The sequence below is a fragment of the Flavobacterium sp. N2038 genome, from assembly GCF_025947185.1.
Classification (GTDB): Bacteria; Bacteroidota; Bacteroidia; order Flavobacteriales; family Flavobacteriaceae; genus Flavobacterium.
On the sequence record NZ_CP110001.1, the window covers coordinates 1,384,115 to 1,441,785 of the forward strand.

At 33.2% G+C, this 57,671-nt stretch carries 47 protein-coding genes, 2 tRNA genes and 1 pseudogene (2 of these 50 running past the window's edge); 31 read left to right on the plus strand and 19 right to left on the minus strand.

What is annotated here, in order from left to right; genetic code table 11:
• Both msrA and msrB read right to left on the minus strand, forming a co-directional pair.
• Positions 1-242, minus strand: partial view of a peptide-methionine (S)-S-oxide reductase MsrA gene (gene msrA, locus OLM51_RS06255; protein WP_264553493.1) — the start only. Its footprint begins 367 nt before the window's first position; the window shows 242 of its 609 coding nt (coding positions 1-242); it begins with the start codon at positions 240-242; the stop codon falls past the left edge of the window.
• An 8-nt stretch (positions 243-250) separates the two neighbouring features.
• Positions 251-805 carry a peptide-methionine (R)-S-oxide reductase MsrB gene (gene msrB / locus OLM51_RS06260; protein ID WP_264553494.1) on the minus strand — a complete coding sequence of 185 codons (555 nt, stop codon included), beginning with the start codon at positions 803-805 and terminating at the stop codon, positions 251-253.
• A 296-nt stretch (positions 806-1,101) separates the two neighbouring features.
• On the opposite strand from msrB, the gene idi reads away from it, so the two are divergent.
• From idi to OLM51_RS06295, 7 genes are all read left to right on the plus strand, one after another.
• A complete protein-coding gene (gene idi / locus OLM51_RS06265; protein WP_264553495.1) occupies positions 1,102-1,629 on the plus strand; it encodes an isopentenyl-diphosphate Delta-isomerase in 528 nt (175 codons plus the stop codon).
• Between the two features lie 22 nt (positions 1,630-1,651).
• Entirely contained in the window at positions 1,652-2,065 is a 414-nt protein-coding gene (locus OLM51_RS06270; RefSeq protein ID WP_264553496.1) for a 6-pyruvoyl trahydropterin synthase family protein, read from the plus strand.
• Positions 2,066-2,524 carry a peroxiredoxin gene (locus OLM51_RS06275; RefSeq protein WP_264553497.1) on the plus strand — a complete coding sequence of 153 codons (459 nt, stop codon included), beginning with the start codon at positions 2,066-2,068 and terminating at the stop codon, positions 2,522-2,524.
• A 51-nt stretch (positions 2,525-2,575) separates the two neighbouring features.
• Positions 2,576-3,544, plus strand: coding sequence for a type I phosphomannose isomerase catalytic subunit (locus OLM51_RS06280; RefSeq protein WP_264553498.1), 969 nt, complete (start codon positions 2,576-2,578; stop codon positions 3,542-3,544).
• A gap of 57 nt (positions 3,545-3,601) precedes the next feature.
• The gene (locus tag OLM51_RS06285) at positions 3,602-3,868 is read left to right on the plus strand and encodes a hypothetical protein (protein ID WP_213258942.1); all 267 of its coding nucleotides are present in this window, start codon (positions 3,602-3,604) and stop codon (positions 3,866-3,868) included.
• 76 nt (positions 3,869-3,944) lie between these two features.
• Positions 3,945-4,018: transfer RNA gene (locus tag OLM51_RS06290), tRNA-Thr, on the plus strand.
• Positions 4,019-4,119: 101 nt separating this feature from the next.
• Positions 4,120-4,196, plus strand: a tRNA-Thr gene (locus OLM51_RS06295).
• 113 nt (positions 4,197-4,309) lie between these two features.
• Here the strand turns inward: OLM51_RS06295 and OLM51_RS06300 are convergent.
• The 4 genes from OLM51_RS06300 to htpG form a co-directional block, all read right to left on the minus strand.
• Positions 4,310-5,569, minus strand: coding sequence for a hydroxymethylglutaryl-CoA reductase (locus OLM51_RS06300; RefSeq protein WP_264553499.1), 1,260 nt, complete (start codon positions 5,567-5,569; stop codon positions 4,310-4,312).
• Between the two features lie 219 nt (positions 5,570-5,788).
• Positions 5,789-6,520: a DUF4369 domain-containing protein gene (locus OLM51_RS06305; RefSeq protein WP_264553500.1), complete on the minus strand. Its 732-nt coding sequence runs from the start codon at positions 6,518-6,520 to the stop codon at positions 5,789-5,791.
• A gap of 131 nt (positions 6,521-6,651) precedes the next feature.
• Complete coding sequence (locus OLM51_RS06310; RefSeq protein ID WP_264553501.1) at positions 6,652-7,458, minus strand: hypothetical protein; 807 nt, start codon at positions 7,456-7,458, stop codon at positions 6,652-6,654.
• Positions 7,459-7,580: 122 nt separating this feature from the next.
• Positions 7,581-9,464, minus strand: a complete 1,884-nt coding sequence (gene htpG, locus OLM51_RS06315) for a molecular chaperone HtpG (protein ID WP_264553502.1) — start codon at positions 9,462-9,464, stop codon at positions 7,581-7,583.
• Between the two features lie 201 nt (positions 9,465-9,665).
• On the opposite strand from htpG, the gene OLM51_RS06320 reads away from it, so the two are divergent.
• Both OLM51_RS06320 and OLM51_RS06325 read left to right on the plus strand, forming a co-directional pair.
• Positions 9,666-10,169 carry a lipocalin family protein gene (locus OLM51_RS06320; RefSeq protein ID WP_264553503.1) on the plus strand — a complete coding sequence of 168 codons (504 nt, stop codon included), beginning with the start codon at positions 9,666-9,668 and terminating at the stop codon, positions 10,167-10,169.
• Positions 10,170-10,188: 19 nt separating this feature from the next.
• Entirely contained in the window at positions 10,189-10,884 is a 696-nt protein-coding gene (locus tag OLM51_RS06325) for an OmpA family protein (RefSeq protein ID WP_264553504.1), read from the plus strand.
• A gap of 62 nt (positions 10,885-10,946) precedes the next feature.
• Here the strand turns inward: OLM51_RS06325 and OLM51_RS06330 are convergent.
• Positions 10,947-12,172, minus strand: a protein-coding gene (locus OLM51_RS06330; protein ID WP_413614532.1) for an IS3 family transposase whose coding sequence is annotated in 2 segments (ribosomal slippage) — positions 10,947-11,833 and positions 11,833-12,172 — 1,227 coding nt in all. Because the reading frame shifts where the segments join, the coding sequence is not laid out codon by codon here.
• Positions 12,173-12,304: 132 nt separating this feature from the next.
• Between OLM51_RS06330 and OLM51_RS06335 the strand changes: the two genes are divergently transcribed.
• A complete protein-coding gene (locus OLM51_RS06335; protein ID WP_264554277.1) occupies positions 12,305-13,255 on the plus strand; it encodes an ABC transporter ATP-binding protein in 951 nt (316 codons plus the stop codon).
• 105 nt (positions 13,256-13,360) lie between these two features.
• Here the strand turns inward: OLM51_RS06335 and OLM51_RS06340 are convergent, their stop codons facing one another.
• Entirely contained in the window at positions 13,361-15,772 is a 2,412-nt protein-coding gene (locus tag OLM51_RS06340; RefSeq protein WP_264553506.1) for a prolyl oligopeptidase family serine peptidase, read from the minus strand.
• Positions 15,773-16,038: 266 nt separating this feature from the next.
• Between OLM51_RS06340 and OLM51_RS06345 the strand changes: the two genes are divergently transcribed.
• From OLM51_RS06345 to OLM51_RS06355, 3 genes are all read left to right on the plus strand, one after another.
• Positions 16,039-17,046, plus strand: coding sequence for a 3-oxoacyl-ACP synthase III family protein (locus OLM51_RS06345; RefSeq protein ID WP_264553507.1), 1,008 nt, complete (start codon positions 16,039-16,041; stop codon positions 17,044-17,046).
• Positions 17,047-17,358: 312 nt separating this feature from the next.
• Entirely contained in the window at positions 17,359-17,682 is a 324-nt protein-coding gene (locus OLM51_RS06350) for a GIY-YIG nuclease family protein (RefSeq protein WP_264553508.1), read from the plus strand.
• Positions 17,683-17,784: 102 nt separating this feature from the next.
• Entirely contained in the window at positions 17,785-18,456 is a 672-nt protein-coding gene (locus OLM51_RS06355; RefSeq protein ID WP_264553509.1) for a copper homeostasis protein CutC, read from the plus strand.
• A 91-nt stretch (positions 18,457-18,547) separates the two neighbouring features.
• Here the strand turns inward: OLM51_RS06355 and OLM51_RS06360 are convergent, their stop codons facing one another.
• A complete protein-coding gene (locus OLM51_RS06360) occupies positions 18,548-20,965 on the minus strand; it encodes a TonB-dependent receptor domain-containing protein (RefSeq protein WP_264553510.1) in 2,418 nt (805 codons plus the stop codon).
• Positions 20,966-21,288: 323 nt separating this feature from the next.
• On the opposite strand from OLM51_RS06360, the gene argS reads away from it, so the two are divergent.
• The 3 genes from argS (at position 21,289) to OLM51_RS06375 (ending at position 28,322) form a co-directional block, all read left to right on the plus strand.
• A complete protein-coding gene (gene argS, locus OLM51_RS06365; protein WP_264553511.1) occupies positions 21,289-23,067 on the plus strand; it encodes an arginine--tRNA ligase in 1,779 nt (592 codons plus the stop codon).
• Between the two features lie 614 nt (positions 23,068-23,681).
• The gene (locus OLM51_RS06370; protein WP_264553512.1) at positions 23,682-26,876 is read left to right on the plus strand and encodes a SusC/RagA family TonB-linked outer membrane protein; all 3,195 of its coding nucleotides are present in this window, start codon (positions 23,682-23,684) and stop codon (positions 26,874-26,876) included.
• Positions 26,877-26,879: 3 nt separating this feature from the next.
• Positions 26,880-28,322: a RagB/SusD family nutrient uptake outer membrane protein gene (locus tag OLM51_RS06375; RefSeq protein ID WP_264553513.1), complete on the plus strand. Its 1,443-nt coding sequence runs from the start codon at positions 26,880-26,882 to the stop codon at positions 28,320-28,322.
• A 74-nt stretch (positions 28,323-28,396) separates the two neighbouring features.
• On the opposite strand, the gene OLM51_RS06380 is transcribed toward OLM51_RS06375, so the two are convergent.
• The gene (locus OLM51_RS06380) at positions 28,397-29,299 is read right to left on the minus strand and encodes a DUF6607 family protein (RefSeq protein ID WP_264553514.1); all 903 of its coding nucleotides are present in this window, start codon (positions 29,297-29,299) and stop codon (positions 28,397-28,399) included.
• 105 nt (positions 29,300-29,404) lie between these two features.
• Between OLM51_RS06380 and OLM51_RS06385 the strand changes: the two genes are divergently transcribed.
• The 13 genes from OLM51_RS06385 to OLM51_RS06445 all read left to right on the plus strand — a co-directional run bounded on the left by OLM51_RS06385 (position 29,405) and on the right by OLM51_RS06445 (position 46,558).
• Positions 29,405-31,558 (plus strand): TonB-dependent receptor plug domain-containing protein, encoded by a 2,154-nt coding sequence (locus tag OLM51_RS06385; RefSeq protein ID WP_264553515.1) that lies wholly within the window; start codon positions 29,405-29,407, stop codon positions 31,556-31,558.
• Positions 31,559-31,580: 22 nt separating this feature from the next.
• The gene (locus OLM51_RS06390; protein ID WP_264553516.1) at positions 31,581-32,996 is read left to right on the plus strand and encodes an HmuY family protein; all 1,416 of its coding nucleotides are present in this window, start codon (positions 31,581-31,583) and stop codon (positions 32,994-32,996) included.
• Positions 32,997-33,276: 280 nt separating this feature from the next.
• Positions 33,277-34,758 carry an SGNH/GDSL hydrolase family protein gene (locus OLM51_RS06395; RefSeq protein ID WP_264553517.1) on the plus strand — a complete coding sequence of 494 codons (1,482 nt, stop codon included), beginning with the start codon at positions 33,277-33,279 and terminating at the stop codon, positions 34,756-34,758.
• 82 nt (positions 34,759-34,840) lie between these two features.
• Positions 34,841-36,169, plus strand: a complete 1,329-nt coding sequence (locus tag OLM51_RS06400) for a GDSL-type esterase/lipase family protein (RefSeq protein ID WP_264553518.1) — start codon at positions 34,841-34,843, stop codon at positions 36,167-36,169.
• Between the two features lies 1 nt (position 36,170).
• Positions 36,171-37,853: an MBOAT family O-acyltransferase gene (locus OLM51_RS06405; RefSeq protein WP_264553519.1), complete on the plus strand. Its 1,683-nt coding sequence runs from the start codon at positions 36,171-36,173 to the stop codon at positions 37,851-37,853.
• 316 nt (positions 37,854-38,169) lie between these two features.
• A complete protein-coding gene (gene ffh / locus OLM51_RS06410; RefSeq protein WP_071635121.1) occupies positions 38,170-39,522 on the plus strand; it encodes a signal recognition particle protein in 1,353 nt (450 codons plus the stop codon).
• Positions 39,523-39,648: 126 nt separating this feature from the next.
• The gene (locus OLM51_RS06415; RefSeq protein WP_264553520.1) at positions 39,649-40,536 is read left to right on the plus strand and encodes a bifunctional 5,10-methylenetetrahydrofolate dehydrogenase/5,10-methenyltetrahydrofolate cyclohydrolase; all 888 of its coding nucleotides are present in this window, start codon (positions 39,649-39,651) and stop codon (positions 40,534-40,536) included.
• Between the two features lie 296 nt (positions 40,537-40,832).
• Entirely contained in the window at positions 40,833-41,759 is a 927-nt protein-coding gene (locus tag OLM51_RS06420) for a magnesium transporter CorA family protein (protein ID WP_264553521.1), read from the plus strand.
• A 388-nt stretch (positions 41,760-42,147) separates the two neighbouring features.
• A complete protein-coding gene (locus OLM51_RS06425; protein WP_264553522.1) occupies positions 42,148-42,762 on the plus strand; it encodes a hypothetical protein in 615 nt (204 codons plus the stop codon).
• 4 nt (positions 42,763-42,766) lie between these two features.
• Positions 42,767-43,057 carry a winged helix-turn-helix domain-containing protein gene (locus OLM51_RS06430; RefSeq protein WP_264553523.1) on the plus strand — a complete coding sequence of 97 codons (291 nt, stop codon included), beginning with the start codon at positions 42,767-42,769 and terminating at the stop codon, positions 43,055-43,057.
• Between the two features lie 58 nt (positions 43,058-43,115).
• Positions 43,116-44,288, plus strand: coding sequence for a DUF4173 domain-containing protein (locus OLM51_RS06435; RefSeq protein ID WP_264553524.1), 1,173 nt, complete (start codon positions 43,116-43,118; stop codon positions 44,286-44,288).
• Positions 44,276-44,503 (plus strand): hypothetical protein, encoded by a 228-nt coding sequence (locus OLM51_RS06440; RefSeq protein WP_264553525.1) that lies wholly within the window; start codon positions 44,276-44,278, stop codon positions 44,501-44,503. Before OLM51_RS06435 ends, OLM51_RS06440 begins: the two co-directional genes overlap by 13 nt.
• 129 nt (positions 44,504-44,632) lie before the next feature.
• Positions 44,633-46,558 (plus strand): PQQ-like beta-propeller repeat protein, encoded by a 1,926-nt coding sequence (locus OLM51_RS06445; RefSeq protein ID WP_264553526.1) that lies wholly within the window; start codon positions 44,633-44,635, stop codon positions 46,556-46,558.
• Between the two features lie 65 nt (positions 46,559-46,623).
• On the opposite strand, the gene rluF is transcribed toward OLM51_RS06445, so the two are convergent.
• The 5 genes and pseudogenes from rluF to OLM51_RS06470 form a co-directional block, all read right to left on the minus strand.
• The gene (gene rluF, locus OLM51_RS06450; protein WP_264553527.1) at positions 46,624-47,436 is read right to left on the minus strand and encodes a 23S rRNA pseudouridine(2604) synthase RluF; all 813 of its coding nucleotides are present in this window, start codon (positions 47,434-47,436) and stop codon (positions 46,624-46,626) included.
• A gap of 101 nt (positions 47,437-47,537) precedes the next feature.
• Positions 47,538-47,885: an antibiotic biosynthesis monooxygenase family protein gene (locus OLM51_RS06455; protein WP_264553528.1), complete on the minus strand. Its 348-nt coding sequence runs from the start codon at positions 47,883-47,885 to the stop codon at positions 47,538-47,540.
• 56 nt (positions 47,886-47,941) lie between these two features.
• Positions 47,942-48,805 carry an alpha/beta fold hydrolase gene (locus OLM51_RS06460; RefSeq protein WP_264553529.1) on the minus strand — a complete coding sequence of 288 codons (864 nt, stop codon included), beginning with the start codon at positions 48,803-48,805 and terminating at the stop codon, positions 47,942-47,944.
• 179 nt (positions 48,806-48,984) lie between these two features.
• On the minus strand, positions 48,985-49,764 hold the full coding sequence (locus OLM51_RS06465; protein ID WP_264553530.1) for a zinc ribbon domain-containing protein: 780 nt from the start codon (positions 49,762-49,764) through the stop codon (positions 48,985-48,987).
• 3 nt (positions 49,765-49,767) lie between these two features.
• A pseudogene (locus tag OLM51_RS06470) lies at positions 49,768-50,861 on the minus strand (Nif3-like dinuclear metal center hexameric protein).
• A gap of 91 nt (positions 50,862-50,952) precedes the next feature.
• Here OLM51_RS06470 and lpxK point away from each other — a divergent pair.
• Positions 50,953-51,981, plus strand: a complete 1,029-nt coding sequence (gene lpxK, locus OLM51_RS06475; protein WP_264553531.1) for a tetraacyldisaccharide 4'-kinase — start codon at positions 50,953-50,955, stop codon at positions 51,979-51,981.
• Positions 51,982-52,011: 30 nt separating this feature from the next.
• Here lpxK and OLM51_RS06480 read toward each other — a convergent pair whose 3' ends face one another.
• The 3 genes from OLM51_RS06480 to lipA form a co-directional block, all read right to left on the minus strand.
• Complete coding sequence (locus OLM51_RS06480) at positions 52,012-54,186, minus strand: ATP-binding protein (protein WP_264553532.1); 2,175 nt, start codon at positions 54,184-54,186, stop codon at positions 52,012-52,014.
• Between the two features lie 25 nt (positions 54,187-54,211).
• A complete protein-coding gene (gene gap / locus OLM51_RS06485) occupies positions 54,212-55,210 on the minus strand; it encodes a type I glyceraldehyde-3-phosphate dehydrogenase (protein ID WP_264553533.1) in 999 nt (332 codons plus the stop codon).
• Positions 55,211-55,311: 101 nt separating this feature from the next.
• Complete coding sequence (gene lipA / locus OLM51_RS06490; RefSeq protein WP_264553534.1) at positions 55,312-56,178, minus strand: lipoyl synthase; 867 nt, start codon at positions 56,176-56,178, stop codon at positions 55,312-55,314.
• A 327-nt stretch (positions 56,179-56,505) separates the two neighbouring features.
• Here lipA and OLM51_RS06495 point away from each other — a divergent pair, with 327 nt between their 5' ends.
• Positions 56,506-57,381 carry a M48 family metalloprotease gene (locus tag OLM51_RS06495; RefSeq protein ID WP_264553535.1) on the plus strand — a complete coding sequence of 292 codons (876 nt, stop codon included), beginning with the start codon at positions 56,506-56,508 and terminating at the stop codon, positions 57,379-57,381.
• Between the two features lie 60 nt (positions 57,382-57,441).
• Here OLM51_RS06495 and OLM51_RS06500 read toward each other — a convergent pair whose 3' ends face one another.
• Positions 57,442-57,671, minus strand: partial view of a PH domain-containing protein gene (locus OLM51_RS06500; RefSeq protein WP_264553536.1) — the 3' portion only. It continues 151 nt past the right edge of the window; only the last 230 of its 381 coding nucleotides appear in the window; its start codon lies off the right edge, out of view; it ends in the stop codon at positions 57,442-57,444.

A 57,671-nucleotide genomic window follows, 5' to 3' on the forward strand; every position in this document is an offset into this window, starting at 1 on the left:
TGAACAACCTCGGCATGTCCTGTTGTTCCGGTACAAACTTCTTCGTAAGTGGGATTTGCAACTTTGCCCCCGGAGAATCCTGAAACGACAGATTTTACTCCGTCTAAATTCTCATAAACGGCCTCTACACACCAATAGCAACCACCACCAAGTGTAATGGTTTCAAGATTTGATGCTTTTTTATTCTGTGCAAAACCCTTTAGTGATAAAGCAAGAAAACAGATTAAAAGTATATTTTTCATAAAATTAATTATTTGTTATCAGGGATAAAATCAAGAGCAATTGAATTCATACAATAACGCTTTCCGGTTGGTTCGGGGCCGTCATCAAATAAATGACCTAAATGCCCGCCACAACGTCCGCAAAGGGCTTCGATTCTTTCCATGCCAAGCGAGTTATCATTTTTGTAAACCACACTTTTTTTACTGTCCTGTTCAAAAAAACTTGGCCAGCCGCAGCTACTCGAAAATTTTGCAGTTGATCTAAAAAGCTTGTTACCGCAGGAAGCGCAGTAGTAAGTTCCTTTTTCGTCTGTATTCCAATATTTTCCTGTAAAAGGTCTTTCGGTATCTGCTTCGCGCATTACAGCATAAACATCTTCAGGAAGGACTTTCTTCCATTCGGCATTGCTTACGTTTAATTTTGTAGTGTCGGTATTAGAATAATAAGGATTTTCCGGTTTGCTTATTTTATTTTCCATAGTAACCGTACTTGTAGTTTGCTTTTTCGTGTTTTGCCCACAGGCTTGTAAAATGAAAAGTGGTATTAAAAAGCAAATAGTGTAAATTAAGTTATTCGTTTTCATGAATCTTAGGTGAATTAGTCTGAATATCAAAGATACGATGACATGCTGTTCAGAAATAGTACAATAATTAGAATTCAGATATATTTAAGTATGTTTTAACTTTTTATTATTTACGTAAAATAAACATAAGTAGTTTTTATAGTTTGTTTTTAAAAGGATTTTTAAAGTTTGATGATGTGCAGTGTACTGTGAATCAGTATTTTGTTTTGTTTTCAAACAAGTTAAACTTTTCATAATGTTTTCTGAGATTTTATAGCCATTTCTTTTTTCGTATTTTTGTTTGTTCAATAAGCCCTATGATAGAAGAAAACGTAATACTAGTTAATCAAAAAGATGAGCAGATTGGCTTAATGCCAAAATTAGAAGCGCATGAAAAAGCACTTTTGCATCGCGCCTTTTCTGTTTTTATTTTAAATAGTAAAAATGAAATAATGCTACAGCAACGTGCTCATCACAAATACCACTCACCTTTACTCTGGACCAATACTTGTTGCAGTCACCAACGTGAAGGCGAGACCAATATCGAGGCTGGGAGCCGAAGATTGTACGAAGAAATGGGGTTTAAGGCTGATTTGAAAGAATTGTTTCATTTTATCTACAAAGCTCCTTTTGATAATGGATTAACAGAGCACGAGCTTGATCATGTTATGATTGGTCGTTATAATGATGAACCGGCAATAAATCCCGAAGAAGTTGAAGCATGGAAATGGATGAGTATTGAGGATGTAAAAGCTGATATTGAAAAACAGCCAGAAATTTATACCGTATGGTTTAAGATAATTTTTGATGAATTTGATCATTATCTCGAAGACCATAAATTATAACCAAAAGTAACCAAAAACCTAAATGAGAGTAACCATATCAAGAAAAGCACATTTTAATGCTGCACATCGATTGTACAGAAAGGACTGGACATTTGAGAAAAACGATGCTGTTTTTGGCAAATGTAATAACCCTAATTTTCATGGTCACAACTATGGTTTAACAGTAAGTGTTACAGGAAAAATTGACCCGGAAACAGGCTTTGTTTTAGATGTGAAAGTATTAGCGGATATTATACGCGAAGAAGTAGAAATACCGTTTGATCACAAAAATCTGAATCTGGATGTTCCGGAATTTCAGGATTTGAATCCAACAGCCGAAAATATTGCTGTTGTGATATGGAATAAAATTAAAAAAAGAATTCAGCCTGATTTTGATTTGGAAATCATTTTGAATGAAACAGACCGCAATTTTGTAACCTATAAAGGAGAAAGTTAAATGTCATTAAAAATAGGAGATATAGTTCCGAATTTTACTGCAAAGGATAGTCACGGAGAAACTTTTGAAAGCCAAAGTGTTTTAGGAAGAAAACCGTTGGTAATCTATTTTTACCCCAAAGATAATACGCCGGGCTGTACAACCGAAGCTTGTAGTTTTCGTGATCAATACGAAGATTTTAAGGATCTGGGAGCCGAAGTCATTGGTGTAAGTAGTGATAGCGTAAAGTCGCATCAGAAATTTGCCAATAAGTATAAATTGCCTTTTATTTTATTATCAGATAAAGATAAAAGACTCAGACAGCTTTTTGGTGTTCGTAACAACCTGTTTGGTCTTTTACCTGGAAGGGTAACTTATATTATTGATAGAAACGGGGTTGTTATTTATATTTTTGATAGTATGAATGCTGAAAAACATATTTCGGCAGCACTTGAGACTATTAAAGAATTAGTATTATAGATTTAGAAAAAATATTGCAATATCATAAATAGATATTAGTACAAAAAAAAGATGAGTACACAATTATATCCTTTACAGTTTGAACCAATTCTAAAAGAAAGAATCTGGGGAGGAGAAAAACTAAAAACAGTTTTAAACAAACCAATTTCATCAAAAATTACAGGTGAGAGCTGGGAGTTGTCTACCGTAGAAGGAGATGTGAGTGTTATTGCAAACGGAGTTTTAAAAGGGAAATCCTTAATGCAGCTTATTGATGAGGCTCCAGACGAAGTTTTAGGAACAAAAGTATATGAGCGATTTGGCAAACAATTTCCACTTCTTTTTAAATATTTAGATGCTCGTGAAGATCTTTCTATTCAGGTGCATCCAAATGATCAATTGGCAAAAGAACGTCATAATTCATTTGGGAAAACAGAAATGTGGTATGTAATGCAAGCCGACGCTGATTCCAGAATTATTGTTGGTTTTAAAGAAAATTCAAGTAAAGAAGAATATGTAAAACATTTAAATGACAATACACTTGTCTCTATTTTGGATGATGTAAAAGCAAAACCAGGAGATGTTTTCTTTTTAGAAACAGGAACCGTTCATGCTATTGGTGCCGGATTGGTGGTGGCAGAAATTCAGCAAACATCGGATATTACATATCGTTTATACGATTTTGATCGTGTAGATGCGCAAGGAAATAAGAGAGAGCTTCATGTAGATTTAGCACTAGATGCTATAAACTATAATAAGGTTAATACGCAAAAAAAATATGAGACAAAAGCAAATGCATCAAATGTGGTGGTTGATTGTCCTTATTTTACGACCAATTTTATTCCGTTAGAAAGTACAGTTGAGGTTTCTAGGACCGGAGAAACATTTACAGTATATATGTGCATTGAAGGAAGTTTCGAAATCGAATTTGATGGGTTTAAACAAACTTATACCAAAGGGGATACTGTTTTAATTCCGGCTGCGATAAATACATTTGTTTTGAGCGGAAAAGCTTCAATTTTAGAAATTTACATTTCATAGCACTTAATATAAAGATTATGTGTATTTTTGCAGACGCAAATTAAAATTATAATAAAAATGGCAAACGTTAAAAATTTAAAGAAAGACATCAATTTCGTATTAGGAGATATTATTGAAGCGGTTTACTTGTTTGAGATGTCAACAACAGGAAATCCAACTCCGGAAACGAATGCTTTAGTTGACGAAGCTATCAATGCTTTTGATACTTTGATTACAAAAGTGAACGCAAAAAACGTTGAAAACAAAAAAGCACATTTCAAACAAATAAATGTTGAATTGGAAGAAACTGCTAATCAATTGATTGCAAAAATCAACGAATTATAAGCAAAAAAAAGCATAAAAAAGTGCAAATTTATTTTGGGAAAACGAAAAACCGCTTTATATTTGCACCCGTAATGAGGCCGATGTAGCTCAGCTGGCTAGAGCAGCTGATTTGTAATCAGCAGGTCGTGGGTTCGAGTCCCTCTATCGGCTCAACAAAACCATCACAATAGTGGTGGTTTTTTTATAAAAAAATAGTGTGAATTTATTTTGGAATTATAAAAAACAATTCTATCTTTGCACCCGGAAAAAAGGCCGATGTAGCTCAGCTGGCTAGAGCAGCTGATTTGTAATCAGCAGGTCGTGGGTTCGAGTCCCTCTATCGGCTCCAAAAACCATCACAGAAATGTGGTGGTTTTTTTTATGTTTAAAAAAAAAAATCCAAATTCTAAGCTCCATATTAAAGCTTGGAATTTGGAATTTAAATTTTGGAGTTTAAATAGTTTATCTTCCTAGTGTTTGATGTGCAGTTGTAAATTGGCCTGAAGACATTGCTGCCAAAATCGAAAGCTCGCCTGTTAAGCATAAGGCAATAGCGATTTCTGCAAATTTACCGCTTTTGCCAGGGCCGTAGCAGTCCATTAATTGAAGACATTCTTTTTGCGTAGGAAATGAAGTTCCGCCACCAACAGTTCCAATAATTATGTTTGACATTGTTATAGCATAATAAACATCGTTGTTTTCATTGATCTCCATTCTTGTCGTTGCTATCGAAGCTTCACCTGTACAGGCTACATCCTGTCCGCAGGCAATAAACAAAGCGGCAAGGCCATTAGAAGGATGCATGCCGTTTCCTACAACACCAGCTTTTTGGGCTCCTGAAACTGATATTTTCCATTGTTCATGTAATAATGACGGAGTAGTCTTTAGAACAGATTTAATAATTTCTTTTTTTAAGATTATTTCTGCTGTAATTTTTCTTCCACGAGCTCTTGTGTTAATTGGTCCTGTTTTTTTATCTCCGGAATAATTACCTTCTATTGTCCAAAAGATGGGTTTTACGGGGCAGTTTTCAAGTATATAGTGGCATATTTTATCCGAGCATATAGTGACCATGTTTTGACCAGATGCGTCGCCCGATGTGTATTCTAATCTTAAAATTAAAATATTGCCTTCAATATTGATGTTTAAATCATTTAGAATGGCATAATTGCTTGTTTCTTTGGTTAATAATGAAAATGTTTCGGTATGATTCATAATCCATGAAGCAAATTTTCCTAAATCAATTAGATTTTTAAATTTAAAAGTTGGAGTTCTTTGTACGCCTTGCTGAAGTGTAATAACGGTAATTGCTCCGCTTTCTTTACATGCTTTTGCGCCTCTGCTATATGAGGCAAGTAAAGCGCCTTCTGTTGTTGCCAGAGGAACATAAAAACCTCCCTGAGCATGAGTACCATTAATTACTAATGGTCCAATAATTCCTGTTGGAATTTGCGACATGCCAATGTAGTTTTCAATATTTCCTTTTAAGCTTTCATTGTTGCTGAATACTTTTTCTCCTGATAGATAATCGGTGTTTGTGCCTAATTGCTTTTGAATAAAGTTTAAACGCAATTTTTGACCTTCTAAAGTGTAGGGGTCTTGTTTTGGAATTGAGGCTAATTCCTGATCAGGTTGTGGATTATAAGATTCTAATTTTTCAATAACTGCTGAATTAATTAAATCAAATTTTGCACGAGTAATGTTGCTAGGTGGATTTTTCATAATTTTTAGTTTTTTAAATTATGAAGCTAAGTTATTACAAAATCAAAATATATTTGTGTAATTTCTGACTTTTAAAAATGTTAATTATTTAATTATCAGATATTTATGATAATTTTATTGGAGGCTTTAAAAAAAGGCAATAAAAAATCCTGTTCTAATAAAAAAACAGGATTAGTAATTTGTAAATATGTGACTTTTTAAGTTGTAACTTGTTGTTTTTTACTGTTTTATGTTGCTTATTGTGTCTTGCTTTTTAATTTCGGCTACATATTTGGTTAGTTTTTTTCCGTAAAGTGATTGTGCTACTTTTGGAGTCATTGACTTTTGAATTGTATCCAGGAATTTAACGTTTATGTCATAAATCTCGGCTAAAGCAATATAAGGTGCGATTTCCTGATCTTTGTGATTAATAGCAAAGTTGGTAGCAAACAAATATTTTCTTTTAATGTTTGAATCATGTTTTGCGTTGATGCTGTCAAGTGCCTTTTGGTCCTTTCTTTTTATGGCTTTAAATCTTGCTTCAAGCATAGAAAGGTTTTCATCGTTAAAACGAGAATTTATCTTTTGATACTCCTGGTATAAATCCTGATTTTTAGATCCTGTAATTTTAGCATTGTAAATAAAATTATCCAGATTTGTATCGATATTTATGTTTCCAGGTTCAGCAAAAAATAAAATATTGTTGTCTAATGAGTTTGTTACTCCACGATCTAAAAACAAATAAAGCATTTCTGGAGATTCTAATTTAATGTCGCTCTCAAAAGCTGAGTTTCCGTCGATTTTAATACTGTCGATTGCTACAAGAGAGGTGTCAACAATTCTTTGAATATATAAAGTTCCGTTTTTTAATCCTTTAATGTTTCCTGTAATATGTAGGTTGTTTGTAGATTCTTTTTTGCTGCATGAAGCTAATAGTGCAAGTGCAACAAAAGCAATAATTGATTTTTTCATTAGTTTTTAGATTTTGGTGCAAAATAAAGAAAATAGTTTGAATGTGGTGAGTGGGATTTAAATTTTAATAAAAAATAAATCCCAATTTATTTCTAAATTGGGATTTGTATAGTTTTTTTAAAATGAGACTCTTACAAATTTAAATTGTAGCTTACTCCGCTATCGTTTGTGTAAGTGAATTTGTTGTCACATTCATTGTCTCCATAGTCAATAACTCCTTTAAGTAATCCGCCTTCAATTTTTAATTTGCCCTGAGAAATAAAGTTACATGAATATTTTTTCACCAATGTTTGCTGAACAGTCAAGGTTAGTTTTGTGCCTTTTTCTGTGGTTATATTATGGGTTCCTTCCGTCATTTCGTAAACATTGTCCTCTAAAACATAAGGAGTGTCCACACCAGCAGTTTGTCTCACGGTATGAATTCCTGAATTTAGATAAACTCTGCCTTCTAAATCTGTAAATTTTCCATTGCTTACTTTTCTGCTCCATTGTGGGATAGTCGGAACAGTTGTTGTGTTTGTGTATTCAATAGTTCCTTCTAGTTTTATGCCGTTAAAAGAATAATCAATTCTTTCAATAGTAAGTTTGCTTCCTGTGTTAATGATTGGTTCTGAAAGCGTGATTTTTAATTTTCCCTTTCTTACAATTTGATTGTCTGTACAGCCTGCTGTTCCATAGTCTACCAAATATACTTTTGGATAAGATTGTCCTTCAACTGTAACAGTAGCACAAATAGCAGCTGCAGATTTTCCAGCTGGTGAACCGGTTGTTACGATTAATCCGGTATTAATGTCCATTTGGTTTATGGCGTCAATTGTTATTGAAGCTCCAATAACTGTAGTGTCAGTTTGAGTTGCAGTATCACTGTCGCTTGAACAAGAGATGTAAGTTAGTGCTGTTGCACAAAGGGTTAAGAATGAAATAGCAATTTTTTTCATAGTAGTTTTTTTTAAGGGTTAGATTAAAAGGCATTCAAATGTAATAAAAAAAACGAATTACAATAAAAAAATCCTGTAAGCATCGCCTACAGGGTTTTTGTTGGTATTTAATGAATAAAAAATTACTTAATCATCTCAAAGCTTCTTTTTACAAAAGCAGTCAAGGCTTCACCTTTTAATAGGTTTTGCGATAATTTAGCCAGGTCTAAAGCTTGTTTTACTAAGTGCTCCTGATGTGTTTTGTCTTCAGTATTTAATATACTTGAAGCTAAGTCAGAATTTGTGTTTACTACCAAATTGTACATTTCTGGCATATTTCCCATTCCAAACATTCCGCCACCGCCTGATTGGCTCATTTCTTTCATTCTACGCATAAATTCTGGTTGCGTAATAATAAATGGTGCAGCCTGGCTGTCCATTGCTTCCAGTTGTACGCTGTATGCTTTTGGAATATAAGCTTCTAAAGAAGTTTTTAAAGTTGCTTTTTCTTCATCAGATAATTTAGAAATCGTGTTTTCATCTTTTTTAATCAAGTTGTCAATATGATCAGAATCGACACGAACAAAAGTTACTCCGCTATTATCATTTTCAATTTTTTGAATTAAATGAGAGATAATTGGAGAATCTAAAAGCAATACTTCGTAACCTTTGTCTTTTGCAGCTTCTATATAAGAGTGTTGTGCATCTTTATTTCCTGCATAAAGAACAACAAGTTTACCGTCTTTATCTGTTTGATTTTCTTTTAGTTTTTCTTTTAATTCTTCTAAAGTAAAATAAGTATTATCAACAGTTGGATACAAAACAAATGCACCAGCTTTTTCGTAGAATTTATCTTCAGAAAGCATTCCGTACTCCAGAACAATTTTAATATCGTTCCATTTTTCTTCAAAATCAGCACGGTTCTCGTTGAATAAAGCTTTTAATTTATCCGCAACTTTACGGGTAATGTAGTTTGAGATTTTCTTAACTGCACCATCAGCCTGTAAGCCTGAACGAGAAACATTCAGTGGAATGTCTGGTGAATCAATAACTCCTTTTAGCATTGTTAAAAATTCAGGTACAATTCCTTCTACGTTATCTGTAACGTAAACCTGGTTTTGGTACAACTGAATTTTATCTTTCTGGATTTGCATATCGGTGCCCAGTTTTGGGAAATACAAAATACCAGTTAAGTTAAATGGGTAATCTACATTTAAATGAATGTTAAATAAAGGATCTTCGAACTGCATTGGGTACAACTCTCTGTAGAAGTTCTTATAATCTTCTTCAGATAATTCAGATGGTTGTTTTGTCCATGCCGGATTTGGGTTGTTGATGATATTATCGATCTCAACAGTTTCGTTTACATAATCTTCCGGAGCATCTTCTGGTTTTGGAAGTGTTTCTGTTCTTGTTCCAAATTTAATTGGAATAGGCATAAACTTATTGTACTTGCTCAATAAACCACTAATTTTTGAATCGTCTAAGAATTCAAGAGAATCCTCAGCGATATGAAGAATGATTTCAGTCCCACGTGAAGTTTTGTCAGCAGGCTCTAAAGTAAATTCAGGGCTTCCGTCACATGTCCAGTGTGCTGCCGGTTCGTCTTTGTATGATTTAGTGATAATTTCAACTTTTTCTGCAACCATAAAAGCAGAATAGAAACCAAGACCAAAGTGTCCGATAATTCCAGAGTCTTTTGCAGAATCTTTGTATTTGTCCAGGAATTCCTCGGCTCCTGAAAAAGCAACCTGATTAATGTATTTTTCTACTTCATCAGCAGTCATACCTAAACCTTGGTCAATTATATGGATTTTTTTTCCGTCTTTATCTACTTTAATTTCGATAACCGGATTTCCATATTCAACTTTAGCTTCGCCAATGCTGATAAGGTGTTTTAATTTTAAAGTAGCATCAGTTCCGTTTGAAACGAGCTCACGCAAGAAAATTTCATGGTCGCTGTATAAGAACTTTTTGATTAAGGGAAAGATGTTTTCAACCGAAACATTAATTTTACCTGTTGTCATATTTTTTAATTTTTTGAGTTTAATGTGATGATTTTCATTTCTTCAAATAGAATACCAATTGTTTTTTGGATGACAAAATGGCGCAAGTGTTAATTTTGAAAGAAAATAAATGGATTCTAAAACAAATTTTATCACAACGTATCGTATATTTGTGGTATAATAATTGTTAAACGGGTAAGTATTAACTTAAAAATGTACAAAATGAAGAAAATTATTTTCATTTGCATGATCTCCGCAATGTTCTTTGCGTGTAAATCATCTTCGTCTACAACTGCTTCTACAGAAGCGCCAACGCTTTCAACAAAACTTGATAAATCTACTCAGGTGGCGATAAAGGGAAATTGGGTTCTTACCAATGTAACTTATCCGGGATCTGATTATATCAAAGTAAATTCTTTTGATCTTGCAGATTCAAAATGCTTTATTGGCAGTACCTGGAATTTTATTTCAAATAATAACAAAGGGACAATGACTTTAAATGCGCCAAGTTGTACTGCATTTACGTCTCCAATTGTATGGAGCATTAACAGCCAGGGACTTTTTGTACTAAAAATTGTTAACCCGGGAACAAAATCTAAAAACGTTAAAGAAGGATACTTGCTTAAAGTTGCAGGATTAACAGATAATTCATTTCAGTTAATTGACAACATTAATGTGGGCGGACAGGTTAAGGATGTGACTTACCAGTTTCAGAGAGCTAATTAATATTAAAAAATAGATACAAATGAGAAAGATAACCGTTTTAGGATTGAGTAGTTTACTTATATTAACTAGTTTTTTTGTAAGCTGTGATTCAGTACAAAATGCAAATAATACACAAAAAGGTGCCGGAATTGGAGTTGTTGCCGGTGGTCTTATTGGTGGTATTTTAGGAAATAATTTAGGGCATGGCGGAAACGCTGCTTTAGGAGCTGCAATTGGAGCTGCTGTAGGTGGTGGAACCGGAGCTCTTATTGGAAATAAAATGGACAAACAAGCTCGTGAAATCGACCAGGCACTTCCAGGTGCAGATGTTGAAAGAGTAGGTGAAGGAATTCACTTAACTTTAAATGAGAATTCTGTTCGTTTTGATACTAACAAATCTACATTAACTGCTCAGGCAAAAGCTAATTTAGATAAATTGATTCCTGTATTTACAGATTACGGAGATACAGATATTCAGATTTTTGGTTATACAGATAATACTGGTAAACCAGAATATAATTTAACATTATCTGGACAAAGAGCTGCTTCTGTACAAGCTTATTTAGTTTCAAAAGGATTAAAATCAAGCCGTTTTAAAACTTCAGGTTTAGGTATTGCAGATCCAATTGCAACAAATGATACACCGGAAGGAAGATCACAAAATCGTCGTGTAGAGTTTTCAATCACTGCAAACGACAAAATGGTAAATGATGCAAAAGCTGAATCTGGAAAATAATTTCAGAACAAAATAAATGAGTCGTCCTAAAATAGGTTGACAGTTTACAATAAAAATTTATATTAACCAGTCAGGTTTTCTTGGCTGGTTTTTTCATGTATAAAGTTAGGAGTTTTCATCATCAAACTTAGATGTGGTCTTTTTGTATTATATATAATTATTGACTCCTTTACAAGCTTTTCCAATGTGGCTCCATCCTTGCATTTATAAATTAAAAACTCGTTTTTTAAGATTCCATTAATTCTTTCCGCTAATGCATTTTGATAGCAGTCATATCCATCTGTCATTGATGGTTTAATATTGTGTTTAGCTAATACATTTTGATAAACCTTTGAACAATATTGCAAACCCCTATCAGAATGATGTATTAGCGGCAGTATCGATTTTCTACTCTTCACTGCCATTTTTAAAGCCTGAACTACACTTTCTGCGTTCATATCATCACTAAGTTTATAACCAACTATTTTTCTACTGTAAGCATCAGTGACCAAGGAGAGATAATGAGTTTTTTGCTGTGATTTTATATAAGTGATATCACTTACGTATACTTGTTCAGGACGTTCAATTTTACATTCTTTCAAAAGATTATCATATTTGTGCAGCCAATGTTTTGAAAAAGTAGTTTTTGTATAACTCTTTATTGGTTTTACAAGTAATTTTTCTCTTCTTAAATAATCAAAAAATGCATCTCGACCTATCTTAATCCCCTTTTGTGAAAATTGATCACAAAGAATATGATATAATTTACGAGTGCCAATACGAGGCATTTCCATTCTTATGCCGATAACCAAATCTCTAACTTTGAGTAGTTCAGATTCTCTTAAGGTAATTCTGTTCTGCCCTTGATAGAAAGCTTGCCTGCTGATCCCAAACAATCGGCAACTTTTACATAAACTTATTCCTGCTTCTTGCCTGAGGCGGAAGATGGTTTGGGAGAAAACTTTTTTCGAATCTGAGTACCGTACTGACTATCAGAGATGTCAATCATGGTATTAAGTATCTTATTCTTTAGCTGTTCATCTGCTAATTCTTTTTCAAGCCTTTTAATGGTTTGTGCCGGAGTTTCTTTAGATTTAGACATAAATAACAAGTTTGGTTTGCTCCAGTCTAAGTTACCAAATTTTCTGAGCCACACCAAAACTGTACTTCTTCCTTGTATTCCATAGTTTTTTTGAGCTTGTCTATAGGTCATTTCTCCTTTTTCAACTTGGGAAATTACAGCTAATTTAAAAGCCATGTTATAATCCCGCTGGGAACGCCTGCCCCCTTTGTTTTCTTTGTCTTTCATTATAAGTCGATTTAGTGTCAACTTATTTTAGGACGAGACAAAAATTTAAAAAAAGCTGTTTCTTAATTGAAGCAGCTTTTTTTTTGACTTTAGAAATTAAACATTGTAAATTTGAACTCTCAAATAGAACACATGCTCGACATTCAAAATATTTCTTTTTCATATACTGATACACCTGTTATTAAAAACGTTTCTTTTACGATCAATAAGGGAGATAATATCTCTATTATTGGTGAGAGTGGTTGCGGGAAAAGTACACTTCTAAAACTTTTGTACGGTTTGTATGATTTAGATGAAGGTAAAATATTTTATAACGAAAAACCTATTCTGGGACCAAAGTATAATTTGATTCCCGGTATGCCATTTATGAAATATCTGGCTCAGGATTTTGATTTATCTCCTTACGAAACTGTAGCAGAAAATGTTGGGAAGTTTTTGTCAAACGGTTTTGCTAATATGAAAAAACTACGTGTTCAGGAATTGTTGGAGATGGTAGAAATGGAACAGTTTTCTAATGTAAAAGCAAAATTTTTGAGCGGTGGTCAGCAGCAAAGAGTAGCATTGGTTCGGGTTTTGGCATTAGAACCGGAAATAATTTTGCTGGACGAACCTTTTAGTCAGATTGATGCATTTAGAAAAAATGCATTACGCCGAAATTTATTCAGATACTTAAAGCAAAAAGGGATTACTTGTATTATAGCAACTCACGACAGTACAGATGCTTTGTCTTTTGCAGATGAAACCATCGTAATGCGAAATGGTGAAATCATCACAAAAGGGGATCCTATAAAAATATATGAAGATCCTGAAACTAAATATGTGGCTTCTTTGTTTGGAGAAGTAAATGAAGTGCCAACACATTTATTACTTTCTTATGAAGATGAAAATCATAAAACACTGGTTTATCCACATCAGTTTAAAATGGTAACAGAATCAAATTTACCGGTAAAAATCAGACGAACTTATTTTAGGGGAAATCATTACCTGATCGAAACTATATTTAAAAGACAATTAATCTTTTTTGAAAGTGAAATCGATTTACCATTAGAACAGGAAATTTTCTTGGCATTGAATTATTTATAATTAGCTAATTTGTCAATTAGAAAATTAGATATTTTTTTTAGCGCCATAAAATAGCAAACCCGACAGGTTTTTAAAACCTGTCGGGTTTATTACTTAAATCGAAATCTAGTTTTTTAAATATTTTTCTAGAAACTGATCTTGTTCCCAAAGTAGGTGAAGGATGTTTTCTTTGGCAACATAACTATGAGATTCTTTTGGCAGAATCACCATTCTTGCAGGGGCTCCCAAACCTTTTAGAGCCTGAAAATAACGTTCTGTCTGCAAAGTAAAAGTCCCGGGATTATTATCGGCTTCACCATGAACTAATAAAATTGGCGTTTTCATCTTTTCTGCATTCATAAAAGGCGACATGGTATTGTAAACTTCAGGCACTTCCCAGTAGTTACGCTGTTCTGTCTGAAATCCAAAAGGAGTTAAAGTTCTGTTGTATGCGCCGCTTCTTGCAATTCCGCAGGCAAAAAGATTAGAATGCGTTAATAAATTTGCAGTCATAAATGCTCCATATGAATGTCCGCCAACGGCTACTTTTTTGCGATTGATATATCCTAAAGCATCAACGGCATCAATTGCGGCTGCTGCATTATCTACTAATTGCGAAATGAAGTTGTCATTTGGTTCAGTAGTTCCTTCTCCGATAATAGGAAACGCTGCATCATCAAGAACCACATATCCTTTTGTTACCCAATAAACAAATGACCCGTAATAAGGAAATGTAAATTCATTTGGATTTTGAGTCGTTTGCGATGCGCTGTTCCTGTCTTTGTATTCCGCAGGATAAGCCCAGATCAATAAAGGGAGTTTTTCTTTCTTTACTTTGTCATAACCAGCAGGAAGGTATAATGTTCCTGAAAGTTCCAGTCCGTCTTTACGTTTGTATTTAATGACTTCTTTGCTTACATCTTTGATGCTTTCAAACGGATTTCTAAAAGTAGTAATAGGTGTTAAGCTGTTTTGTTTTTTAATGTTTCTAAAATAATAATTTGGATATTCGCTTTTAGACTGAATCTGAACTAAAACTTTACCGGACTTAAAATCTTCAATTTCTATTAAATCTTCTTTTTTGTCTTTGTAGGCAGAAGTGTAAATACGTTTTGATTTAAATGTTTTAAAATTGAATTCATCTATAAAAGGAAATTGTCCTTCTTTGGTATATCCTTCACCAATTCTAAAAAGATTATCTTTTTCAATAGCCAGAATGTATTTGTTATATTGGTTTTTTCTGGTTTCAAAAATTCCCGGATCTGAGTAAACGTCCTGCGAATTTCTGTCGGTAATTACCTTTGGCTGCTGGCCAGGATTTGATGGGTTTATTAAGTAAGTTTTGGTGTTTCGGGTATCATACCATTCATCAGTAATAACGGCCAGATTATCATTCCCCCAGGTAACATCACTAAAACGTTGCGGTATTTTTAATAATGAAGATGCATTCTGATCAAAAGGGGCATCCCAAAGGAAAACTTCATCTCTAAAATCGACTTTGATTTCAGGATCTCCTTCGTCCAGAGCAGTTACATAAAATAATGTACCCGGTTTATCATTTCTCCATGCCATTTCTCTTTTTCCTTTTCTAACGGCCATAAAACCTTTCGGTATAACCTCGTTTAAAGGGACTTCATTGACAGTTTTGATTTCTTTACCTCTTATATCATAAACGATTGTTTTAAAAGGAAACCTGCTAAGTGGCACAACATAAGAAAATGGCTTATGAATAGTAGTTAGCATGATATAGTTACCATCTGGCGAAATTTTCTCTCCGGCAAACATGGCAGCTTCTTTAAATAAAACAGCTTCACCGTTTAGTTTTACTTTATATAATTCAGACGTAATACTGTTTTCAAAATTTGCTTCATCATTTTTGTTTTTCAACATATCCGGATAGGTTCTGTTTTGAGATTTCTCACCAGAAGTATTCGAAATGATTGGTCCGGTTGGCAAATCTTTTTTAGAATCTAAAAGAGGTTGTCTATTCTTAGGAAGCATTTTTACCAGAATTGTTTCATTGTCTGAAAACCAGTTAAACGGATTTCCAAGATTAGCATTAACCGTTGCTTCTGTAAGTTTTGTAGCCTGCGCAGAGGCAATATCTAAAACCCATAGTTCTACACCGGAACTTGTAGTATGAGAAAACAAAACTTTCTTGTCATTTGGTGACCATAGAATGTTGGCTATTTTTGGATTGTCAGGAAGCCCGGTAATCTGAATTTCCTGCTTTCCGTTTGTTTTTTGAAGTTTAATATTGGTCACATAAGTTACCGTACTTGAAATATTGGTAACGGGATTTATTCTTAGACCAGCAAGACGGAGTTCATCCTGATTTAAATCATCGAGGGTTTTGTATGTATTGCGATACAATAAGAGCATGTTTTCTTTCTTTGTATCCATTGATGCAGTAGGAGCCTTTTGATAATCGGCAAGATCCAGAATAGATTTAGAGGGTTTTTGGTACGTTAAATTTTCCTGAGCGGAAGAATAAAAGCCAAAAGTTAGAAACAAGAATAAAGTAACCTTTAATTTCATAATTAGAATTTTGTGGGGTTAAAAAAGAAAGTATTCAGAAATGTTTGTCTAAGATACTTGGGTCTTGTTACATTTTTGACCTTATATTTAATTTTTTTCAGTGTTTGTGTCTAAAAACTGTTTTTTAAAGAAGTAAATGATTTTAAATAGTCTTATAATTAAAGTAAATTAAATTGATAATAACGAAAAAAATAGTAATTTGGGTGCTTATGTTTTAAAGTATACGTAAATTTGCAATCCAATTTTTTAACAAATAATAAAAGAATATGTATCATTCAAAAATAGCGGGCTTAGGATATTATGTTCCTTCTAATGTTGTAACCAATGATGATTTGTCTAAGATAATGGACACTAATGACGAATGGATCCAGGAGAGAACAGGGATTCAGGAGAGAAGACATATCATTCGTGGAGAAGATACAACAACTTCGATGGGAGTAAAAGCAGCTAAAATTGCGATAGAGCGTTCTGGTGTAGCCAAAGAAGATATCGATTTTGTAGTTTTTGCAACCTTAAGTCCGGACTATTATTTTCCAGGACCAGGAGTTTTAGTTCAACGTGATTTAGGATTAAGAACTGTTGGAGCTCTGGATGTTAGAAATCAATGTTCAGGTTTTGTTTATGCGATTTCGGTTGCAGATCAATATATTAAAACCGGAATGTATAAAAATATTCTGGTAATTGGTTCAGAGGTTCATTCAACAGGTTTAGATATGACAACTCGTGGACGTGGAGTTTCGGTTATTTTTGGTGATGGAGCAGGAGCGGCAGTTTTAAGTCGTGAAGAAGATTTAACAAAAGGAATTTTATCTACACATTTACATTCAGAAGGGCAACATGCTGAGGAATTAGCTTTGCAGGCTCCGGGTATGGGTGCACGCTGGGTTACCGATATTTTAGCAGATAATGATCCTAATGATGAGAGTTATTATCCTTATATGAACGGACAATTTGTATTCAAAAATGCAGTAGTTCGTTTTGCTGAGGTAATCAATGAAGGTCTTGAAGCAAATGGTTTACAGGTTTCAGATATAGATATGCTGATTCCACATCAGGCAAATCTGAGAATTTCGCAATTCATTCAAAATAAATTCAAATTATCAGATGATCAGGTACATAATAATATCCAGAAATTTGGTAATACAACTGCGGCATCTATTCCAATTGCTTTGACTGAAGCTTGGGAACAAGGAAAAATTAAATCTGGTGATACAGTTGTTTTAGCTGCTTTTGGTAGTGGATTTACCTGGGCGAGCGCTATTATTAAATGGTAAATTAATTCATCTTGCATTATATTTAAAACCTGCTTCGTTTTGGAGCAGGTTTTTTTTATATCGGGTTGTCAGGCTGAGCGGAGTCGAAGCCTTCGTGTCAATTGGAACGCCCTTCGACTCCGCTCAGGGTGACAAGCAGGGTATGAAAATTGTAAAAGAACAGATTTGTCAGGCTGAGCGGAGTCGAAGCCCACGTGCCAATTGGAACGTCCTTCGACTCCGCTCAGGGTGACAATTGGAATGTTGAAGTAATAATAAAAAGAAATATTTTTCTTGCTTTTATTTGAGATTAATTTAACTTTTTTAAGTAAGATGAAACTATATTACGTCTATATATTAAAATGCTCTGATAATAGTTATTATACAGGATTTACAAACAATATTGAAAGAAGATTAAACGAACACAATTACGGCTTAAATATTGAGTGCTATACATTTAATAAAAGGCCACTACATTTAGTTTTTTGTACTGAATTTAATGATGTTAATCAGGCTATTGCGTTTGAGAAACAAGTAAAAGGCTGGAGTCGTAAAAAGAAAGAAGCAATAATAAATGATAAATGGGAAGATTTGAAAAAATTATCGGAATGTTTAAACGAATCAACACATAAAAAATTTAATAAAAATGAACTTTAATTGTAACTTAGCTTTCTACTTTGCTCAGGATGATATCGGATTAAAGTTACATAGAAATTATTGTCTGGCTAAGCGAAATCAAAGCCTTTTTTGATATTTACAATGAAAAAAAATCAATTAGAAATAGCGTGTTTTAATTACAATTCAGCAATTATCGCTCAGGAAAGTGGAGCCGATAGAATTGAATTATGTGAAAACATGAAACTAGGAGGTACAACACCAAATTCTATTTTGGTTGTGAAAGTGCGTGAAAGCATTAGTATAAAAATGCATGTTATTATAAGACCCCGCGGAGGCGACTTTGTTTATAACGATGATGAGCTTACAGAAATGAAGCAAGATATTAAACAGTATAAAAAACTGGGTGTCGATGGTTTTGTTTTTGGAATCTTAAAACCTAACGGAAAAGTGAATAAGAAACAAAACAAAGAGTTAGTACATTTAGCACATCCGCTTTCATGTACTTTTCATAGAGCATTTGATGTTGTTGATTCATTCGAAAAAGGACTTGAGGATGTTATTGAGTGTGGTTTTGAGACTATTTTAACTTCAGGAAGGAGTACGAATGTTGAAGATGGAATATTTGATTTAGAAATGATTCAAAAATTAGCCAAAGACCGAATCGAAATTATGCCGGGCGGAGGTTTGAGATCGTCAAATATTAAATTATTGCAGGAAAAACTAACTCCTACTTTTTATCACTCATCTGCAATTACAGATTCTGGAGAAACGGCAAATCCCGAAGAAATAAAAGAATTAAAGAATTTTTTATAAAGCATTCTTAAAATAAAAAAGCCTGGAGTTGGCATACTCCAGGCTTTTCTTTTCTACAAGAACTATTAAAATCTGCTAATAAAAGCGGGACTTAGAACATTCCGCCACCACCTTTGTTAGTGTTATCTTCTCTTTGTTTACGTTGTAAATTTTTAATTTTTCCTCCACCAAAGTTATAAGTTAAACCTAAATAAACGGTTTGGCTTTCCCATGTAAATTCTCCGGTTTGAGGATAAGGATAAATTCCGTCAAAAGCGTATCTCATTGTATTGAAAACGTCATTGAAACGTACACTTATGTTCATTTTGTTATCTAATAATGAATAACGGGAACCAATATCCATTTTATACATTTCTTTTCTTTGTTGTTGTACATCTTCAACTGGTCCTCTGTAAAAACCAAATAATAAGAAACTTAAACGTTTTGTTGGTTTAAAGTTTGAGTTCATACGGGCATTAAATGCAGAAGTTGTTACACTGCGTTCCAGAGGAGAACTAGTCTTTGTTGCCGGATCAAAAACAAATACAACACCGTGTTGTTTTATACTTGAAAAATCGATAGAAGGCTGAATATCCCACCATTTAGTAAGTTTATAGTTTAATGAAACATCAAAGCCATAAGAGTTGCTATTGTCATAATTAGTATAACTTAGAATTTGTTTGTATCCAGATGGGTCATTCGGGTCAGGACTTAAAGTTCTGCTAATTTGGTCATGTATGCTTCTTGCAAAAACACCAGCAGTAACGCTTCCTTTTTCAAGAGTTTTGGTGTAGTTTACTTCAACAGAATTAGTAAACTGAGGTCTTAATTCAGGATTTCCATATGAAGTTACCAGTGGAGTAGAAAACTCACGAATAGGTTTTGTCTGCTCTAAACTTGGACGGTCAACACGACGGCTGTAGCTTAATTGCAATACGTTTTTCTCATTTAAGTTATAAGTCAGATAAGCTGATGGATAAAGTGTGATATAATCATCAGTAAATTTATCCTGACCATGATTCAGATTAGCAATCACTTTGTAGCTCTCAAAACGAGTTCCTAACTGATAGCTAAATTTTTTGAATTTTTGACCGAACGTTACATACGCAGAATAAATATCTGTATCATAAGTATAGTTAGAGATTCTTTCGTCAACAGGAACTACAGGATTACCAGTAATGTAATCGTTATTTGTTCTTGTAATTCTGGCTTCGGCACCTGCTTCAAGAGTCGTTTTGTCATTTAACGGATTTACATAATCAACGTTTATTGTACTAAGTTTTCTTCTATCAGCAACATTATCTGTATAGATAATATTGTTAGCAGTATTATCTGGTTTTGTCGTCAGAGTTTCAAAATTTGCATCCTGGGTTACTTTAGTATCACTATAATTTCCTTCAAAATCTAAGGTATGTCCTTCTTTTTCAAAGATATGTTTGTACGCTAAATTATATGTTCCGGTTGTACTCGGGCTGTCATATTGTGCTTTTTGAAAGATACTTAAAATGTCCGGATCTCCATTGTTGTAATCAATGTCTGTGTTAACAATTCCAACTCCTGTAGATTTGTTTTGATTAGTATAGATAGATAAAGTGTTTTTGTCATTGATCAAATAATCCATTCCAAGTTTGTACAAGTAGTTATCATTATCGTTTGAGATTTCTAATTTTTGCTGTACATCCTGATCTAATCTTAAAATTTTTCCATCATTATGGTAAACACCAAAATTTTGACCTGCATTTCCAAAGAAATTTACTTTACCGGTTTTGTAATTTAAATCTAAAGACTGGTTGTATTTTGCTGTTTCTCCAAATGTAATACCACCACTATAAGTTCCATTAAAACCTGTGTTGGCATTTTTATGCAATACGATATTAATAATTCCCGACATTCCTTCCGGATTGTATTTTGCACTAGGGTTTGTAATCAACTCAATTTTTTTGATTGAAGTTGATGGAATTTGTTTTAGTAACTGAGCAGGATCAATATTAGATGGTCTTCCGTCAATTAATACACGAACATTATCATTTCCGCGAAGCGAAAGTTTTCCGTCCTGATCTACATTTACCGATGGAATATTACTCATAATATCAGAAGCTGAGGCTCCTGCAGTGGTTAAATCTTTTCCAACATTAATTACTTTACGGTCAATTTTTTGCTCAATAGTCGAACGTTCAGCCACAATATTTACACCTTTTAATTGTGTTGCTTCTTCTTCAAGAGACACATTAACTGTTGATGTTTTTTTGTTGTCGCTTAAAAGTACAGATCCAATATATTTTCTAAAACCAATGTATTGAATTTCGATTGTATAACTTTTTAAAGCCAGGTTTTTAATTGTAAAATCTCCATTATCATCGGTATTTACACCAGAAACAACTTTTCCGTTGTCTTTGATAGAAACGGTAGCATAAGAAATGGGAGCGTTATTGGATTTTTCGGTAATTTTTCCCGAGACAGTCCCCGTGTTCTGGGCCTGCGTTGTCGCAATTACACCAAGTAACGCGAACAGAAAGAATTTTAATTTCATAATAATAAAAATGATTATTTGATTTGATTGATGATGATTGTTTTTTGTTTTTGTTAGATTTTTTTAAACTTCAGATAAAATCGAAGTCCCTATTAAGACTCTTTAGTTATAGATATGTTACATGAAAAAATGAAAAAAATAATTTTTCAGATGTAGATGTTCTGTTTAGTAAGAGATTAGCATTTTGATTTTTTGATAATTTTAACATTCAAAACAAAATGCTTATTAAGAATTTCTAAACGTTTTGTTTTATTTTATATGTTTTTCATTTTCTCTAATTGATGAATAAGCAGTATCTTTGCTCACTTTAAAACAAGTTTTACATGTCATTATCACAAATTCTTACTCCTTCTATACAAAAAGCAATACAGACATTATTTGATGTTACTGTTGATAAAATCGAATTTCAAACTACCAGAAAAGAGTTTGAAGGCGATATTACGATGGTGATATTTCCTTTGCTAAAAGTGATTAAAAGTAATCCTGCCGAGTTAGGAAATAAAATTGGAAATTATTTAGTAGAAAATGTTTCCGAAGTTGCGCGCTTTAATGTGGTATCCGGCTTTTTGAATATTGTAATTGCAGATAGTTACTATTTGAATTTCTTTAATGGAATTAAAGACAATACTAAATTTGGTTATGTAACTCCAAACCCGGAAGAAAAAGCTATAATGGTTGAATATTCTTCGCCAAATACCAATAAACCTTTGCACTTAGGTCACGTTCGTAACAATTTGTTAGGGTATTCTGTAGCCGAAATTATTAAAGCTTCTGGTAAAAAAGTTTATAAAACTCAAATCATCAATGACCGCGGAATCCATATTTGCAAGTCGATGCTGGCCTGGGAAAAATTTGGAAATGGTGAAACTCCTGAAAGTTCAAATTTAAAAGGAGATAAATTAGTTGGAAAATATTATGTAGAGTTTGATAAAGCTTATAAAGCAGAAATCAACCAATTAATTGAAACCGGAAAAACAGAGGAAGAAGCTAAAAAACTTGCACCAATTATCGTTGAAGCACAAGAGATGCTTAAGAAATGGGAAGCTGGTGATGAAGCTGTTATTGCACTTTGGAAAAAAATGAACCAATGGGTTTATGATGGTTTTGCTACAACCTACAGCAATCTTGGAGTTAATTTTGATAAATACTACTACGAAAGCAATACCTACTTATTAGGAAAAGATGTTGTTCAGGTAGGTCTTGATAAGGGTGTTTTTGAAAAAGATCCTGATGGTTCCGTTTGGATTGATTTGACAGACGAAGGTTTGGATCGTAAAATTGTTTTGCGTTCTGACGGAACTGCGGTTTATATGACTCAGGATATCGGAACTGCAATTCAGCGTGTAAAAGATATGCCAGATGTGGGCGGAATGGTTTACACAGTTGGTAACGAACAGGATTATCATTTTAAAGTGTTATTCTTAATCCTGAAAAAACTTGGTTTTGACTGGGCTTCAAGTCTATATCACTTGTCATACGGAATGGTTGATTTACCTTCCGGAAAAATGAAAAGCCGTGAGGGAACTGTTGTTGATGCTGATGATTTGATGCAGGATATGACAGATACAGCGAAACAAATTTCTGAAGATCTGGGAAAATTAGACAGCTATTCTGCCGAAGAAAAAGCAAAATTATATAAAACAATAGGTCTTGGAGCCTTGAAATATTATATTTTAAAAGTAGATCCAAAGAAACGTATTTTATTTAATCCTGAAGAATCGGTTGATTTTGCCGGAAATACAGGTCCGTTTATTCAATATACTTATGCGAGAATTCAATCCATTATCCGTAAAGCCGATTTTGATTTCGCTGCAATAACAACGATCGAAGAGTTGCATGAAAAAGAAAAAGAATTGATAAAACAAATAGAACTTTTCCCGGAAATAATCCAGAATGCAGCGCAAAATCACAGTCCGGCACTAATTGCTAATTATACATACGACTTAGTAAAAGAGTATAATTCATTCTATCAGTCCGTTCATATTTTAGGAGAAGTTGATTTAACAAAGAAGATTTTCAGAGTACAGCTTTCTCAAAAAGTTGCCGAGGTAATAAAAGCTACATTAAGTTTGTTAGGAATTGAGGTTCCGGAGAGAATGTAAGAATTGTAAAAACAAATCGTATATTAAGATATGAAGCCAATAGTTGAAAGACTATTGGCTTTTTTTATTGCTTTTAAGACTTATAGGTCTTATTTGTAGTCTAATTCTGTAATATATTTGTATTAAATAATTGTAACAACAACTTTCAACCAAACGAAATTGGTTATTGTTTTAAGATACCTTCTTATATTTATTTTTGACTATTTTGAATTAGTAAGCTTTTAGCAGAAATTATTTAAGAGGATTAAACCGTCTAGACAGGATCTGGGCGGTTTTTTTATTTTCAGTTCCCAAACCAATAGGAAAGAAATTTGGTTTATGAATAACAACAATCGGGCGCAAAGACTCTGAGTGAGATTAATTAGCGAAACTTTAAAATTATAACATTTTTAGTTTTTTTTTAAGATTACAATCTTTAAAAGGATTCTTACAGAGAATCTATTCTACTTCTTTTTAAAGTTGTTGAAAATCAGGCTTATTGTAGGTCTGTTAACAATGAAAATATATTATTTGTAATACAAAGACTATATTTTGTAATGTTAAATACAGTATATTTCTTGTTAAAATTATTATTTATTAATAAGTTGCACCCCTAAATCAAAAAAATCAAAATAATGAAACAAAAATTAAAAGGATTTGCAGTACTTTTTTTTCTATTTGCTTTGCAAGTCACATTTGCACAAGAAAAAAAAATTACTGGAACGGTTTCGGATAATGCCGGAATACCTTTACCAGGGGTTAGTATTTTAGTCAAAGGAACGAAATCTGGAGCACAAACAGATTTTGATGGCAAGTATTCTATCAAAGCAAAAACGGGAGATATTCTTATGTTTTCTTATATGGGAATGGAAGATGTTAAGATTACAGTAGGAACTTCTTCTGTAATAAATGCTAAAATGAAAGAAGGAGGAAAAGAATTAGATGAGGTAGTTGTGGTGGCTTTTGGTACTCAAAAAAAACAAGAAATTACTGGAGCAGTAAGTAAAATAGATTCAAAAATCTTAGAAAATACTCAATCGTCTAATGCCGTTCAATCTTTAACAGGTAAAGTGGCTGGTGTGCAAATTAGTGCAAATTCAGGACAACCAGGCGATCCTCCACAGGTAAGATTTAGAGGTATTGGTTCTATATCATCTTCAAATGCGCCTTTATACGTAGTTGATGGAATACCATTTAATGGAGATATTAATTCAATAGCAACTCAAGATATTGAATCAATTAGTTTTTTAAAGGACGCATCATCTAATGCGCTATATGGTAGCAGAGGAGCCAATGGAGTAATCATTGTTACGACTAAAAAAGGAAAAAAAGGACAATTGACAGTTACTTATGAAACTAAAATTGGGGTTAACTCACGTGCTGTGCCTGAATATGATATGATTAAAAATCCAGCCGATTATTACAAAACGGTATACAATAGAATTAGAAATGGTTTAATTTATCAAGGACAAACGCCGACTAATGCTTCAAATATTGCAGCTCAAAACTTAATAACGGGAGATACTTATTCTCTTGGATATAATAATTATAATGTAGCCAATAATCAGGTTATAAATCCAGCAACTGGCGAAATAAATGCGGATGCTAAATTGCTGTATCACGATGATTGGTCAAAAGCATTATTTAGAGATGCTATTAGACAAGAGCAGTATTTAAGTCTGTCAGGTAGTACAGATAACCTTAACTCTTATTTATCTATTGGTTATTTATCAGATGATGGGTATACGATTAATTCAAATTTTGAACGTGTAACGTTGAGAGCCAATGTTGATTATAATGTTTCTAGTAAAGTAAAAATTGGAACAAATGTAAATTATGCACATTCAAACCAAAATGCTCCAATTTCAAAAACAGCATCTTCAACTTATAGCAATTTATTTAGCTGGGCTCGAAATATTGCTCCTATATATACTATTTGGCAAAGAGATGACAATGGTAATATGATTTATAATCAAGATGGTACTAAATCTTATGATTTTAACCAAAAAGGAGATCGACCTTATGGTTCAAATTTGAACCCTTATGCAACTACATTATTAAACATTAAATCAAATGAAGAAAATAAATTTGGTGCCAGAGCTTATGTTTCTGTCGATTTTCTAAAAGATTTTAATTTTAGATATAATATTGGATATGATTTATTATCAGGTTATTATCTAACAAGTACAACTGGTGAAGGTGGCGATGATATGGGGGTTAATGGTAGAATAGGAACGGCTACTAAAAATGAATATACATTAACTAATCAGCAATTATTATCCTGGAAAAAAACTTTTGGAGAGCATTCACTTGATGTATTAATTGGTCATGAATCATCTGATTTTACTTCAAAAATGCTAGCAGGACAAAAAAGTAATGTTGTTATATCTGATTTGCCAATTATTAGCAACGCAACCAAATATGGCTATCTAGATGGTTATAATGATTTATACAAAGTTGAAGGTTATTTTTCTAGACTAAACTATAGTTATAAAAATAAATATTTTGTGAATGGTAGTTTTAGAAGAGATGGCTCGTCAGTATTTGCTCCAGAAAATAGATGGGGTAATTTTTATGGTTTTGGAGCTGCATGGTCTGTGATTAAAGAATCATTCTTTCCTAAAACAAAATGGATTACAGATTTTAGAATAAAAGGAAGTTATGGAGAACAAGGTAATGACAATATAAATTATCCAGCTACTTCACAAATTAGTCATCGCAGTTATTTTGGCAGTTTAAGAAACTATTATGCTTACGAAACCCAATATGAAGTCGTGCCAGATTCTGAAGGCAACGCAAGTGTTTTAAATGTTTTTGAAGCAGATAAAAGTGTCAAATGGGAAAAGTCTAAAAATTTAAATGTTGGATTTGATATTACATTGTTTGATAGGATTTCTTTTGAAGCTGAATACTTTGAGAGAAATGTTAGTGATTTGATATACAATTTCCCTATTGCTTTATCTACAGGAACATCATTTGTTTCTAAAAATATTGGAGATATGGGAAATAAAGGGATTGAGATAAATTTAGGAATTGATATTGTTAAAAATAAAAATGTAGATTTTAATATTTGGGGTAACGCAACAAGTTATAAAAATAAGATAACATCGTTGCCTAAAGCATTTACAGATGGGATTTACCGTTTCGAAGTCGGAGCTCCTGCTTATTCATACTTTTTAAGAGAGTATGCTGGAGTAGATAAAACAAATGGAGACGCATTATGGTATAAAGATGAGAAAGACGCTAGTGGAAATTTAACAGGAAATAAAGTAACCACAAATGTCTTTGGAGAAGCTAATCCATATTTGAGTAAAAAGGATGCCAATCCAGATGTATATGGTGGATTTGGAACTTTATTTAGATACAAAAATATTACTTTTCAAGCAAGTTTTGCTTATCAATTTGGAGGTTATATGTATGACGGAGTTTATCAATCTGCGATGTATTCAGGATCAGATAACATAGGTCAGAATTATCATAAAGATGTAACAAAAGGATGGACAATTGATAACCCAAATTCTGACATACCTAGAATTGATCATGTATCAATTTATCAAATGGCGAATTCAGATTATTTCTTAATAAAATCTGATTATATAAGTCTTCAGGATGTTTCGATTGGATATAACTATAATGACGCATGGCTTAAGGATTTAGGTATCCAATGTACAAAGTTTACTTTGATGGGATCAAATTTAGCATTATGGTCTGAAAGAAAAGGAATGGATCCAAGATTAAATAGACTAGGAGAAAGGGTAAATAATGGGCAGTCGCTTAATGTGTATGGTGTGATGAGAAGTATTTCATTTGGTTTAACAGTAAATTTTTAAGACATGAAAAAGGTAATAATTGCAATTGTATTTTTATTGGCACTCACAAGTTGTGATAAAGAGTTTCTTGATACAGTACCTGAATCAACAATTAATAAAGAACAATTAGCAACTTCTGCATCGGCAAATCAAGCTATTGTAAGTGGGGTTTATTCTGCATTAAGATCTTATGGATTAGCAATTGGAGGTAATCATGAAGATTATGGTCATAAATCCGTGCTTTCAGCAATGGATATGATGTCTAATGATATGTTGATGACGAAATCAAGCTGGTATCAGTCTTTTTATACTTACATTGGTAGACAGCAAACGAATTCAAGATCTAGATTAGTATGGAATACTTATTATCCTCAGATTAAATCTACAAATATTGTACTTGGTGGTATTCCATCAAATGCTACTGATGAAAATTTAAAATCAATTAGAGGACAGGCTCTGGCTTTAAGGGGGTATTTTTATTTTATGCTGGCACGTACTTATGGTCCTACATATATTGGCAATGAAACTAAATTATGCGTGCCACTTTATACAGAGCCTACATTAGAAGGCAAAGCCAGATCTACTGTGGGTGAGGTGTATACTTTAGTAGAAAGTGATTTGAAAGAATCTATCGAATTGTTGACATCTTATAAACGCTTAAATAATGATTCTGTAGATAAAACAGTAGCTCAAGCTTTTTTAGCTGAAGTATATTTAGAGATGGGTAAGTATACAGAGGCAGCTTCAATGGCTCATTTAGCAAGACAGGGTTATACCTTGCTTAATGAAGCGGAATGGATGAATGGGTTTTATATTACGAAATCTAATGAAACAATGTGGGGAGCAACATTAAACTCTTCAATTAGTACTTTTGTTGCAAACTTCTTTGGACATTTTGATAATACAAATCAATCAGGATATGCAGGAGGAATGGGAGTTTATAAAAATATGGACAAAAAATTGTACAATAGTATTTCAGAAACTGATTTTAGAAAGAAAGCTTTTGTTTCTCCATCTGGTAATACAACATATCCATCTTTACCAGCTTATGCAAATATAAAATTTAGAGATCCAACTATAGATTCTGGTAGTTATATTTATTTGAGATCTTCTGAAATGTATTATATAGAGGCTGAAGCTCTTGCGAGATCAGGAAATGAAGCTTCAGCTAAACAAGTATTATATGAAATAACTATAACTAGGGATCCTGCTTATATGTTATCTACAAATTCAGGATTGGCTTTGATTAATGAAATAATTCTTCAAAAAAGAATTGAATTGTGGGGAGAAGGTTGTGCTTGGTACGACATGAAACGTCTAGGCATTGGTTTATCTCGAAATTACCCAGATACAAATCACCCTGCCTTTGGTAGATTCGATATTCCAGCAGATGATAATAGATTTATTTTTCAAATCCCGCAAGCTGAAATCGATGCAAATCCATTAATTATTCAAAACCCATTATAAATTAAAATGTAACCATAAAAAAAGCCGATAGTTCTAAAAACTATCGGCTTTTTCACAACTAACACAAACCATTTTTATTTTACAAACTTGTCGATAATCGCATCTGATTCTGCTTTTGTAGCGTCTGGTTTTAAATCAAACAAAAGAGAATAAAGAGCTTTTCTGTCTACTTTAGCTTCTAAGTTTAAGTCTTTATGTCTGTCAAAAAGTGTTTGCCATTTATCGCGAACATTTTTCCAAAGTGCATTGTTTGCAACCCACCATTTTTGACCAGCGATACATTTACTGTCTGCCACTTTTGTATAAACGTCAAAGCCTTTTTCCTGCGCTAACATAACGTCTTTCCCGCTGTCATCTCTAATCAGTTTATCATTATCCTGCTCATGATTCCATCCAGTTGCCGTGATTTCGTGAATGTTTCTTCTTTTCAAAACATTGTAATCATTACGGTGTGTCTGCTCTCTTCTAGGAAGTGGTGCGTCAGCAACATTTGCCCAGTAATCTTTTCCGTCAACATGTACCCAAGTAGAAGATCCTTCATATCTAGGGCTGTCATCTACCTGATAGACTTTTTGAGTCCATTGACCTTTAACAGCTTTTTTATCTAATTTTTTATATTTCCAGGAAGTTCCTTTATCAAAAGAATATAAATCTGTGTTTTCATACATCCAGTCTTGTCTCCAGTGCTTAATGATCATATCATCACTTACAATCAATAAATGTTGCATTACGATTTTGTTTGGAGTGTCCTCTAATAATTCTACCCATTCTAAAGCAGATTCATGCTTGGTTTCTGATGGTTTATAAGTAAGAGAATCTTTTGGATATGAAAATGTTTCTGTGAAGTTGAATTTTACTTCGTAGCAACCACACATTGATTTTATTGACTTAATGTCTTGTTGCTTTTTGTCCTGACTGAAACCAAGGCTGCAAGTCAAAGCCATAACAGCTGAAAAATAGAGACTTTTTGAAATCATAACTTATTATTTTGTTTTTAAATTTTTTGCAAATATATACATTTTATTTAGAACAAATAAAAATAGTTTATATATTTGCGGCATTATTAAGATTGAATAAAAATAATGAAAATTAAAATTACCCTTTTTGCTGGACTTCTTTTTTGTACCTATTCTTTTGCTCAGCAGAAAGATAGTATTGTCTCTCAGGAAAAACTTTCTGAGGTTGTTGTAACAGGACAATTAAGTCCGCAATCAATTAAGAAATCGGTTTTTAATGTACGTGTAATCTCTAAAGAAGATATCAAGCAACTAGCAGCAAATAATCTTTCAGATGTTTTAAATCAATACTTAAACATTACAGTTCAGAATAGCGGGAGCGATGGACGCTCGACGGTTTCAATGTTCGGATTAGATGCGCAGTATTTTAAAATTTTAGTAGATAATATACCATTAGTAAGTGATACAGGTATGGGAACTAATGTTGATTTAACGCAGGTAAATCTTGATGATGTAGAACGTATTGAGATTATTGAAGGCTCAATGGGAGTTACACATGGAGCGAATGCTGTGACCGGAATCTTAAATATTATTACAAAGAAAGGCGGGTCTAATAAATGGGATATCAGCGCAACTATTCAGGAAGAGACGGTTGGTAATGAATATTCACTTACTGATAAAGGAAGACATATTCAGTCAGCTAAAGTAGGGCATAATTTTAATGATAACTGGTATATTAATATTGGTGGGAATCATAATAATTTTGAAGGTTTTTATGACGATAAACAAGGAAAAGATTATGCTGTTAATGATGGTTTAAGAGGGTATTCGTGGCTGCCAAAAGAACAATGGGTTGGAAATGCAATACTTGGATATCAGAAGGATAACTTTAAGATTTTTTACAAATTTGATTACTATGGAGAAAATGTAGATTTTTATAGTCCAGTGTTAGTTCCTCAAGACAATTACCCTTTTCCGGAAACTTTTTTTGCAAGAGATAAACGGTATTTAACAAATCGTTTTTACCATCATTTGAATGCAAATGGAAAACTTTTTTCTAAATTAAATTATAATGTTTCTGTATCACACCAAAAACAAGAACGTGATGCTGAATTGTTTGACTATCAATTAGAAACAGAAAAAGAGTCTAACAATAACAGATTTACGTATCAATCTAAAGAAGTACTTTATTCTACCGGAACATTAAGTAATTTCTTCAACAATAAAAAAGTAGATTTTCAATTGGGATATGAAATCACAAATGAAAATGGTTTTTACAGCGGTGCAGCGGGAACTTTTCTAGATAACGCACTGCAGTCTGTAGATGTTAGAAAGAGATTAGAGAATTATGACATCTTTACAGTTGCTGAAATTAGTTTATCAGATAAACTTTCAATTCGTCCGGGACTTCGTTACTCCATTCAAAATACTTTTAAGGATCAATATGCTAGTTCGTTAGGCTTAAGATATCTTTTCAAAAAAGGATTAGAAGTAAGAGCTTCATTAGGTAAATCATATCGTACTCCAAATTTTGATGAGCTATATACTTATTTTGTTGACTCTAATCATAATGTACAGGGTAATCCTAATTTGGTTCCGGAAAACAGTACATCGTACGAAGTAAGTTTTAAGAGAATCTGTGATTTAAAATCGGGTGGACAGATTGCTAATAATGTGGCAGTGACTTTTTTAGATGTTGATGACAGAATTGATTTGGTGTTGACAGAAATTACACCTTCAAAATATAAGTACATCAATATCAACAAATATAAAATGTGGAACATTTCTACCACAGAGCAATATGCATATAAAAATTGGAATGTAAAAGTTGGAGCTGCTTTAGTTGGAATTTCTCAAAAACTTGATTTAGCAGAACTGGGTATTAGCTCAGATGATAAATTTTTGTATTCTTTACAGTTGAACTCCAGCATCTCATACAACGTTCCAAAATGGAATACTTTGTTTGCACTTTATTATAAATACAACGGACAACAACAGCAATTTGCAACAGGAACCGATGAAAATGGTAATGCTAAATTTTATCTAAACAAAATTAATCCGTACAGCTGGATGGATGCTTCTGTTCGAAAATCATTCTTTAAAAATCAATTTGAAGTTACGGTTGGAGCTCGTAATTTATTCAATATTACAAATGTGCAAATTACTCAGGGTAACGGAGGTTCAGGCGGAGGAACTCATGCCGCTGGTCCACAAGCCTTGATGCTTGGGTATGGACGCTCTTACTTTCTTAAACTTACTTATAACTTAAATTTTAATTAAATATATAAATACCTTAAATACTATGAAAAAGAACTTTGTCTTAATTCTTACTTTCGTCTTTCTTGCTTTTACGGCATGTAATAGTGACGATAATGCTCCACAGTCAGATGTTGCTGTTGCGTTTGCTGAAACTTCGTATAATTTGACAAGTGATGCAACTCCAGTTCAAATAAAATTCTCTAAGCCAGCTCCTGTTGCTGGAACGATTACTCTTGATATTACTGAAACAGCAGTAGCTTATACTACTGATTATACTACAAGTCCTGCAGCAGCGACTAAAAAAGTAGTTATACCTTTTGCACAAAATGCAACTTCAGTTGAGTTTACTTTTAATAAAGTAAAAAATGCAACTGCAACTGAGGTTAAAAATGTAGTTTTCACTATTTCAGGAACTTCTTTTGGAGCTCAAATTTCAGGAAACAAAACAATTCAATTAAACTTTAATGAGGCAGCATCTTTAGGAACAGCTTTGTCACCACTAGTTGGAGGTCCATTAGAACCAAACCAGATTTATATTGATTTGAGCAGTGGAAAAATGACAAGTGTAGTTAGAAATTCTTGGGATTTAGGATTTTATTCTGGTGCTGACTTTAGAGTAGTATTGAACAGTTCTGTAAAAATGGCTGTAAAACAATTAAAAAGTACTAACATTGATGAAGTTCAGGTTGCTGACGAAACTATGATTATTGGGCAGGGAACAGGTTTTCCTGAACAAGTTGATGATTCAGCAGGAGATATTACAAAAACGGCTATCGCTGCAGTTTCATCTACAGATTCTGATAACAAAGTATATTTACTTTATTTAGGTAATAAACCAGCTGCTGCTGCTCCGGTTTTAGGAAAAGAAGGAGCTGCAGGAGGAGACACAAGAGGATGGAAAAAAATCAGAGTTTTAAGAAGCGGAAGCGACTATAAAGTTCAATATGCTGATCTTGCTTCGACTACTCACGAAGAAATTGTAATTTCTAAAAATAGTGCATATAATTTTACGTTTTTAAGCCTAATCGATAAAAAAGTAGTAAATGTTGAACCGCAAAAAAATCAATGGGATATTAACTTTACAACCTTTGTAAATGTTATTCCTAATGGAGCAACAATGTCACCATATTTCTACCCGGATTATGTTACTAACAACTTAAACGGTAATGCAAAAGCTTATCAAGTTTTAACTTCAGCGTTTACTTATGATGCATTTACATTAGCAAATGTTGACAATACTAAATTTGCTGCAGATCAAAGAAGCATTGGGTCAAACTGGAGAAGTACTAGTGCTCCTGGTCCTGATGGAAATCCAATGACTCAATTTGTATTGAAAACAGATCGTTTCTTTGTAGTTAAAGATCCTGCTGGAAATGTTTATAAATTGAAATTTACAGCTGGTGCTAAAGCTGATTTAGAAAGAGGTCACCCAACATTCCAATATGCACTCTTAAAATAATTTAAGATTTAAAAAAATTAAGATTATAGAGATTATCTCATTTTAACTTGCGCTGCGCTGGCATCGATATTTAGTTAATCATTGGCTTTGTTTTTTTTATTTTTTTTTGATAAAGAGGTTAGATTCGTCTGGCCTCTTTTTTTGTTTTTAGATTATTGTTAAAAAACAATTATTAATTAATTGTTTAATTCTATCTTTGCGCATATTTTTTTTACAAGGAATTAACAGGAATTTTAGAGATTTAATTTCTGTAGCCATACTTTAAAGTTTTAAATCACAAGTGAATACAAAATCCTATTTTTTTCAGTCTTTTGCTATTGTAGCATTAGCATTTGTTGCTTTTATTGGATTCAAGCAAATTTTGCCGGATAAAATTTTTTCTGAAAGCAAAATAAATTCCAAAAATGTACTTATCGACAGCTTGCTTTTAGAAGCCGTAGCTAAAGATTCGTTAAGCGAAAATGACAGTATCAGCTCAATAGAAGATGCTCAGGGGAAAGAAGAAATCGTTTATAATAACATCGAAGGAATTGAATTTCCATCGGAGACTTTTGATAATTATAAAGGATATCAATACCTGCTTTCGTTTTACGAGAAATTATATCAACTGGAGAAAAATCCGGAATCTAATGTCAGAATCGCGTATTACGGAGATTCAATGACAGATGGTGATTTAATTGTTCAGGATGTAAGAACAAATTATCAGGAACGTTTTGGAGGAAATGGAGTTGGTTTTGTTTCTATAACCTCAGAATCGGCAGCATCGCGTGGGTCTGTTAAATCTACCTATTCTAAAAACTGGAAAACGCAGTCTTACTTAAATGTAAAACATCCTTCAAGTCCTTTTGGAGTAAACGGTCATGTATTTTTTGCAAATGATAAAGCAAATACAACATGGGTGCAGTATGAAGCAGGAACAAATAAATATTCAACAACTTTAGATAATCCGACTTTATTTTACGGAAGATCTTCTAAAAAAGGAAAAGTGAATTTTATTATCGGAAAAGATACTTTAAAGAAAAGTCTTAGTCCTAATAATTTAATCAATACCCTAAAAGTAAGTTCAGGACATCTGAAAGCATTTAAAGCTAATTTTATAAATGCAGATTCTATCCCGATTTATGGTTTCAATTTTGATAACGGAAGTGGTGTACACGTGGATAACTTCTCTCAGAGAGGAAATTCCGGATTGCCAATTTCAACTTTCAACGCGAGTGTAATGCAGGGATTTAATAATAATCTGAAATACGATTTGATTATTTTGCATTACGGAACTAACGTACTGAATTATGGAACAAAAAACTATTCATGGTACGAAAGAGGGATGACCAAAACGGTCAATAAAATAAAAGAATCTTTTCCGGGAGTTTCTATCCTAATTGTTTCAACGGCCGATAAATCGACCAAATATGACCAGGAAATGAAAACCGATTCGGCTGTAGTGCCTTTGGTAAAGTCACAAAAGAGATATGCACTCGATACAGAATCTGGTTTTGTGAATTTGTATACCTTAATGGGAGGAGACGGATCGATGGTAAAATGGGTTGACGAATCGCCGGCAAGAGCCAATAAAGATTATACACACTTTAATCAGCGTGGTGCAAAAGCAATTGGAAATTTATTATACAGTCAATTAAATAAAGGCTACGAAGAATATAAAATATTGCGTGAAAAACGTGATGCCGTCTCTCATCAGCAAAGAGCGGCTCGAAAAACAAATACAGATTCCGTTTCTGTAAAAAAAGATAGTGTAAATGAATAAACTAATTATTTTTTTCTGTTGTCTTTTTTTCTCAACAAATGATAAGACGCAAAAAACAGATCCACTTCCAATAACAAAAAGTATGATTCACAAAGTCGATTCAGTAGTAATTGATCCCGTTTCTGATGATCCCATTTATAATGCGAAAGTATTAGAAGATTTTTTTGAAAAGTTAAAGAAAAACGAAAATCAGAATAATCAGAAAATAAATATTGTTCATATAGGGGATTCTCATATTCAGAGTGATTTAATGACCAATGAAATTAGGAAAAAATTACAGCAAAACTTTGGTAATGGTGGTCGTGGTCTTGTTTTTCCTTATCAGCTTGCTAAAACAAATGGTTCCTACAACGAACGATTTTATTCGAATAGAGGCTGGGAAAGTTATAGAAATATCTATCCCGAAAAAAATCACCCTGTTGGGTTATGCGGTATAGGACTTTGGAGAGATACTGGAGGATTTGCTGTAGAATTGCGAGTAAAAGATCCGGCTTATAAATTCAATACAATTCATATTATCACGCCTCAAAATCAGAATATGTTTGATTTGGCTACTTCATCTCAGGTCAATCTGATTCAGTCAACAGAGAAAAAAGTAATCACGCATAAAATAAAAAAAGGAGAAGCTATTTCGACGATTGCAGATAAATATAATATTTCTGTTTCAGAGATTAAGAGAGTAAATGGATTAAAGTCAAATAACATTCGTGCCGGGAGAATGCTGAAAATTCCAACAAATGAGACAAAGCCAAAAACAATTAAAAGTTCAGAATTTGTTTCGTTAAATATAGAATCGGATTCTTTTTCACATTATTATAAATCGGATAAAGCTTTAGAAAAAATCTATTTGATTCCGAATAAAGAAGCCTCAAAATACGAATTGAACGGAATTGTTTTAGAGAAAGATACTTCGGGACTAATTTATAATTCAATTGGAGTAAATGGTGCAAAATATTCAGATTACAATAAATACCCATTGTTTTTTGAGCAGCTAAAAGCTTTGCATCCGGATTTACTGGTTTTTTCGTTGGGAACAAATGAAAGTTATGAAAAACTGGAAGCCAGAGATTATATTAAACATCTTAGAGAGTTTATAAGTAATATAAAAGCGCAAAATATAAATGTTCCTATAATTGTGATGACGCCGCCGCCGTCCTTACTTAGAAGAAAGCCCAATACCTACATTCGTGATTATACCAGGGAGCTTTTGGAAACAGCGAAAAACGATGGATTTGCTGTTTGGGATTTATATGATGAATTGGGAGGCATGGATGGAATAAGAGGCTTAAAAACTCAGGGATTAATTGGTCCGGATTGGGTTCATTATTCTAAAAAAGGATACGAGAAACAAGGAAACATGTTTTCGGCAGCATTTTTAAAAGCATACGATAATTTTAAATTAAGAAAGTAAATTGATAACAATAGATAGCATTAATGATTGGTTCATTCAAAATTTTGGTGCAATTTCAATAGAACAAGTTAAAGGTTGGTTTATATATAATCCAGACGAAAAATTATTATTTAATACCGGTTTATTCCTTGGATTATTTCTGGTTTTCTATTTTGTGTATGCCTTTTTGCGCAAAACATTTTATTTGAGATTAACCTACGTTATTCTCTTCTCGCTTTTCTTTTATTACAAGTCAAGCGGTATTTATTTTCTGTTGCTTTTGCTTTCGTCTGTTGTAGATTACGGGCTAAGTCAGATTATTTTCAGAGCAACTAAAGACACTACTAAGAAAGTATATCTAGTTATAAGTGTGATCCTGAACTTAGGATTGCTGGGGTATTTTAAGTACATGAACTTTATGATTGTGACATTCAATGATATGTTTCATGGTAATTACCAGCTACACGATATTTTTCTTCCTGTCGGAATTTCATTCTATACTTTTCAGTCAATGAGTTATATTATTGAAATTTATCGTGAAGAAATTAAACCGACAAAAAACTATATCGAATATTTATTTTTCGTTTCGTTTTTTCCACAATTAGTTGCCGGGCCAATTGTACGTGCAAAAGACTTTCTTCCGCAGATTTATCAAAAACTAAATCTGACACAACAAGATGTAAACAATGCTTTGTTTTTGATTATTGGAGGATTAATAAAGAAAACGGTAATCTCAAATTACATTTCAGTAAATTTTGTCGACCGTGTTTTTGATACGCCTTTAACCTATACTTCTTTTGAAAATTTAATGGCATCATACGGATATGCGATTCAAATCTATTGTGATTTTTCCGGATACTCAGATATGGCAATCGGAATTGCTTTGTTACTTGGATTCAAATTACCGGTCAATTTTAGAACACCATATAAATCAACTTCGATTACAGATTTCTGGAGAAGATGGCATATTTCACTTTCAACCTGGTTAAAAGATTTCTTATACATTTCGATGGGAGGAAACCGTGAAGGCTCATTTGCAGGATTTTTATTCCCAAGCTTATTTTTCTTCGGATTATTAGTCTGGGGAATTACAAGTTACAGTACAAGTATAATCCCACTAATTGTTGCTTCAGTTTCAATTTTACTTTTTTGTTTGTCATTCCTTCTTTCAAGTAAAAGAAAACAAACCTTAGTGACCAATTTAAATTTGTTTACTACTATGCTTTTAGGTGGATTATGGCACGGAGCAGGAGCACAATTTATTGTTTGGGGAGCTTTACACGGATTAGCTTTGGCAGTTCATAAGATTTTTGTTGAATTCTTTCCTTCAAAAAAAGATAAAAAACCGAACTTCTTATGGAGATTCTTTTCCATCCTGATTACATTTCATTTTGTAGTTTTCTGTTGGATATTTTTCCGTGCAAGAGATTTCGAAACAGCGTTACAGGTAATAAATAATATCGGACAGTTAACATTTGAACCAGAGCTTTGGCAGACGGTTATTATAGGGTACAAAAATGTATTCTTATTAATGTTGTTCGGATACGTTTGGCATTTCCTTCCGGAAGTTATCACAGACAAAATGAAGTTTGTTTTCGACAAAACACCATTACTATTAAAAGCTGTAATTCTGGGCTTCGTTTACTGGATTGTTTACGCAACATCAGTGGCAGGTTCACAACCTTTTATTTACTTTCAATTTTAAATTTAAAGGTTTATAGCCGCAAAGGCACTAAGGCGCAAAGGTTTTATTCTTTGCGCCTTTTTTTCTTTTGCCACAGATTAGAAGGATTAAAATGATTTTTCTCACGCAGATTTTGCAGATATTGGTGATTTTTTTCATACTCTATCTAAAAAATGATCTGCAAAATCTGCGAGAGAAAAATAATTAGAGAAATTAGCGTAATTCGTGGCAAAAAACTTTGCGCCTTAGTGCCTTCGTGGCAAAAAATTGCGCATAAATAAAAATTGCCTGAAATGTCTAATTAGATTATCTTTGCACTTCAAATAAAGAAAATAGTATGTTTGATAATTTAAGTGATAAGTTAGATAAAGCGTTCCATATATTAAAAGGACACGGTAAAATTACAGAAGTAAACGTTGCCGATACTTTAAAAGAAGTTCGTCGTGCATTACTTGATGCCGATGTTAACTTTAAAATTGCTAAAGATTTTACAACCAAAGTAAAAGAAAAAGCAATTGGTCAGGATGTATTAACTACGCTTCAGCCAGGACAATTGTTGGTGAAGTTAGTTAAAGACGAACTGACTGAATTAATGGGAGGTGATGTAGCAGGTGTAAATCTTTCCGGGAATCCAAGCGTTATTTTAATGTCGGGACTTCAGGGTTCTGGTAAAACTACTTTCTCAGGAAAATTAGCTAATTTCTTAAAAACAAAGAAAAACAAAAAACCACTTCTTGTAGCGTGTGATATCTACCGTCCGGCGGCGATCAATCAGTTACATGTTGTTGGAGATCAAATAGGTGTTGAGGTTTACTCAGAGCCAGAAAATAAAAATCCTGTTGAGATTGCTCAAAATGCAATTAAACATGCAAAAGCAAACGGTTTCAATGTAGTTATCGTCGATACTGCAGGTCGTTTGGCGGTAGATCAGGAAATGATGGACGAAATTGCACGTGTACACAAAGCAATTCAACCACAAGAAACATTGTTCGTTGTCGACTCTATGACAGGACAAGATGCTGTAAACACAGCAAAAGCTTTCAACGATATCCTGAATTTTGATGGAGTTATCTTAACGAAATTAGATGGTGATACTCGTGGTGGAGCTGCAATTTCGATTAAATCGGTTGTAAACAAACCAATTAAATTTGTTGGTACAGGCGAGAAGATGGAAGCAATTGATGTTTTCTATCCAGATCGTATGGCTGAGCGTATTCTTGGTATGGGAGACGTTGTGTCACTTGTAGAAAGAGCTCAGGAACAATTTGACGAAGAAGAAGCAAGAAAACTTCAAAAGAAAATCGCTAAAAACGAATTTGGTTTTGATGATTTCTTAACGCAGATTCAGCAAGTAAAGAAAATGGGTAATATGAAAGACCTGGTTGGAATGATACCTGGAGCTTCAAAAGCCATGAAAGATGTAGAAATAGAAGATGACGCTTTTAAACATATAGAAGCAATCATTCACTCGATGACGCCAATCGAAAGAAGCAAACCGGCCATAATCGACGTAAAAAGAAAAGCCAGAATCGCTAAAGGTTCAGGAACTAAAGTCGAGCAGGTAAATCAGTTAATGAAGCAGTTTGACCAAATGAGTAAAATGATGAAGATGATGCAAGGTCCGGGCGGAAAAAACCTGATGAAAATGATGGGAGGCATGAAAGGAATGCCAGGAGGAATGCCGAGATAATAAAAAATAAAAGTTTCAAGTTTCAGGTTTCAAGTTAGGAGACTGAAATTTGAAACTTTTTTAATTCAATAAATATTAGTTTCGCAAATATCGTGAAACATGAAACTTTAAACCTGAAACAACACAATGCAACTACTAGACGGTAAAAAAACATCTGAAGACATTAAAAACGAAATCGCAGCTGAAGTTCAAGCTATAAAAGACGCTGGGGGAAAAGTTCCTCATCTGGCAGCTGTCTTAGTGGGCAACAACGGCGCAAGTTTAACTTACGTAGGAAGTAAAGTAAAATCTTGCCAGCAAATTGGTTTTGATTCTACTTTGGTTGCTTTGCCTGAAACTATTACCGAGGCTGAATTACTGGATAAAATCAAAGAATTAAACGAAGATGATAATCTTGACGGATACATTGTTCAATTGCCTTTACCAAAACACATCGACGAGCAAAAAATCTTATTAGCAATCGATCCTGATAAGGACGTAGACGGATTTCATCCAACAAACTTTGGAAGAATGGCGCTGGAAATGGAAAGTTTTATTCCTGCAACACCATTTGGAATTATGGAATTGTTAGAGCGTTACAAAGTAGAAACTTCAGGAAAACATACTGTTGTAATTGGAAGAAGCCATATCGTTGGGAGACCAATGAGTATATTAATGAGCCGTAAAGGTAATCCCGGAGATTCAACTGTTACTTTAACGCACAGCCGTACTAAAAACTTAGCAGAATTTACTAAAAATGCAGATATCATTATTACCGCTTTAGGAGTTCCTGAATTTTTAAAAGGTGATATGGTAAAAGACGGAGTAGTAATTATAGACGTTGGAATTACTCGTGTAGATGATGCATCGAACTCAAAAGGTTACGTTATTAAAGGTGACGTTGACTTTGACGGAGTAAGCAAAAAAGCATCTTACATTACGCCAGTTCCTGGTGGAGTAGGGCCAATGACAATTGCAATGCTGCTTAAAAATACACTTTTAGCACGTAAAATGAGAAGTGCAAGAAATCAATAATTTCTTCTCAAAATACTTAAAAAGCCTGTTCGTTTGAACAGGCTTTTTTATTGCATAACTATTTTTTTTTAAACATATAGCCCCAATAGCTATCGGGGCTACGTGTTTAAAAAACTGCCCAAAGTGCCATTTTAATATTTAATTAATATTTTAAAGTTTTGGTTCTTAAAAATAAAGGATACTTTTGCACCACTTAAAAAACACTTCTCCAAATGGACGATTATTATTCGTTAGTACTTAATTAAAAGCAGCTTTTGAAAATTTCAAAATGCTGCGATAAAACCCTGTATTTTGAAATGAAAGCCTTTTACACAAACGACAACGGATTACTACAAATACCAAAATGGATTCCAAACTGCTGGATAAGTATCGAGGATCCCACAGAAACAGAAAAAAAATATTTACTGGAAGAACTTCAAATTCCCGAAGCATTCTACAATGATATCGAAGATATCGATGAAAGACCCCGTATAGAAATTGAAGATGGCTGGACGCTTATCATCATGCGTGTTCCTATAAAAAGTAATGATATTAAACTTCCTTTTCAGACCATTCCGATGGGGATAATTTTCAAAGACGATGTCTGCGTAACCATCACTTTTTACAAAACAGAAGTTATCTATGATTTTATGTTGTATTCACGACGCAAAAACATTCAGGTAAAAGATAATTTCGACTGGGTTTTGAGATTGCTCCTTTCATCAAGTGTTTGGTACTTAAAATATTTAAAACAAGTCAATCAGAAAATAAAACTGGCAGAGGATAATTTAGAGAAATCCATCAAAAATGAAGAATTGCAGGCCCTGCTTCAAATCGAAAAATGTTTAGTGTTCTTTATTACCTCATTAAAAGCAAATGATGTCTTATTTCAACGCATTAAAAATCTAAAAGCACATAAAGCAAATTACGATCCAGACTTATTAGAAGATGTCGAAATCGAATTAAGCCAGGCACAGGATACGGCCAATATTTACAGTAATATCCTCACTGGAATGATGGACGCTTATGCATCGGTCATTTCCAATAATATGAATAACATCATGAAGCAAATGACTTCAATTTCGATCATATTGATGATTCCGACATTAATTGCCAGTTTGTACGGAATGAACGTACCAAATGGTCTGGAAGAAAGTAAATATGGTATCTGGATACTGCTTTTAGTTTCTATAGTGCTATCAACTTTCGGAGTCTTTTTATTCAAAAGAAGAAGATGGTTTTAATTTAAAAATTTAAAATAGTAAGAGCCTGTTCGTTAAGAATGGGCTTTTTCGTTTTGTAATTTGGGCGTGACCGTGTTTGCAAAAAGGCGCATCAATCTTTGTGCGTATGCGCGCCTTTTTCAAACACGGTCAGGCTATCCATGCTGCTTCGGCAGCTTATTCCTATCCTTCACGCAGCTCTTAGGGAATAATAAATCTAATTCCTGCAAGGTTTTCAAAACCTTGTAGGTATACTTAGATGACTAAAATAGAATTTATTTTTCGGCTCAAATAGAGAGCAGAGACCTACAAGGTTTTGAAAACCTTGCAGGAATCGTAAAAATATTTTATACTTTTTATTTGTCAATTCAAAATAAATAATAACTTTGTACTGCAAAGTATTTTAATTATGAATCAAAAGCACCAAGAAGATTTAGCACACATTCGTTCCATGATGGAGCGTTCTTCAAGATTTATATCATTAAGCGGACTTTCGGGAGTCTTCGCTGGTCTTTCAGCTTTAATTGGCGGAATTTATGTTTATCAGCTTTTCAAAGTAAACGGTATCGATTATCTAAATGATGGGCATAGGTTATATTCTACCAATCTAGTTTCAGAATTATTCTGGATCGGCATCATAATTATGGTCGTTGCATTAGTATTTGCTGCTTTCTTTACAATTAGAAAAAGCCGAAAATACAATTTGCCAATTTGGACTTCAGCAACAAAAAAGATGCTTCTTCATTTGGCAGTACCGCTTTTAACTGGCGGGATATTTTGTCTGGCATTAATATATTATGGGCACTTTGGTTTAGTGGCTCCTGCAACATTAATTTTTTACGGACTTGCTGTTGTAAACGCAGAAAAATATACATTTTCGGACATAAAATATCTTGGTTTCTCGGAACTGATTTTAGGATGTATTGCACTTTTTAATATAGGATATGGTTTGATCTTTTGGATTATCGGATTCGGAATCCTGCATATCGTATACGGATTAGTGATGTTCAAAAAATACAAATAACCCAATGGGAATTATTGATAAACTAAATAAAGATTTTGAAAGCCGTGTCAGATTGGGTATTATGTCCGTTCTGATGGTTAACGACTGGGTGGATTTTACCGAGATGAAAACCCTTTTAAATATCACAGATGGAAATTTAGCAAGTCATTCCTCAGCATTAGAAAAATCACAATATATCGAAGTTAAGAAAGAATTTGTGGGCAAAAAACCTAAAACATCTTATCAGGTAACACCACTTGGCCGCGTGGCGTTTAAAGAGCACCTTTCGTACCTCGAAAAATTGATGAAATCTTAATAACTATATTTTTTTGTCCAATAACTTTGAAATACAAAGTACTTTTAATTTAATAAAAATGAAAAAACATCAAATTATTTTAGCTTGTACAGTACTGTTTGCAGTGCTTTTTTACAATCAGTCTCCTGGAGTTAATCTTAGCATTTTTGGCGTATTATTAACGCTATTAGTTAGTTATTTTTTTCAGGAAAAGTTTGTCGACAGATCGCATTTGGTTCTGGTGGTAACTTCTATCTTATCTTGTTTTGCTTTTGCATGGTATGGCGATGCTGCTTCGTTTTTTGCTTTAGCAATGTCAATTCTGTTTTTACAACTTAAAACTCAGGATGGCGAACTCAAAATTATACAGATATTTCCAATTGTATTCCTGAACGCATTCACTTCGGTAGGACGTATCTTTATTTTTAGTCAATGGCTGCCCGAGCGAAAAATTCATAATGATTTTGCTAAGAAATTAGTGGCTTTTGTGGTAATTCCTGTCATCTTTCTGGGATTGTTTTTTATCGTGTACTCTTTCGGAAGTAATCATTTTTCTTCATTGTTCACAGATTATACTTTAGATATTAATATTTTTCAGTTAATCTTAATTACCATATTGGGGTTTTATATTTCGTTTAGCTTTTGGAATTATTGGATTCCCGATGCTTGTTATGAGTTTAATCCAAAATTGGATAATGAATTCAGCAACATTTCGGAAATTAAAAATCAAAGCACATTTTCATTTCTTGATCTTGATTTTGAAAGAAAAAGTGGCGCAATAACATTATTTCTATTAAATATTATGCTTCTGGTTTTTATAGGAACTTACAACTACGAGCAGTTTTTTGAAATAGTCGAAAAAACAAATTTAAGTGCGGATACACATGAACGTGTAAATGCAGTAATCTTTTCAATACTTATGGCAGTTGGTGTGATCTTATTTTATTTCAAAGGAGGTTTTAATTTTGATGAAAAAGCCACTTCATTAAAACGGTTTGCCAAAATCTGGATTGCTTTAAATATAATTTTGATTATTAGTGCAATGGTCAAAAACACAGAATATGTTTCTTTCTTTGGCTTAACTTACAAAAGACTGGGAGTTTATGCATTTTTAATTTTAGCGATTATTGGTTTAGTTTATTCTTTTCTAAAAATTACCAGACAAAAAACAAATGCGTATTTGGTTAATCAAATGGTTTGGTATTTCTATGGAACAGTTTTAGTTTGCAGCTATGTAAATTGGGAAGTTTAATTACAAATTATAACATCTATGTAAATAAGGGAGTAGAGCCAGTATTTCTAAGCGGATTAAATTTTAATGACGATGAGCGCAGAGCGCATTTTGAAAAAAATAATCTTTATGGTCAGGAACCGGAAATCATTAGAGAAGAATTGATTTCAAATTACCAAAATGAAAGTTTTCTGTCTAAAGCTTTGTATTATGATTTTCTAAAAACTCAAAAATAAATGTAAATGAAAAAACATCATGAAAAAGTATATTTTTATGATGTTTTTTTTTAATAAAATACGCGTCGTTTAGTTTTAATATGAGATATTTGTTGTTCAAAAATAAATTAATCCTAACCTGCAACAACTATGAAGAAAATTACAATGCTGCTTTTTTTAGCATTAGCTAGTTACTCTGGATTTGCCCAGAGAACTGCTGATGAGGTCCTAAAAATGAATTCAAAAATCGAAGATTTAACACAAAACGTAATTACAGGAATTATTGTAGTTAAAGAAGGAAATATCGTAAAAGGTATTAGCCCTGAAACAAAAGCTGAAGTATGGAGCTTTGATGCTGACAAAAATGTTGGTACCGTTACTACGATGGAAACTTTAAATATGCTTGACGCTCAAAGTAAGCTTGATGTAGAAACCATGTTTGCCAGCAAACGTATACTTAAACCAATTGAAGGTACACCTTACGTAGAAGCACTAGTAAACTACAAAACAGTTTTGATCAATACACTTGATGGAAAAGTGGTTTACAACTCTGCTAATTACAAATACAGAGTTTTTAACAGCCAGTTTTTATACGGCGAAAACCAATATTTAGTTAAAGGTGCAGAAAACGGAAAAGTAATTGCGTCATTGATTGACTTGAATACCGGAGACGTACTTTGGAAAACAGAACAAGGAGATGCAAAAAGCGCATTTGCTTCAATGTTTACCTTTAAATCAAATTTTTCTAATGAAGCAGAAATAAGCGATACAACAATCTATTCGCTTTATATGGGTAAACTATCAGCGATTGATAGAAATACCGGAGCTTTAAAATGGACAGGAGAATTAGAGTACTCTAAAGTGTTTCCAACTCAAAACAACAAAAACTTAGTTGTAATTAACAGCAAAGGATTATTGTCATCTAAACAATACTTAAATGTTTTAGATGCTGAGACTGGGAAACCAATCTGGGAAGATGCAATCAAAACAAAATATATTGTTTATTTAGAAGACTGGGGAGATAAAATTTTAGTGGCGCACAACAGCGGATTCAATTTCTTTAATTTAAAAGACGGATCTAAAATCTGGAAAAAAGACGCCCGTGGAGACGGATTGAAAAAAGTAATTTCTATTGATGGAGATTATTTATACGTTGCCGAAAACGAAATGATGCTTATTGACAAAGATGGTCAAAAGAAATGGAAAAGCTTTATTGAAATCTCGGACGATAAAGAAGATGCTATTAATTACTTAGGAAAAGTTGATGATAAAGTTTTATACTTAACAGCAACTTATGGTAATATGGTAGACTATAAGTCTGGTAAAAAATTATGGAGAGGGAATTTGAAATTTGACAAAAACCGTCCATTGTTAAATGTTTTTGACGAAGAAAATAATCAATTTCTAGTGTACAACGATGAAAAACTTTTCAAGTTTAATACGACTGTAGCTGACAAACCAGATCCATTTGCAAAGGTTAATGTGAAGAAAGAAAAAGAATTAAATTCTATCGAATTATTTCCATGGGGAGTTGCACTTTCAGGACCAACAGAAGTGATGGGAGTAAGCAAAGACGGTAAAGTTTTATATCAAAAAATATATACACAACCAGGTGATGGTGGAAGAGCTTGGGGTCAGGCTTTATCTACTGCCGGATCTATAGGTTTAGGTGTTTCTGCGGGATACAATGCTGCGATGGGAGCAGAATGGAGAATGGTTTACATTGATCCGGCAACAGGACAAGAAGTTGGTTCTAGCGTGATCAAAAAACAAAACGACAAACAATTAGCTAGAGGTGCAAAACAAGCTGCAGGATCTGCTATGTTAGGAGATCTTTCTAAAAGATTTGCAAAGCGTTTTGATGCAATGAGACAAAGCCGTGACTTCTCTTATATTTTTGCTAAAGACGAAGCAACACAAAAGAAAGTTTTGGTAAAGGTGAGAAAAGATGACGGAACAGAATTAGACAAAATTCAATTCGAGAATATGCGTCCAATTTATGAAGTTGATTTCGCTACTCAGTCTGTCTACTATATTTATGAGAATGAATTAAGAATTTTCAATAAGAAAATCTAATTCATCTTAGGATAAAGTAAAAGGCGTATTGATTAATCTCAATACGCCTTTTTTATTATGATAAATTATTGATCTCCTCTTTTCTTAAATCTTGGATCATGTTTAGAAATAAACGTTGTTCTTCGACTTGGAGCTTCCACTTTCGGCAGACTTGCTTCTTCTGTTTTGCTTGAAGGTTCAATTAACAGATTTAATTCTTTTATTTCAGCATCTGTTAAATCACGATAACGCCCAACCGGAACATCCAAAGAAATATTAATAATCCGGATACGTTTAAGCGCTGTAACTTCGTAACCCAAATATTCAGACATTCTTCTAATCTGGCGGTTTAAACCCTGTGTCAGGATAATTTTGAAAGTGTATTTGCTAATTTGCTCTACTTTACACTTTTTAGTAACGGTATCCAGAATCGGGACGCCATTTCCCATTTTTTGTATGAAGCAATCTGTAATTGGTTTGTTTACCGTTACTGTATATTCTTTTTCGTGATTGTTTCTTGCACGCAAAATCTTATTTACAATATCACCATCGTTAGTCATAAAAATTAATCCTTCACTGGCTTTATCCAATCTTCCAATTGGGAAAATACGTTTTGGGTAATTAATGTAATCAACAATATTATTTCGAACTTCAAGATTAGTTGTGCATTCAATTCCGACTGGCTTGTTAAAAGCCAGATAAACCAATTTTTCGTGTTTCTCCACGATCAATTTTCCGTCTACGCGTATTTCATCCTCTGGCGAAACTTTAGTTCCCATTTCAGGCACAACGCCATTTATCGTAACACGTCCTTCTTCAATTAATTTATCAGCTTCACGACGAGAACAAAAACCCGTTTCTGCAATAAATTTATTCAGACGTTTTAAATTTTCTTCCATACTGCAAAAGTAGACAAAAGTTTAGACATCTTAGAATTTTAGATTTCAGACTTTTGAGAAAAACTTAGAACCTTAGTAGCTTAGAATCTTAGCACCTTTTCTCAAGAATCATGAAAAACCGAACTATCTTCTGGAGTTTCTTTTCTTTCAAACATTCCGTAATCACGAACTACAGTTGCAATTCTTAAGTGATAATCTTTAAAAACTTCCTTTCGGCCTTTTGTCTGTGCATGACGATGCATCTCAAGATTTCGCCATTGCTGAATACTTTCTTCATCCCGCCAAAATGATAAAGACAAAATTTTTCCGGGATCATTAAGGCTTTGAAATCTTTCAATAGAGATAAATCCATCAATCTTGCTTAACTCTGGTTTCAGACTTGCAGCAATATCCAGATATTCTTCTTTTTTTCCTTCGTTTGGAATTACTTCAAAAATTACTGCTATCATTTTAATTTTTAATTTTAGATTTTAGAATTCAGATTTTAGATTTTTGGAAAAACCTTTTACTTTGAATGTGTAGAAGAAAAAAGAAACTCAATGACCTTATCATATAATTCATCATCGTGCATTCCGTGACCTAAACCACTGGTTTCAATAAATTGACTATTTTTCCAATTGCTGGCTATTTTTTTGCCCTCTTCAAAAGCAACAATTTTATCCGAAGTATCATGTGCAATTAGTCCCGGAATGTTAAAACCGGAAGCAAATCTTTGCCCTGAAAAATCTTCGAGTTTAAAATTGAAACGATCCATAAATTTGCTTTCTAAAAGCGAAAACATTTTGGTGTTAAGGCTTAACATTGAGACGTAATTGTCGATCAAAGTTTTTAATTCTGAAGGCGCTCCCAAAATAACCATTTTGTTAATACTGGTATTTGGAAATAAATATTGATGATATACGCAAGCCGCACCGCCAATTGAATGTCCAATAATAATCTCCGGCTGGTATTTTTCTACCGCTTTATTAATGAATTCTGCGTAAAGCGGCACATTAAATTCTTTTCCGCTGCTTTGCCCATGTGCAGGAGCGTCAATGGCAATAATAGTGCTTCCTGACTTTTGGAGATGCGGTAAGGTCTTTTTCCAGCGTGATGCATTGCTCTCCCAGCCGTGTACTAGTAGAATCTTGGTTTCGTTTCCTTTCCAGACATAAGTCTGAAAATGATGTTCGTTATGATGGAAAGTTTCGGTTTCTGTATTTTTTAAAACTTTTGGAAGTTCTTCTTTTTTTAATCTCCCAATTCTAGGCTGGCTAAAAAGTGAATATGAAAGTTCAACAGCTTTTTGCGGACGCACATAACTTAGGAAGTTAATATATGACCCAACTGATTTTAATGTAATAAAACGAATTCCTTTTTTAATTCCCAAAATGAGTAATTTAATGATGAGTATAATATTCGGGGTCTAAAAAGAGTTGCCACGAATTACACAAATTTAGCATGAATTTTTATTCTTTGATATATCAGATAAAAAATTAATGAAATTAGTGTAATTCGTGGCAAAAACAGATAAAAAAAAAGTCCCGATTTAATCGGGACTTGTATGATTTAGAATTTAGAGAACAATTGTTCCATTTTTTCTTTTTCTTCTTCTGCTAATTGAGTATCAACTAAAATTCTTCCAGAATGCTCATCAGTGATGATTTTCTTTCTTGAAGCGATCTCAACTTGAGTTTGTGGTGGAATAGTGAAGAATGATCCTGCAGATGCTCCTCTTTCGATAGAAACTACAGCTAAACCATTACGAACACTGCTTCTGATTCTGTTGTAAGCTGCCAATAATCTGTCTTCAATTTGTGAAGCAAACTCAGCAGATTTCTCAGACAAGAAGATTTCTTCTTTTTGAGTTTCAGCCATAATAGCATCTAGTTCAGATTTTTTATGTTTTAAATGTGAACTTTTTGCGTCAAGCTTTTCTTTTAAATTAGAAGTAACTTCTTTTTTATGTTCGATAGAAGCTTTCATTTCTTTGATTTGCTTTTCAGCCAATTGAATTTCTAATTCCTGAAATTCAACCTCTTTAGTCAAAGAATTAAATTCTCTGTTATTACGAACTGATTCTTGTTGTTTTGTGTATTTTTTGATAACCTCTTTATGCTCCTCAATAGCAATTTTCTTTGCTTTGATTTGCTCTTCAATCACTTCAAGTTCACCTTTCAGTTTTTCTGAACGAGTGCTCAAACCTGCAACTTCATCTTCTAAATCTTCTACCTCTAAAGGAAGCTCCCCTCTTACGTTTCTGATTTCGTCAATTCTAGAGTCAATAAGCTGTAAATCGTATATTGCTCTTAACTTGTCCTCAACACTTAATTCTTTCGTATTCGCCATATTCTATAAGTACTTAACTGGATTTGTATTTTCTTCCGATAAAATGATGGCAAAATTAAGGATTTTTTTTGAAGAAAATCAACAATATAGTTTTTTGTATAGCGTTCGCTCTCAAAATGACCAATATCTGCCAAAAGTAACTTATTTTCGGCTTCATAAAATTGATGGTATTTTAAATCAGCAGTCAAAAAAGCGTCTGCTCCGGCCTGAATAGCATTTTTTATGGCAAAACTTCCTGAGCCTCCTAAAACGGCAACTTTTTTGATTTTTTTAGAAAGAAAGGCAGAATGACGAATTCCATCAGCAATCATTTTGTCTTTTACATAATGAAGAAATTCTTTCTCATCCATTTCATTTTCAAATTCTCCAATCATTCCAAGACCAATGTTTTGATGTGAATTTTCGAGATTGTAAATTTCATAAGCGACTTCTTCATAAATATGATTTGCAAAAAGCGTTTTTAGAATTCTGGATTGAAGATGTTTTTCAAAGGTAACTTCAATTTTTATTTCCTGAGTTTCGGTAAGTTCATGTCGTTCGCCAATTACCGGATTACTTTCAGAATTTCCTTTATATGTTCCAATGCCGTCTGAGTTAAAACTGCAGTTTTCATAATTGCCAATAGTTCCCGCACCGGCTTCAAACAAAGCCTGACGAACTTTTTGAGCATTTTCAGGAACAGTATAAGTCACTAATTTTTGTATGAAGTTTTGTTTTGGAATCAAAACTTTAGTATTTGTTAAGCCCAAAGCATCGCAGAAAATTTTATTAACGCCTTGTGAATGGTTGTCAAGTGCAGTGTGAACAGCATAAATAGCAATGTCATTTTTTATTGCTTTTAAAATGGCGCGCTCTACATAATTTTTGCCTGTAATCTTTTTAATGCCCGAAAATAAAATCGGATGGAAGCAAACAACCAAATTGCAGTTTTTGGTAATAGCTTCGTCGATAACATTTTCTAAGGCATCGTGACATACTAAAACTCCTGTGCTTTCGGTTTCAGAATCTCCGACTAAGAGTCCTACATTGTCAAAATCTTCGGCATAAGCCAGAGGAGCCATTTCTTCAAGAGCCGATATAATATTTTTGATTTTCATTTTCAGTTTTTGTTTCGGGTTTGAAGTTTCATGTTTTGTTTGATCATTGAAACCTCAAACAAATTAACGAAAAAAATTATACTTTCGTAAAATGAATCTACTTCGAAAAATACTTTTTCCTTTTGCCATTTTATATGGCCTCATTACTTCAGTTAGAAATTTTCTTTTTGATAAAGGAATTCTAAAATCTACATCATTTGATATTCCTGTGATCGCTGTTGGAAACCTTAGTGTAGGAGGAACAGGAAAGACACCACAAATTGAATACCTGATTCGGTTATTATCAAATGAATTTAAAATAGCCACTTTAAGTCGCGGATATAAGCGAAAGTCTGAAGGTTTTGTGTTGGCCGACGAAAATGTTAATGCAGAAATTTTAGGAGATGAACCTTTCCAGTTTTATCAAAAATTCCCAAATATTCAGGTTGCTGTTGATGCCAACAGAACTAATGGAATTCAGCAACTGCTTTCTCAGAAAGTAAAGCCCGAAGTAATTTTATTGGATGATGCGTATCAGCATCGAAAAGTAAAGGCTGGTTTTTATATTTTACTGTCTGCTTATGATGATTTGTATGCAGACGATTTTATGCTGCCAACAGGTAATTTGCGCGAAAGTCGAAGTGGGGCAAACAGGGCCAGTATTGTAGTGGTTACAAAATGTCCAAAAGATCTAAGCGTTGAAAAACAGGAAAAAATAAGATTAAAACTTAAGCTTAAAGATACACAGCAGCTCTTTTTTACTTTTATAGATTACGATGACGTAGTATATGGTAAAGACAAAAAAGTTGTGATAAAAGAAATAAAAGCAGAATCAAAATTGCTTTTGGCCGGAATTGCAAAACCAAAACCGTTTTTTGATTATCTAAAAAATGAAACTGACGAATGTTTAACTTTTCCGGATCATCATCATTTTTCTGATGCAGATTTAGAAAACATTAAAAGTAAAGCCAACGGCAGAAAAATAATTACAACCGAGAAAGATTATGTGCGCTTAAAAGATTCGGAGTTAGTTGATCAATTGTATTATCTGCCAATAAAAAGCTCTTTTATCAATCATCAGCAAGATTTTGATACTGCAATTTTAAGATATACAAAGAAAAACTCAGAAGTAGAGGCTTAGTATCTTAGAATCTAAGAATAAGAATCTTAGTTAATCAAAAAATTTAGCGATTGTACTGTAAAACTCGTCAGGAACAAAAGGTTTTGTAATCACGTCGTTCATTCCAAATGACAAAAGCATTTCTCGGTTTTCGTCTAATGAAATTGCAGTTAGCGCTATAATTGGAGTGGTTTTATCAAATTCTCTAATAAGTTTTGTAGCTGTTGTCCCGTTGATTCCAGGTAAATGTACATCCATTAAAACCATGTCAAAGCGTTTTACTTTCAATAATTCAACGGCTTCTTCACCGTTATCGACTATTTCGCATCCAATTGCTTTGTTTTCGAGCATTTTTCGCGTAATCATCTGATTGATCTTATTATCCTCAATCAATAAAATTGATTTATTCTGTAACTGTTTGTCGCTGTATAATTTTGTTGGTTCTTCAACAGCTTTCAATTGTTCTTTATTAATGTTGAAATTTAATTTGAAAGTAAATGTAGAGCCTTTACCTACTTCACTTTTTAATTTTATTTCGCCACCCAGAAGTTCAATTAGTTTTTTTACGATTGTTAATCCTAGACCAGTTCCTCCGTATTTTCTGTTTACTTCAATAGATCCTTGCGAAAAGCTTTCAAATACAGTTTGTAGTTTATCCTCTGGGATTCCAATTCCGGTATCTACAATTTCAAAATAAACAGTTGCATTTTCTTCTTCCAGAGCATACAATTTTGCAATTACATTAACATGTCCGTTTTGTGTGAACTTTAATGCATTGTTGATTAAGTTAAGTATGATTTGAGATAATTTAGTAGGATCACCAATTAAAAAATCCGGAATAGCTTCGTCTACTTCAAGATTGAAATAGTTCTTATTTGCGGTTGCCAATTCTTTTAAAGAGCTTTGAATGTTGGTTAAAAGTTCTTTTAAGTTAAAGCTGATATTCTCGATTTCACTTTTGCTGGAATCAATTTTGTTGATTTCGAGAATTTCATTGATAAAGGTGGTAAGGTAATTTCCTGAAAATTTTAGAGACTCTAAATATTTTAATTGATTTTTCTTCGGATTATCTTCAAGAAGTAAATGCGTAATTCCGTTTATGGCATTAAGTGGTGTGCGCAGTTCGTGGCTTACGGTCGATAAGAATTCAGAACGTGCTTTTGAGGCTTTTTCGGCTTTGTTTTTAGCAAGGATAAGTTCTTTGTTTTTTTCTCTTAAAAGTAAATTATTCTGATTTCGAATAATATTGTTTTTATACAATGCCAGACTTAGAAGCGATAAAATTGAGATTAGTGCAATAGCCAGAATACTTACCAGTTTTGAATAACGATAAGTCTTTAATTGGATTTTCTGGTCACTTTCGCGTTTAAGCGTATTGTTTATAGATTGTGTTTTTTTAAATTTTTCAAACTCATTCATGTCGAGTTTGGCATTTTTTAGCTTAAGAATATAGTTTTCAAGCTGATAATGCTCATCAAGATAAGAATAGGCAAGATCAAAGTTTCTATTTTTTTTATAATACTGACTTATAGCCAGAATGATTTTTGATTTTTGATTTAGATTGTTGTTTTTCTCACTGTAATCTAAAGCATTGTCAAAATGAATTAAAGCCGAATCGTTTCTTTTAAGCTTAGTTTCAATCAGACCAAGTTCGTAATACGAATCCGTTTTGGTTTTGATGATTTTTGGATTGTCGGGTTTCTTTAGTATTTTTTGAAAAGTTTTAGCAGCAAGGGGTAAATTTTTCCCGGCTTTTAGAGCCATTGCTTTCTGATAATCTAAAATCTCTGCATGATCAACAATCTTAAGCTGGTTTAACAAGCTATCGGCTTTTTTGTAATATATGTTGCCAATCTCAAAATTACCCTGAGCGGTATTTGCAGCACCAATATAATGCAGTGCTAAAATTTTTGTGCAAGTGGGTTTTACTTTATCAAATAAGGAAACACTTTTGTGGAAGTTTTTTAATGCTTCATCGTATTTTTGCTGATTGTAATAGATTTTACCAAGCTTAAAAGTCTGATTGGCTAAATTTTCCCCTCTGTTATTTGTCTGGCAAAAATCAATAGACTTTTTGGTATAAAATACTGCCTGATTATACTTTTGTTTGTTAAGATTAGAGTTTGCCAGTTTATTGTAATAGGAAATACTGTCTGTATTCTGTTTAGTTTGAGAATACAAAAATGAATTAAATAAACAAACAAGAATAAGAAGGTGGTATTTCATGTATGGCAATGCTTTTACAATGAATTTATGTTTTCCTTATTAGTAAAATTAAATCTATTAATCTTGATGAATAACCTATTTCGTTGTCGTACCAACCTACGACTTTAACCATTTTATCTATAACTGAGGTTAGTTGTGCATCAAATAAACACGAATGTGTGTTGCCAATAATATCAACAGAAACGATTGGATCTTCTGTGTAATCAAGTATTCCTTTTAAATTTGTAATTGAAGCTTCTTTAAACGCTTTATTAATTTCTTCTATGCTTACAGCACGTTTAACATTAAAGGTTATATCTGTCAATGAACCATCCGGAACTGGTACACGAATACCGCAACCTCCGATTTTTTGATGCAATTTAGGAAAAATTTTCGTTAATGCCTTAGCTGCACCTGTTGTTGTTGGAACAATTGACTGACTTGCACCTCTGGCACGCCGTAAATCCTTATGTGGCTGGTCATGAAGACTTTGGTCTGTTGTGTAAGAATGTATGGTTGTAATGTATGCTTGCTCGATTCCGCATAATTCATCAATGATTTTTATCATCGGAGCAGCATTGTTTGTTGTACAGCTTGCATTCGAAACGATGTCTTCACTTCCGTCTAAAATATTTTCATTCACACCTAAAACGATAGTTTTAATTGTGTCAACTTCTGATGGAGCTGAAAGAATTACCTTTTTTGCTCCCGCTTCCAGATGAGCATTTAACTCTTCATGTGTTTTGTACTTTCCAGTTGATTCAATTACAAAATCAATGTTATGTTTTTTCCAGTCTAAGTTACAAATACTTTTTTCATGAAAGAACAAAAAGCTCTTATTATTAACTAAAATACTTTCTTCATTATAGCTTACCTCAAAAGGCAAAACACCATGAATACTGTCATATTTAGCTAAATGTGCCATTGTTTTGTTATCGGCGATATCGTTGATGGCAACAACTTCAATTTCTGGATGGTTTAAAAGTAAACGGAATAAATTTCTTCCAATTCTTCCAAAACCATTTATAGCAATTCTTGTTTTCAATTATCTGGTTTATTCGTTTAATCGTTGAAATCGTTTAATTTTTTAAATCGTCTAACGTCTCTGCGATTAAACGATTAACCAATTAAACGATTAACCCTAATTTATAAAATGTGTTTTTGTGCTTTGTATGATGAGCGAACCAAAGGGCCACTTTCAACATGTCGGAAGCCTAATTCTAAGCCAAATTGCTCATATCTGGCAAATTGCTCCGGAGTAATAAATTCTTTTACTGGAAGATGTTTTTTACTTGGCTGTAAGTATTGACCAATCGTAACAACATCAACATTTGCATTGCGTAAGTCGGTCATAGTCTGGAATACTTCTTCTTCAGTTTCACCAAGTCCAAGCATAATTCCGGATTTAGTTCTGTTGATTCCTTTTTCTTTTAAATAACGCAGAACTTCTAAACTACGATCGTATTTTGCCTGAATACGCACTTCACGAGTTAAACGACGAACCGTTTCAACGTTATGAGAAACTACCTCAGGATTTGCCTCTACAATTCGGTCAAGGTTTCTTTCCATTCCTTGAAAATCAGGAATTAAAGTTTCCAGAGTCGTATTTGGATTCATTCTGCGGATTGCTTTTACAGTTTCAATCCATATAATAGAACCACCATCTTTTAAATCATCTCTGTCAACACTTGTGATTACAGCATGTTTTATATTCATGATTTTAATAGAACGAGCCACTTTTTCAGGTTCGTCCCAGTCTACAGTTTCCGGGCGACCCGTTTTTACGCCACAAAAACCACAAGAGCGTGTACAAACATTTCCTAAAATCATAAATGTTGCAGTTCCTTCACCCCAGCATTCTCCCATATTTGGGCAACTTCCTGAGGTGCAAATGGTGTTTAAGCTATATTTATCGACTAAACCACGTAGTTCAGTATATTTTTGTCCAATTGGAAGTTTTACTTTTAACCATTTCGGTTTTCCAGTTGGTATATTTTCAATGACTGTTTCCATATATCAAAATTCAAAACACAAAGATAATGAATGTAGTTTATTTGAGGTTCGTTTATATTGCATTTTGATATTGTACCTTTTTTTATTGATAACTGCTGTTTTAAAGATTGTTTTGAGAATATGTTAAAAAGCTAATTTTTAGAAATAGAACTAGTTCAAACGGTTTGTTTTTAGTCGCTTTTGGTATTTTCTTTTGTATTTGTGGTATTATATTGACTTTTAATCGTTTAAAATTTATATCTTTATTTGTTATAAAATGAGCTCATTTGAACGGAATTCATTTATTTAATGTAGTACATTTGTTGTTAAATTGTAATTAATATAGACATGAGAAAGAAATTTATAGTTTTAGGAGTTTTATTCGCAACATTAGGATTTACTCAAATGAATGCGCAGATTAATTTAGGTGATAAAGCGATGGGAGCTCTTCAAAAAGGAGTAACTAGTTTTACCTTATCTAATGCAGATGCTGCAGCTTTATCTAAAGAAGCTGTTCGTAAATTAGATTCAACCAATGAAGTTGCAGGGCCAAATGACGGTTATACTTTAAGATTAAACAGGGTTTTTGGAAAATATACTTCAGGTGAAGGATATACACTGAATTATAAAGTTTATAAACTTAAAGAAGTAAATGCTTTTGCAACTGCTGATGGAAGCGTTCGTGTATATTCTGGTTTAATGGATATTATGGATGATAATGAATTGCTGGCAGTTATTGGTCACGAAATTGGCCACGTTGCAAATAATGACACAAGAGATGCTATGCGTGCAGCTTATCAAAAAGAAGCTTTGATTGATGGAGTATCTTCACAGTCTGCAAAAATTACTGCTGTTACTGATAGTCAGTTAGGGAAAATTGGAAGCGCCATGGTAGACAGTAAATTTAGTCGTAAACAAGAATCTGAAGCAGATTTGTTTTCGTATAATTTCTTAAAGAAAAATGGTTATGATGTAAATGCTGAAGAATCTGCTTTCAGGATTTTGGCAAAAATGAGTGAAGGATCTGAAGCGTCATTTATTGATCAGATGATGAGTTCGCATCCGGATTCTAAAAAGAGAGCTGACGATGCAAAAAAGAGAGCTGAAAAAGATGGATTGTACAAGCCTTATGTGCAGCAAAAAATTGTAAATACAGCTCCTGCAACCAAAACAACAACTAAAAAAGCGGCTACAACTAAGAAAACAACAGCTAAGAAAAAATAAAATTTTGATTTAAAAAAAAAACGGCAAATTCTAAATTTGCCGTTTTTTTTATTTTAAGTCCTAACCTAAAACGTGATGTGCCAAAACTTTTTGAACATCATATACGTTTACAGATTTAGTAAATTGTTTTACAATACTTGGATTTGTTTCGCTTGAAACCCAGATTTTTAATTCGGCATCAAGATCAAAAGTGCCGGCAGTTTCAATGCTAAAACGTGTAATGCTTTTATATGCAATAGATTTATATTCTGTTTTACTTCCTGTTATGCCTTGTACATCAACAAGAATTA

What these genes read in the sequence shown, in the direction of transcription:
- msrB (WP_264553494.1), bottom strand. Translation starts at nt 805, where the DNA reads ATGAAAACGAATAACTTAATTTACACTATTTGCTTTTTAATACCACTT.
- idi (WP_264553495.1), top strand. Translation starts at nt 1,102, where the DNA reads ATGATAGAAGAAAACGTAATACTAGTTAATCAAAAAGATGAGCAGATT.
- OLM51_RS06270 (WP_264553496.1), top strand. Translation starts at nt 1,652, where the DNA reads ATGAGAGTAACCATATCAAGAAAAGCACATTTTAATGCTGCACATCGA.
- OLM51_RS06275 (WP_264553497.1), top strand. Translation starts at nt 2,066, where the DNA reads ATGTCATTAAAAATAGGAGATATAGTTCCGAATTTTACTGCAAAGGAT.
- OLM51_RS06280 (WP_264553498.1), top strand. Translation starts at nt 2,576, where the DNA reads ATGAGTACACAATTATATCCTTTACAGTTTGAACCAATTCTAAAAGAA.
- OLM51_RS06285 (WP_213258942.1), top strand. Translation starts at nt 3,602, where the DNA reads ATGGCAAACGTTAAAAATTTAAAGAAAGACATCAATTTCGTATTAGGA.
- OLM51_RS06300 (WP_264553499.1), bottom strand. Translation starts at nt 5,569, where the DNA reads ATGAAAAATCCACCTAGCAACATTACTCGTGCAAAATTTGATTTAATT.
- OLM51_RS06305 (WP_264553500.1), bottom strand. Translation starts at nt 6,520, where the DNA reads ATGAAAAAATCAATTATTGCTTTTGTTGCACTTGCACTATTAGCTTCA.
- OLM51_RS06310 (WP_264553501.1), bottom strand. Translation starts at nt 7,458, where the DNA reads ATGAAAAAAATTGCTATTTCATTCTTAACCCTTTGTGCAACAGCACTA.
- htpG (WP_264553502.1), bottom strand. Translation starts at nt 9,464, where the DNA reads ATGACAACAGGTAAAATTAATGTTTCGGTTGAAAACATCTTTCCCTTA.
- OLM51_RS06320 (WP_264553503.1), top strand. Translation starts at nt 9,666, where the DNA reads ATGAAGAAAATTATTTTCATTTGCATGATCTCCGCAATGTTCTTTGCG.
- OLM51_RS06325 (WP_264553504.1), top strand. Translation starts at nt 10,189, where the DNA reads ATGAGAAAGATAACCGTTTTAGGATTGAGTAGTTTACTTATATTAACT.
- OLM51_RS06335 (WP_264554277.1), top strand. Translation starts at nt 12,305, where the DNA reads ATGCTCGACATTCAAAATATTTCTTTTTCATATACTGATACACCTGTT.
- OLM51_RS06340 (WP_264553506.1), bottom strand. Translation starts at nt 15,772, where the DNA reads ATGAAATTAAAGGTTACTTTATTCTTGTTTCTAACTTTTGGCTTTTAT.
- OLM51_RS06345 (WP_264553507.1), top strand. Translation starts at nt 16,039, where the DNA reads ATGTATCATTCAAAAATAGCGGGCTTAGGATATTATGTTCCTTCTAAT.
- OLM51_RS06350 (WP_264553508.1), top strand. Translation starts at nt 17,359, where the DNA reads ATGAAACTATATTACGTCTATATATTAAAATGCTCTGATAATAGTTAT.
- OLM51_RS06355 (WP_264553509.1), top strand. Translation starts at nt 17,785, where the DNA reads ATGAAAAAAAATCAATTAGAAATAGCGTGTTTTAATTACAATTCAGCA.
- OLM51_RS06360 (WP_264553510.1), bottom strand. Translation starts at nt 20,965, where the DNA reads ATGAAATTAAAATTCTTTCTGTTCGCGTTACTTGGTGTAATTGCGACA.
- argS (WP_264553511.1), top strand. Translation starts at nt 21,289, where the DNA reads ATGTCATTATCACAAATTCTTACTCCTTCTATACAAAAAGCAATACAG.
- OLM51_RS06370 (WP_264553512.1), top strand. Translation starts at nt 23,682, where the DNA reads ATGAAACAAAAATTAAAAGGATTTGCAGTACTTTTTTTTCTATTTGCT.
- OLM51_RS06375 (WP_264553513.1), top strand. Translation starts at nt 26,880, where the DNA reads ATGAAAAAGGTAATAATTGCAATTGTATTTTTATTGGCACTCACAAGT.
- OLM51_RS06380 (WP_264553514.1), bottom strand. Translation starts at nt 29,299, where the DNA reads ATGATTTCAAAAAGTCTCTATTTTTCAGCTGTTATGGCTTTGACTTGC.
- OLM51_RS06385 (WP_264553515.1), top strand. Translation starts at nt 29,405, where the DNA reads ATGAAAATTAAAATTACCCTTTTTGCTGGACTTCTTTTTTGTACCTAT.
- OLM51_RS06390 (WP_264553516.1), top strand. Translation starts at nt 31,581, where the DNA reads ATGAAAAAGAACTTTGTCTTAATTCTTACTTTCGTCTTTCTTGCTTTT.
- OLM51_RS06400 (WP_264553518.1), top strand. Translation starts at nt 34,841, where the DNA reads ATGATTCACAAAGTCGATTCAGTAGTAATTGATCCCGTTTCTGATGAT.
- ffh (WP_071635121.1), top strand. Translation starts at nt 38,170, where the DNA reads ATGTTTGATAATTTAAGTGATAAGTTAGATAAAGCGTTCCATATATTA.
- OLM51_RS06415 (WP_264553520.1), top strand. Translation starts at nt 39,649, where the DNA reads ATGCAACTACTAGACGGTAAAAAAACATCTGAAGACATTAAAAACGAA.
- OLM51_RS06420 (WP_264553521.1), top strand. Translation starts at nt 40,833, where the DNA reads ATGAAAGCCTTTTACACAAACGACAACGGATTACTACAAATACCAAAA.
- OLM51_RS06425 (WP_264553522.1), top strand. Translation starts at nt 42,148, where the DNA reads ATGAATCAAAAGCACCAAGAAGATTTAGCACACATTCGTTCCATGATG.
- OLM51_RS06430 (WP_264553523.1), top strand. Translation starts at nt 42,767, where the DNA reads ATGGGAATTATTGATAAACTAAATAAAGATTTTGAAAGCCGTGTCAGA.
- OLM51_RS06435 (WP_264553524.1), top strand. Translation starts at nt 43,116, where the DNA reads ATGAAAAAACATCAAATTATTTTAGCTTGTACAGTACTGTTTGCAGTG.
- OLM51_RS06445 (WP_264553526.1), top strand. Translation starts at nt 44,633, where the DNA reads ATGAAGAAAATTACAATGCTGCTTTTTTTAGCATTAGCTAGTTACTCT.
- rluF (WP_264553527.1), bottom strand. Translation starts at nt 47,436, where the DNA reads ATGGAAGAAAATTTAAAACGTCTGAATAAATTTATTGCAGAAACGGGT.
- OLM51_RS06455 (WP_264553528.1), bottom strand. Translation starts at nt 47,885, where the DNA reads ATGATAGCAGTAATTTTTGAAGTAATTCCAAACGAAGGAAAAAAAGAA.
- OLM51_RS06465 (WP_264553530.1), bottom strand. Translation starts at nt 49,764, where the DNA reads ATGGCGAATACGAAAGAATTAAGTGTTGAGGACAAGTTAAGAGCAATA.
- lpxK (WP_264553531.1), top strand. Translation starts at nt 50,953, where the DNA reads ATGAATCTACTTCGAAAAATACTTTTTCCTTTTGCCATTTTATATGGC.
- OLM51_RS06480 (WP_264553532.1), bottom strand. Translation starts at nt 54,186, where the DNA reads ATGAAATACCACCTTCTTATTCTTGTTTGTTTATTTAATTCATTTTTG.
- lipA (WP_264553534.1), bottom strand. Translation starts at nt 56,178, where the DNA reads ATGGAAACAGTCATTGAAAATATACCAACTGGAAAACCGAAATGGTTA.
- OLM51_RS06495 (WP_264553535.1), top strand. Translation starts at nt 56,506, where the DNA reads ATGAGAAAGAAATTTATAGTTTTAGGAGTTTTATTCGCAACATTAGGA.